A 56,832-nucleotide genomic window follows, 5' to 3' on the forward strand; every position below is an offset into this window, starting at 1 on the left:
GCGCGACGTGTCGCTCGAAGAGGTCGTCCCGGTCGCGGTCGAGCCGCACGGCGCGCGCGTCGCGCTCGACGTGCCCGAGGACCTCCCGCTCGTACGCACCGACCCCGGCCTGCTGGAGCGCGTCGTCGCGAACGTCGTCGCCAACGCGGTGCGGTTCGCGCCGCCCGGGGACCCCGTCACGGTCCGGGCGTCCGCGTCGGGCGGCATCGTCGAGGTGCGGGTCGTGGACCGCGGACCCGGCGTGCCCGACACGGCCAAGGAGCGCATGTTCGAGTCGTTCCAGCGGCTCGGCGACGCGGGCGGGCACGGCGTCGGGCTCGGGCTCGCCGTCGCCCGGGGCTTCGCCCGCGCCGTCGGGGCGACCCTCGTCCCCGAGGACACCCCGGGCGGAGGGCTCACCATGGTCCTGACAGTCCCCGTCGCGCCGCCGCGCGACCCGGCACGCACCGAGCGGGAGGAGCACGCGTGAGCGAGGACCCGGCGACCCACCACGTGCTCGTCGTCGACGACGACCCCGGCCTCCTGCGCGCGATCGCGATCACGCTGCGCACCCACGGCTGGAAGGTCAGCACCGCCACGTCGGGCGAGGCGGGTATCGATGTCGTCGCGACGGGCGCACCCGACGTCGTGCTGCTCGACCTCGGCCTGCCCGACCTCAGCGGGTTCGACGTCATCCGTGCCGTCCGGGCCTGGAGCGCGGTGCCGATCGTCGTGCTCTCGGCCCGCCACCTCGGCGACGACAAGGTCGACGCGCTCGACGCCGGGGCCGACGACTACGTCACCAAGCCCTTCGCGATGCCCGAGCTCATGGCCCGGCTGCGGGCCGCCGTGCGGAGGTCGGCCGGTGCCGCCCGGGACGGGACCGCCGTCGTCGAGGCGGGCGACCTGCACATCGACCTCGCGCGACGCCGCCTCCTGCGGCGCGGGGCCGAGGTGCGGCTCAGCCCCACCGAGTGGGCGCTCCTCGAGATCCTCGTCGCGCAGCGGGGCCGCGTCGTCGAGCGCGAGCACCTGCTGCGCGAGGTGTGGGGCCCGACCGCCACCCGGGACACCCACTACCTGCGGGTCTACCTCGCGCAGCTGCGCCGCAAGCTCGAGGACGACCCCGCCGCGCCCCGGCACCTCATCACGAGCCCCGGGATCGGCTACCGGTTCGAGGAGTGACCCGCCGCGTCGTCGACCAGGCGCGCGAGCTCGCGCACGACGGCGCCCGGCAGCGCGGGCGGGAACAGCAGCGCGCGCTGGAGCTCGCCCGCGCGCCAGCCGTCGCACGCGAGCGCGGCGAGCACGAGCGACGACGGCGCGCCCTCGTCACGCCACGCGCGCAGCACGAGCGCGTGCACCGCGTGCTGCCCCTCCGGGACATCGTCGCGCGCGACCCCGCCCAGCGCGTACAGGCGCAGGAGAGCGGCGGCCTTGCGCGAGTCGTCGAGCGCCGCGACCGACGCCCCGACCGCCGCGCGCGACGGGTCGAGACGTAGCGGCGAGAGGTCGTCGAACCCGGACTGCAGGACCTCGAGCGCGACGTCGTCGACGAGCGTCTCCGCGTCGCCGAACATCGAGCGCAGCGTCGACTCGCTGCGCTCGCAGCGGCGGGCGACCGCGGCGAGCGTGACGTTCTCGACCCCCTCCTCGAGCGCGACCCGCAGGACGGCGTCCACGAGCGGGCGCTCGTCGTCGCGGAACGGGTCCTCGTCGAGGTCCACGTCGCGGAAGACGACGGCGCTCGCCGGCGGGCGCACGTCCGCGTACCGGGAGAGGTCGCCGAGCAGACCCTCCCACTCGCCCTCGGTGAGGGCGTACGCGTCCTGGTAGAGGCCCAGCCACGTCCCTTCGAGCGCGAGCGCCGCGACCCACGTGCGGGGGTCGAGCCCCGCCGCGTCGCCGGGCGCCCGGGCGCCGTCCGGGGTCGGGATCGCGGCGACCCACTCGTGCAGAGCGGCCCTGGCCGAGCGCGTCGCGTCGCTCCGGTCGGGCGTGGACATGACCGTCACCTCCGTGGTCGGGAAAGGTGGGGTCGAGCCTAGCCGCCGGCCCCCACGGACTCCCGTCAGGGCCGGGGGACGTCGCGGCGCCGGAAGCCCACGAGACCCAGCGCGACGAGCCCGACGGCGAGGAGCGTGAGCCAGACGAACGGCCACGGCTCGACGTCGGCCCCGGGGAGCTGCGGGACGTGCCAGTACGGCGAGACGCCGCTCGCCCACGACGGCAGGTCGAGCAGGGCGCCGAACATCGTCACGACGAACGAGAAGGCGAGGAGCGCCCACGCGAGCGCCGCGAGCCCGGGCCGCGAGCCGAAGGCCGCGACGGCGACCCCGGTGACGACCGCGACCGCCGGGAGGTAGGCGAAGGACGCGCCGAGGTAGGCGCCGAACCCGAAGGCGTCCTCGCCGACGCTCAGCGCGCCGAGCCACAGCCCGACCGCGCTCACGGCGAGCAGCACCGACGTCCCGAGCAGCGTCACGACGAGCTGGGCACCCAGCCACCGCACGCGCCCGACCCCGGTCGCGAGGACGGGCTCGAGCCGTCCCGCCGTCTCCTCGCCGCGGGCCCGCTGGGCGGACGCGACCGCGAACCCGCCCGCGCCGAGCCCGAGGAACAGCGCCATGATCGCGACGAACCCGGCAACGAGGTCGGTCGGGTCGCCGAGCATGGCGGCGATGTCGGGGTTGTCGGCGACCATGTCACCCACCGAGTCGACGAACGTCCCGCACGCGAGCGCGGTGACACCCACCCCGACGCCCCAGGCCAGCACCGACGCGCGCTGCTGGCGCCACGCGAGGGCGAACGGGCTCGCGAGCCACGCGGCGGCGTCGGGCCTCCCGGCGCGCGGCGGGACGAGGCCGGCGCCGAGGTCGCGCCGGGCCGCGAGCGCCGCGCCGAGGGCGAGGAGCAGCACGACGAGAGCGACGGAGAGGCCGAGCGGCCACCAGCGCAGGTCGACGAACGCGCGGATCTGCTGCGCCCACCCGATGGGGGAGAGCCACGAGACCCAGCTCCCGTGCTCCTCCTGGACGTCGCCGACCGCGCGCAGCAGGAACGCGATGCCGAGCACCGCGAGCGCGAGGCCGCTCGCGGCGCGCGCGTGCTCGGTGACCTGGCTCGTCACGATCGCGACGGCGGCGAACACGAGCCCGGTCACGCCCACGGCGGCGCCGAGCGCGAACGAGTCGACGACCTCGAGACCGGCGGCTGCGAGGACGGCCCCCGTCGCGAGCGCGACGGCCGCGTTCGCGACGAGCGCCGCGAGGAACGCCGCCGTGGCGGGGGCGTGGCGCCCGACGACCCCGGCCCGGACGAGCTCGGCGCGGCCGGTCTCCTCCTCGGCGCGGGTGTGCCGCACGACGAGCGAGATGCTCATGATCGCGACGGCGACGATGACGGTGAGAGCCATCTCGTTCGCGATCATCGCGCCGAGCGTGTAGTCCTCGATGCCGTACTGCGGTCCGGACAGCATGATGCCCGCGGGGCTCGAGACGAGCGCCGCGCGCCCCTGCCGGTCGGCCGCGGTGGGGTAGAGGGTGTCGAGCGCGACCGCGGCGTACCCGAACAGCAGCGCGACCGAGGCGGTCCACACGGGGATGCGGACGCGGTCTCGGCGCAGGGCGAAGCGGAGGAGCGTGGCCCAGCCGGTGGCCGCTCGCCCGCGCCGGTGCGGCTCGGGGGTGACGACGGCGGTGCGCCGTCCGCGCTGTGGCGCCGCCGTGCGGGCGGTCCCGGGGGCGCTCACAGCGCGCCCGCCCCGTCGAGCACGGCGAGCTCGTCGCCGTAGTGGCGCAGGAACAGCTCCTCGAGCGAGGGCGGGTTGACCGCGACGGAGCGCAGCCCGAGGTCGGTGAGCGCGCGCAGGACGACCTCGACGTGGTCGTTGTCGACGTCGAACCGCGCCCGTGCCCCGTCCGCCCCGGGCTCGACGACGAGGTCGTGCACGCCGTCGAGCGTGCCGAGCGCGGACGGGTCGCGCTCGGTCACGGCGGTGACCGACGAGCGCGTGAGGTGCCGCAGCTCGGCGAGCGTCCCGGACTGCACCGTGCGGCCCGCGCGGATGATCGTCACGGTGTCGCACAGCTTCTCGACCTCGGCCAGGATGTGGCTCGAGAGCAGGACGGACCGACCCTCCGCGGTGACCTCGCGCACGCACTGCGTGAACACCGACTCCATGAGGGGGTCGAGGCCGGACGTCGGCTCGTCGAGGACGAGCAGCTCGACGTCGGACGCGAACGCCGCGACGAGCGCGACCTTCTGCCGGTTCCCCTTGGAGTAGGTGCGCGCCTTCTTGGACGGGTCGAGCTCGAACCGGTCGAGCAGCAGCTTCTTGCGCTGCGGGTCGACGCTCCCGCGCAGGCGGGTGAGCAGGTCGATCGCCTCGCCCCCGGTGAGGTTGGGCCAGAGGTTCACGTCGCCCGGCACGTAGGCGAGGCGTCGGTGGAGGTCGACGGCGTCGCGCCAGGGGTCGCCGCCGAGCAGCCGGGCGCTCCCCGAGTCGGGCCGCAGCAGCCCGAGCAGCACGCGGATGGTGGTCGACTTGCCCGCGCCGTTCGGCCCGAGGAACCCGGCGACCTCGCCCGCGCGGACGGTGAGGTCGAGGCCGTCGAGCGCCTGCACGTGGCCGAACGCCTTGCGCAGGTCGTGGATCTCGACGGCGGGGGTGCCGGCGGGGGTCGTGCTGGTCGTGGTGGTCGTCGTGGTCACGTCTGCTCCTCGGTCGGGGGCTGCTCGTCTCGTGGTGCGGCGTCGTCCGCGTGAGCGGGTGCCGCAGGACCGCGCGGCGGGTCGCCGACGTAGAGGAGGTACTCGTCGAGCATGCGTCGGTCGGTGAGGAACCCCTCGGTGAACAGCTCGAGCGCGGGCAGCGCGATGTCGTCGAGGTAGTTCCGGGTCGAGGTGCTGAGGTCGCCCGGCTCCTCCGGGGAGTCGAGGGTGAGCCAGAGCAGGAGGGTCCCCATCGAGCTGAGCACGAGGTAGCGGGCGCGGGCCTCCTCGTCGCGGCTCGGGCGCGCCGTGCCGAGCGCGACCGACTCCCGGATGTACTCGGCGGTGTCGGCCGTCAGGTGGTCGACGAACGCGCGCGCGAGCTCGCCCCCGGCCTGGAGGCTGCGCAAGGCGTAGCCGATGGTGGGCGCGTAGTCGTCCACCCGGGCGAACCACGCGGACATCGGGGTGGCCCCGGCGACGTCCGTCATGACCTCCCGCTTCGACGTGCGGACGATCTCCAGCACGTGCTCGTCGCACGCGGCCCGCAGCCCGTCCTTCGAGCCGAAGTGGTGCACGACGAGCGCGGCGCTCACGCCCGCGTCGGCCGCGATGGTGCGCAGGGGCGCGCCGAACCCGTCGCGTGCGAAGCGCGAGATGGCGGCGTCGCGGATGCGGGCGCGGGCCGTGAGGTCGTCGGCAGCCGACGGCGCGGGGCGGCCGCGCCCGGTCGGCGAGGGCTGGTCTGAACGCACGTTCAACACACTAAACGCTTGTTCAGCGCGCGTCCACCCACGAGGACCGCCCTGTCGGTCGCCCTCGGCACGTGCGCGGTGTGAGCCGTCTCGCGGAGATCGCGGCCACCGAGGGCGTCAGACCCCTGCCGTTCCGGGCCTGACACCCGTAGGCTGGGGGGTAGCCGTCGGCGGCACCGCCGGCGCCACGTCCCGGCGCGTCGGACCGTCGGGACGTCGAGAGGCCCGTCGCACTCGTGCGACGGGCCTTTTCGGTCCCGGCGGCCGTGCCGAGGACTGGCTCGGGGCGGGTGGGTTCGACGTGCCGGACGGCTGCGGAGGCGCGGGGACGACGAAGGGCCCGCCGCGAGTGCGGCGGGCCCTTCGGTCTGCGGAGGATGGGGGATTCGAACCCCCGAGGGCTGTTAACCCAACACGCTTTCCAAGCGTGCGCCATAGGCCACTAGGCGAATCCTCCTGGTGCGACGCCGACCACGCTCGGGGCGCGTCGGCGGCAGCGCAACGAGGATACCGGACCGCGGCCCCCGGGCCGAATCGCCTCCGGTGGAGGCGGGTTTCAGGTGGGGCGCCGACCTGGGCTAGGGTGGGCGCAGACCCCTCGTGCGGCATCATCTCGCCGAACTCCCCCAGGGCCGGAAGGCAGCAAGGGTAGGTGAGCTCTGGTGGGTGTGCGGGGGGTCCTTCGCGTCTCCGGGAGCCGAGCGCCCCGACGGGTCGAGGTGCAGCGCCGGTCCGGGCGTGGTTCTCTGCCCGTGTGACCGGGGAGGAACAGCGCCCGCTGTCGACGATGCACCTGGTGCGCCTGGTCGTCCCGGCGCTCCTGGTCGGCGTGCTGTGCGCCCTGACCCTGGTCGCCCTCTCCGCGCTCGCGACCTGGATCCAGGACCTCGTGTGGGACCGCCTGCCGGCAGCGTGGGGCGTGGCGACGACGGAGACCTGGTGGACGGTCCTCGTGCTCACGGTCACGGGTCTGCTGGTCGGCGCGACGATCCGCTGGGCGCCGGGGCACGCGGGAGTGGACCCCGCCACGACGGACCTCGTCGTCGCCCCGCTCCCGTTGCGCGCGCTGCCGGGGCTCGCGGTCGCGCTCGTCCTCGGCCTCGCGGGCGGCGTCAGCCTCGGGCCGGAGAACCCGATCATCGCGATCAACGTCGCCCTCACGGCCTGGATCCTGTGCCGTCCGCGCCTGGGCGTCCCGGTGCAGGGTGCCGTCGGGCTGGCCATGTCCGCCACGATCGGGGCGATGTTCGCGACCCCGCTCGCAGCGGCGCTCGTCCTCACCGAGACGTTCGCCGAGGGTGGCGACCGCACCGGCCCGCTGTTCGACCGGCTCTTCGGGCCCCTGGTCGCGGCGGGTGCGGGGGCCGTGACGATGGTCGCCCTCGAGGCGCCGACCTTCGCCATCGACCTGCCCGCGTACCCGGGCGTCCACGTCGGAGACGTGCTGAGCGCCGCGGTCGTGGCGGTCGTCGCGGCTCTGCTCACGCTGCTCGCCGTCCTTGCGTTCCCGGTCGTCCACCGGGTCTTCCACGGGCTGCGGCACCCGGTGCTCGCGCTCGGCCTGGGCGGGCTCGTCCTCGGGCTGCTGGGCGTGCTCGGCGGTCCGCTCACGCTCTTCAAGGGCCTGGACGAGATGAAGGAGCTCTCCGGCGAGGCGGGCGACATGACCTGGACGGCGATCCTCGTCCTGGCCGTGGTGAAGCTCGCGGCGCTCGTCGTGGCGGCGGGTGCGGGGTTCCGGGGCGGGCGCATCTTCCCGACGGTGTTCGTCGGCGTCGCGGTCGGGTTCGCGGCGTCGTCGCTCGTGCCGAGCGTCCCCGCCGCGGTCGCCGTGTCGGCGGCGGTCCTCGGGGCGGTGGTCGTCGTGAGCCGCAGCGGGTGGCTCGCGCTGTTCGTGGCGGCCGTGGTGGTCGACGACGCACGGCTGATCCCCGCGCTGTGCATCGCGATCGTGCCCCTCTGGCTGGTCGTGCGGAACATGCCGCCGATGCGGGTCGAGCCGCCCGCCGACGGTGCGTCGGAGTTCGTCGCGACGGCCCGCGCGTGAGCACGGGATGTGGCGCAGATCTCTCCCGCCGGCCGCCCGACGGCGCGCGAGGGCGACTCTCGATGCCCGCTCTGTCCCGATTCCAGGAGCCGGATTCCCGGCATGCGGTCATTTCTTCGTCCGCATCGTGGACGATTGGGCCCGGTGATTGGCGTGCGGGGTGCCGCCGTGCCCATGATGTCGGCATGGCCCGGAACCACGTCGTCACCACGGCACCGCGCGCAGCGTCCTGCGCCGGCACGTCGTGCTGTCGTGGCGTGCGCACCGGGCGAATGTGCGGCTGCTGACGCCGTCGTGACCCGCAGGGAGACCTGCGCCGCACCCGCCGCGTCGTCCTGACGACGCCGCCCCCGCTCGCCGCGTGGCTGATGGCCCGCCGGAAGCACCCCGAACCCCACCGCCTCGCAGGGCCGTCCCTGCACCCCGGCCGCGCCGGTCGCCACCCGCGACCGTCGCCGCCGCCACCGGAAGGAACCCCCATGTCGTTCTCGACCACCCGCAAGCGTCTGACCTGGACCGCGATCGCCGCGACGGCCGCCCTCACCCTCACGGCCTGCGGCGGCGGTGACGACACGTCGGGCGGCGCCGCGAGCGGCGACGCCGCCGACCCGATCCGCGTCGGCGTCGTCGGCGCCTCCGACGACAAGTGGGCCGTGTTCCAGGAGCAGGCCGAGGCCGAGGGCATCGAGATCGAGCTCGTCGACCTCCAGGACTACACGCAGGCGAACCCGGCGCTGTCCCAGGGCGAGCTCGACGTGAACCAGTTCCAGCACCTGCAGTTCCTCGCGGGCTACAACGTCGACGCGGGCGACGACCTCCAGCCCATCGGCGCGACCGCCGTCTACCCGCTCGGCCTGTACTCGTCGAAGCACACGTCGCTCGAGGAGATCCCCGACGGCGGCCAGGTCGCCGTCCCGAACGACCCGACCAACCTCGCCCGCGCGCTCCTCGTGCTCCAGGAGGCCGGCCTGGTCGAGCTCGAGGGCGGCGGGAGCTCCATCTCCACCGAGGCCGACGTGCTGCCCAGCTCCAAGGTGACGGTCACGCCCGTCGACGCCGCGCAGACGCCGATCCAGCTCCAGTCCGTGGACGCGTCGATCATCAACAACGACTTCGTCGAGGACGCGGGTCTCAAGCCCGAGGACGCGCTCTTCCAGGACGACCCCGACTCCGACGCCGCGAAGCCCTACATCAACGTGTGGGTCGCGCGGGCCGAGGACAAGGACGACGAGACGCTGCTCAAGCTCGCCGAGCTCTCCCACTCGCCGGAGGTCGTCGAGGCCGAGAAGAAGGCGTCGGGCGGCACCGCCGTCATCAAGGAGAACACGCCGGCCGAGCTCCAGGAGATCCTCGCCGGCATCGAGGACGACATCCGCAGCTCCTGACCCGCACGCGCGGGGGCGGGCGCGCACGCCGCGTCCGCCCTCGCGCGCCGTCGTGCCCGGGGGAGGACGATGGCAGGCGAGCGGAACAGCCCGACAGGCAGCACCGACCAGGCGCTCGGCGACCCCAGCGCGCCAGGTCGCCCCAGCCCGGAGGCCCCGCCTCCGACGAGAGGAACCCGACGTGACCGACGTCCCCCACGACGAGGGCGGTGACGAGCAGCCCGCGATCGAGCTGCGCCACGTGAGCAAGACGTTCGGCGAGGGCGAGGCCGCCGTGCACGCCGTCGACGACGTCTCGCTGAGCATCCGCCGCGGCGAGATCTTCGGCGTCATCGGCTACTCGGGCGCCGGAAAGTCGACACTCGTGCGGCTCGTCAACGCGCTCGAGACCGTGACGAGCGGCGAGGTCGTCGTCGACGGCCAGGTGATCACCGGGCTGCCCGAGCGCCGCGTGCGCGAGGTGCGCTCGCGCATCGGCATGGTCTTCCAGCAGTTCAACCTGCTGTCGTCGCGCACGGTCGCGGGGAACGTCGCGTACCCGCTCAAGGTGGCGGGCTGGCCGCGCGAGAAGCGCGCCGCGCGCGTCGCGGAGCTCCTCGCGTTCGTCGGCCTCGCGGACAAGGCGAAGGCGTACCCGCGCCAGCTCTCGGGCGGGCAGAAGCAGCGCGTCGGCATCGCCCGTGCGCTCGCCGCGCAGCCGACGATCCTCCTCGCCGACGAGGCGACGTCCGCGCTCGACCCCGAGACGACGCGCGAGGTCCTCGCGCTCCTGCGGCGCGTCAACGCCGAGCTCGGCATCACGATCGTCGTCATCACGCACGAGATGGAGGTCGTGCGCTCGACGTGCCACCGCGTCGCGGTGATGGAGCACGGCAAGGTCGTCGAGACCGGCGACGTGTACGACGTCTTCTCCGCGCCGAGCGCCGACGCCGCCCAGCGGTTCGTCGGGACGGCGCTGCACGACCGCCCGTCGCGCGAGACGCTGGCCCGCCTGCGCGAGCGTCACCCCGGTCGCCTCGTGACGGTCGGCGTGCGCGAGGGCGCGAGCACCGGGACGGACCTGTTCCGCCTGCTGCGCGAGCACGACGTCGACGGGTCCGTCGTCTACGGCGGCATCTCCGAGGTCGGGGAGCGCCCGTTCGGGTCGCTCACCGTCGAGCTCGACTCTCCGGAGGACCGCATCGCGCCGTTCCTCGTCGCGCTCGCCGAGCGCGCCGACGTCGTGGACCTGGGGACGGCGGCCCAGCCGCTCGACGACCCGCGCGTCGCGCGCCTCGACGCCGACCCGGGCGGCGGGGACGCGCCTGACGCCGCCGCCGACGACCCGGGCGACCCGTACGGCCCGGCCCGAGAAACCCTCTTCCGCCACGGCAACCTCGGAGGCCAGTGATGAACAGCGACTGGTCGCGGCTGTGGCCGATCCTCGTCGAGTCCTTCGGCCAGACCCTCCAGATGGTGTCGGTCGCGCTGCTCACGGGCGGGCTGGCGGGCCTCGCGCTCGGCATCGCGCTCTACGTGACGCGGCGCGGCAACCTGCTCGACAACCGCTGGGTGTTCGGCGTGCTCAACGTGCTCGTCAACATCGTCCGGCCCATCCCGTTCATCATCTTCGTCACGCTGCTGGGGCCGGTGACGCTCCAGGTGGTCGGGACGACGCTCGGCACCGAGGCGTTCATCTTCCCGCTGTCGGTGATGACGGCGTTCGGCACGAGCCGCATCGTCGAGCAGAACCTCGTGGGCATCGACCCGGGCGTCATCGAGGCGGCGCGCGCGATGGGCGCGTCGTCGTGGCGCATCATCACGACGGTGCTCGTCCCCGAGGCGCTCGCGCCGCTCATCCTCGGGTACACGTTCCTCTTCATCGCCGTGCTGGACATGTCGGCGATCGCCGGGATCATCGGCGGCGGCGGGCTCGGAAACTTCGCGATCGTCTACGGCTACCAGCGCTACAACTGGGGCGTCGTGGTCGTGACGGTCCTCGTCATCATCGGGATCGTGCAGGTCGCGCAGCTCCTCGGCAACTGGCTCGCGCGCAAGGCGCTGCACCGCTGAGGACCGACCTCGTGCGTGTGGGTCCCGGCGTCTAGAGTGACGGGGGTGAGCACCGCCCTGTACCGCCGCTACCGGCCCGAGACCTTCGCCGAGGTGATCGGTCAGGACCACGTGACCGCGCCGCTCATGCAGGCGCTGCGCAGCGGTCGGGTGAATCACGCCTACCTCTTCTCCGGGCCGCGCGGGTGCGGCAAGACGACGAGCGCGCGCATCCTCGCGCGCACGCTCAACTGCGAGCGCAACACCCCGGAGAACCCGCTCGACACCCCGTGCGGCGTCTGCCCGTCGTGCGTCGAGCTCGCGCGTGGGGGCCCGGGCAGCCTCGACGTCGTGGAGATCGACGCGGCGTCGCACAACGGTGTCGACGACGCGCGCGAGCTGCGCGAGCGCGCCGCGTTCGCCCCGGCGCGCGACCGGTACAAGATCTTCATCCTCGACGAGGCGCACATGGTGACGCCGCAGGGCTTCAACGCGCTGCTCAAGCTCGTCGAGGAGCCGCCCGAGCACGTGAAGTTCGTGTTCGCGACGACGGAGCCCGACAAGGTCATCGGCACCATCCGGTCCCGCACGCACCACTACCCGTTCCGCCTCGTCCCGCCGGACGTGCTCGGCCCGTACCTCGAGGAGCTGTGCGCCGCGGAGGGCGTGACGATCGGCGGCGGCGTCGTGCCGCTCGTCACGCGCGCCGGGGGCGGCTCGGTCCGCGACTCGCTGTCGGTCATGGACCAGCTCATCGCGGGTGCGGAGCAGGGCGCCGTGGAGTACGAGCGCGCCGTCGCGCTGCTCGGCTTCACGCACGCGACGCTGCTCGACGACGTCGTGGACGCCCTCGCCGCGCGCGACGGCGCGAGCATCTTCCGGGTCGTGGACCACGTCATCGCGACCGGGCACGAGCCGCGGCGGTTCGTCGAGGACGTGCTCGAGCGTCTGCGCGACCTCATCGTCATCGCGGTCTCCGGCGACGAGGCGCAGGCCGTGCTGCGCGACCAGCCCGCCGACCAGCTCGCCCGCATGCGTGCCCAGGCGCAGAACCTCGGCGTCGCCGAGCTGTCGCGCGCGGCCGACCTCGTCAACGCGGCACTCACCGAGATGACGGGCGCCACCTCGCCGCGACTCCACCTGGAGCTCCTCATGGCGAGGCTGCTCCTTCCCGGGGCCGACGACGGTGCGGCCGGCTTCGCGGCGCGCCTCGACCGCCTCGAGCGCGGGGGCCTCGGCACGGTCGCCCTCGCACCGGCCGCCGCCCCGTCGGGGGCGGGGACACCGCCCGTCGCGGGGATGCCCGACGGCGCCGTGCAGGCCCCTGCCGCAGCGTCGCCGTCGTCCGGGCTCACCGGTGCTGCCGCCGTGCGCGCCGCGCTGCGGCCCACCCGCCCCGCTCCGCCCGCGCCCGCGGCGCAGCCGTCGGTCGCCGACGTGCCCGCGCACGGGGAGCCCGCTGCGCCCACCGTGCCCACTCCGGCCACGGAGCCCACGGCTGAGCAGACCGAGCCCGCCGCGCCCGCCGAGCAGACGGTGCCCGCAGCACCGGTCGAGCGGACCGAGCAGGCCGCGTGGGTCGAGCGGACCGAGCACGTGGCGCAGTCCGAGCGGACCGAGTCCGCCGAGCCGGTCGAGCGGACCGAGTCCGCCGCGCCGGTCGAGCCCGCCGAGCAGTCCGGTCCGGCCGAGCAGACCGGTCCGGCCGAGTCGGCCGGACCTGCCGTCGCCCACGCAGGCCCGGTCCCGGCGGACGACGCTGCGCCCTCGACGCGCGACGAGGCGGCGCACCCGGCGGGTGCCGAGATGCCCCGAGCGACCGTCCCGACGCAGGCTGCGGCGGGCAGCCCGTCCGGGGGTGCGAGCCCGGGGCTCACGACCGAGGAGCTGCGGCGCCGCTGGCCCGAGGTTCTCGAGAACCTGCGGGCGAACCCCGTGACGTGGTCCCTCGTCAGCGCGAACGCACAGGTGGCAGAGCTCGGCCCCGACGTGCTCTACCTCGCGTTCCCGTCGCCGGGCCTCGCGCGGACCTTCTCGTCCTCGCGGCACACGAGCGCGGTCCAGGAGGTCGTCTACCAGACGCTCGGGCTCCAGGTGCGGGTCGAGCCGCGCCTCGACGAGGGCGGTGCGGGCGGTGGTGGTCAGACGCCCCAGGGCCCCGCCACCCCGGCTCCGGGGTCCTCCGCCCCGGCCCCTGCGGCACCGGGCCACGGCGGGTCTCGTCCCGAGCCGGGCCCGGGGGGTGGCGCGCGCGTTCCGCTCGCGTCGGTCAGCGTGTCGAGCGGGGCCGTGGCGTCGGGCGTGTCCTCGTCGCCGACCGCGCACACCACCGGTGCGGCAGCGCCGCGCGGCGCCGTCGCGCTGCAGGAGCGACCCGTCGCGGCCGAGGCCTCCGCCGGTGACGACGCCTCCGGACCGGTCGTCGACGCCGCGGACGAGGCATGGCTCGCCGGAGCAGCGGCGCCTGCGCGTGCGCCCCGCCTCGATGCTGCGGACGAGGCGTGGCTCGCGGGCGCCCCCGCCGAGCCCCCGGCCGACCTCGACGACGGCCCCGAGCCGGAGCCCGTCCTCGAGCGCGCCCCGGAAGTGCACGGGACGCCCGCCGCGCCAGGAACGGGCACGCAGGCCCCGGCCCCGCCCGCGAGCCCTGCCCCGGTCACGCCCGCGACACCGCCGCGACAGGAGCCGCCTGCTCGTACGGCGTCCGCCGCGGCCCCCACGGACGCGTCGGGGGCGCCTCTGCGTGGGGTCTCTGCCGCGCGCGCGGCGATCGCTGCAGCCACGACGGCCCGCGTCTCTCGGCCTGCCGAGCAACCTGCCCGGCGGGACGCGCCGTCCACCGTCGACCCGATGGACGACCTCCCGTCCGCGGACGACCCCGACATCGTCTCGACGGGGCTCGTCGGGACGGCGCTGGTCGTGAGCCTGCTCGACGGCAAGATCATCGAGGAGATCCAGGACCAGGGCTGATCGTCGCGGGTCGCGCGTGGCCGCGCGCGCCCCGGTCGTGAACGGCGGCGGGCCGGGCCTGGCATGTGGGCCGCGCCCCGTAGGCTGGGGGCGTGTACGAAGGCGCTGTCCAGGACCTGATCGACGAGCTCGGCCGACTCCCCGGCGTCGGGCCCAAGAGCGCGCAGCGCATCGCGTTCCACCTGCTCGCCGCCGATGCGGCGGACGTGCGCCGGCTGGCCGACGCGCTCACCGAGGTGAAGGCGCGCGTGCGCTTCTGCGAGACGTGCGGCAACGTCGCGGAGTCCGAGCAGTGCCGCATCTGCGCGGACCCGCGCCGGTCGCCCGAGGTGATCTGCGTCGTCGAGGAGCCCAAGGACGTGGTGGCGATCGAGCGCACGCGCGAGTTCCGTGGGCGCTACCACGTGCTCGGCGGCGCCATCAACCCGATCGAGAACGTCGGCCCGGGGGACCTGCGGATCGCCGAGCTCATGACGCGACTCGCCGACGGCCAGGTGACCGAGGTGATCCTCGCGACCGACCCGAACGTCGAGGGCGAGGCCACGGCCACCTACCTCGCGCGCATGCTCGGCCCGATGGGCCTGCGCGTGACCCGCCTCGCGTCCGGGCTGCCGGTCGGGGGAGACTTGGAGTACGCGGACGAGGTGACGCTCGGCCGGGCGTTCGAGGGCCGACGCCTCGTCGGCGGCTGACGAGAGGGTGACCAGCATGGGGGAGATCGAGAACGACCCCGACCTGCGGGAGATCGCCGAGGGCATGGCCGCGCAGGCGCGCGCGTTCCTCACGACGGCGACGCAGGTCGCGTCCGGGGCCGCACCCGGGGCCGTGCTGCCCCTGCTGCTGCTCGCCCTGTCCGACGCGCTCGCCGCGGGCGCGCGTCTCGGCGCGATGGGCGACGTCGTCCCGGTCGAGCGCTTCGAGCCCGACGCCGGCCGCGACACGGACGTCGACCCGCTGCGGACCGCGCTCTCCCAGCTCTTCGACGGGTTCGACGACTACGCCGAGATCACGGACCCGCTCGTGGGTGCCGAGGTCGGCGCCGCGTCCCTCTCGGGCGACCTCGCGTGCGTCGCCGAGTGCCTCGCGAAGGGGCTCCAGCACTACGACGGCGGCAGTGAGCTCGAGGGTCTGTGGTGGTGGCAGTTCTCGTACGTCTCGCTGTGGGGGGAGCGCGCCGCGAGCGCGCTGCGCGTGCTGCAGCTCGCGCTCGCGCACCTGCGCCTCGATGTCGAGGACGACGTCGCGGCCGAGGCGGAGTACGACGCGCTCCAGTCGTGAGTCAGCCGGTCCCGCCCGCGTCCCCGTAGTGCGCGGCGAGCACCGGGTAGTACTCCTCCCACACGACCTCGGACACGTCGTGGCCCGACCGGGCGGCCACGAGCCGGTCGAGGTAGTACTCCCACCCCGGTCCGATGTTCGCGGGGTCGTCGTCGGGGCCCAGCGTCTGACGGAAGACGAGCGTGCTGCCCTCGGCCTCGTCGACGATCTCGAGGTCGAGGTGCCAGACGGACTCGCCGGTGACGGCGTCGACCGTGAGCCGGTGCGGAGGGTCGCAGCGCAGGATGCGGCACTCCTCGCCCTCGGTGGCGCCCTCGGCGGTCATGGTGAACAGGACGGATCCTGACGCCGGGTCGCCGTCCCACGTCCCGATCCAGGGGCCGAGCCCCGCGGGCTCGCTGATGCTCGTCCAGAGGTCGGCCGCCGTGGCCCGGAACGACCGTCGCAGGACGACGTCCGTCTGCCCGGCGGTGCGCTCGACCGTGCCGGTCGGGGTGCGGGGTCGCCGCGGGTCCGCGGTCATGCCGGCTCCTTCGCTCGGGAGGCGCGGCCCGCGTCCGGATCGCGCCGCACGCCTCGTGCCCATGATGCGCGCTGGTCCCGGTGCGCGCACGGCGCGCTAACGCAGGCGCGGGCCGAGCGCCCTGGCTGTCGCTCCCGGGCGCTCGCGCCCCGCGTGCGGGAACGCCCGCTGCGGGGTGCCGCGCCGTCGTGGTACCACTAGGTGGTGCTGCCCGCCTTCTCCCTCCCGGTCTCCGGCGGGCTCGAGATCGACGGCCTGACCGTCCTCCTGCTCGTCCTCGCCGCTCTCACGGCGGGCTGGATCGACGCCGTCGTCGGCGGGGGCGGCCTCGTCCAGCTCCCGGCACTGCTCCTCGTGCCCGGCATCAGCCCGGTCCAGGCGCTCGCGACGAACAAGCTCGCGAGCATCATGGGCACCTCGGTGAGCGCCGCGACCTACTACCGGAGGGTGGGCCCCGACCTGCGGACGGCGGGGCCGATGGCGCTCGCCGCACTGGTCGGCGCGATCGGCGGCGCCGCCCTCGCGTCGCGCATCCCGGCCGAGCTGTTCAAGCCGATCATCCTCGTGGTGCTCGTCGCGGTCGCCGCGTACACGATCGCGAAGCCGACGCTCGGGCACACGACGAACCTGCGCTGGGAGGGCAACGGGCACCGCTGGGCGGCAGCAGGGATCGGTCTCGTCATCGGCACCTACGACGGTCTGCTCGGTCCCGGCACGGGGACGTTCTTCGTGATCGCGCTCGTGAGCATCCTCGGGTACGCGTTCCTGCCAGCGTCGGCGCTCGCGAAGATCGCGAACTTCGCGACGAACGCCGGCGCGCTGATCTTCTTCGTCCCCTACGGCGCGGTGCTGTGGGGTCTCGGCCTGCTCATGGGCGCGGCGAACCTGCTCGGCGCGTACGTCGGGGCGCGCATGGCGGTGGCCAAGGGGAGCGCGTTCGTCCGGGTCGTGTTCGTCGTCGTGGTCGGGGCGCTCATCCTCAAGCTCGGGTACGACGTCGTCGCCGACCTGACGGCCTGACCGCACCTCCCGAGGCCGACGTCCACGGCCTGGTGTCAGGTGGTGTCAACAATGTTGTCGCCAGGGGTTGCCGTGACACCACGAGTGGTGCCATGATGGCGTCATGGACCTCACCCCGTACGTCGACGATCTCCAGAACCGCCTCGCCGTCGCCGCGGACGCCGCGGGGGACGACGGTCGTCGGCTCGCCGAACGACTGACCGCGCCTCTCGACGCCGCCGTGCGGCTCGTCCTGCTCGACGCGCTCTCGGCCGCGGCCGGGGAGATCTCCGCGGACCTCGCCCCGGGGTCGGTCGACGTGCGGCTGCGGGGCGGTGCCCCGGAGTTCGTGGTCGCGGCAGCGGCCACCGTGGCCCCGCCCGCGGCCGCAGCCGAGCCGGTGTACGGCACGCCCGCGGCACCCGCCGCACCGGCTGCCGCGGCGGTGGCAGACGTCGAGTCGGGCGCCACGACCCGCACGACCCTGCGCCTGCCGGACCACCTCAAGACGCAGGTCGAGACCGCCGCCGCCCGCGACGGCGTCTCCGTCAACACCTGGCTCGTGCGCGCGGTCGCCGCGGCGCTCGAGCAGTCCACGGGGCGACCGGCCGCACAGGCCCGCCCGCAGCCGCGCGGCTCCGCCCGCGTCACCGGCTGGGTGCGCTGACCCCTCAAGTCCGCTCGCCCGCCCTCTCCCGCCACCAGCTGACACCACACCGACACCACCGTTGGAGCTCCGTCATGCCCACTTTCCCCGCCCCGCAGCCCGTCCCGGTCGTCGTGGACGTGCCCTTCGCCAACCTGCACGTCGTCGCCGGCGACCGTGACGACGTCGTCGTCACGGTCCTGCCGACGGACCCCTCGAAGTCCGGCAGCGTCCGCGCGGCCCAGGACGTCCGGGTCGACCGCGACGGCGACGCGATCACGATCCTGTACCCCGGGTCGTGGAAGCAGTTCGTCCTGCCGTTCGCGGCCGGGACCGCCGACGTCACCGTCGAGCTCCCTGCCGGCTCCGACCTGCGCGGCAAGGCGGGCACCCTCTACACCGAGGGTTCGCTCGGATCGGTCGACATGACGCTCTCCGTCGCCGACGTCCGGCTCGAGGACGTCGAGCGGCTCGCCCTCAAGGCCTCGGCCGGGTCGGTCGTCGTCGGCCGCGTGGCGGGCACCGCGGACGTCAAGGTCAGCGCCGGCTCGGTGCGTATCAGCGAGATCGCCGGCGACGGGACCATCAAGGCCAGCACCGGCACGACGACGGTCGGCGCCGTGACGGGCACGCTCGCCGTGCAGGGCGCGCACGGCGACATCGCCGTGACCCGGGTGCTCGGCACGCTCACCGCGAAGTCCGCCCACGGCGGCATCCGGGTCGACCGCCTGGAGTCCGGCAGCGTCACCCTCAGCACGTCGTTCGGCTCGATCGAGGTGGGTGTGCCGGAGGGCACGGCCGCGTTCCTCGACGCGAGCTCCGAGCACGGCAGCGTCCGCAACCACCTGACCCCGACCGAGGGGCCCGTCGAGGACGAGGCCACCGCGGAGATCCACGCCAGCACCGGGTTCGGCGACGTCGTCGTCCGCCGTCCCTGAACCACACCACCCGAGAAGCGCCCAGGAATCGGAGAGTCTCACATGTCTGTCGACCAGTCCCTCGAGCCCGCGGTGCGGGTACGAGGCATCGAGAAGTCGTTCGGCGACCTGCGCGTGCTGCGCGGGGTCGACCTGGACGTCACGCCCGGGAGCATCTTCGCGCTGCTGGGGTCCAACGGGGCGGGCAAGACGACGCTCGTGCGGATCCTGTCGACGCTGCTCAAGCCCGACGCAGGGACCGCGACCGTCCACGGGCACGACGTCCGCGAGGAGCCCGGGCAGGTGCGGGAGTCGATCTCCCTCACCGGGCAGTTCGCCGCCGTCGACGAGGTCCTCACGGGCCGCGAGAACCTCGTGCTCGTCGCCCGCCTGCGCCACCTGAAGAACGCGGACCAGGTCGCGGACGACCTGCTCGCCCGGTTCTCCCTGACCGACGCCGGATCGCGCCGGGCGGGGACGTACTCGGGCGGCATGCGCCGCCGTCTGGACATCGCGATGAGCCTGATCGGCGACCCGCCGATCATCTTCCTCGACGAGCCCACGACCGGCCTGGACCCCCAGGCCCGCATCGAGGTCTGGGCCACGGTGCGCCAGCTCGCGCAGGGCGGCACGACCGTCCTGCTCACCACCCAGTACCTCGACGAGGCCGAGCAGCTCGCCGACCGGATCGCGATCCTGCACCGCGGCACCATCATCCAGAACGGCACCCTGGCCGAGCTCAAGGCGCTCCTGCCGCCCGCGCAGGTCGAGTACGTCGAGAAGCAGCCGTCCCTGGAGGACGTGTTCCTCACCCTCGTCGGCGAGACCGGCGAGGACCCCACGACCCCGACGACCGCCGAGGGCACCCAGCCCGCCGGAGAGGAGCTCCGATGACCACGCACGTCCTGGCCGACACCCGTGTCCTGACCGGCCGCTCGCTGCGCCACATCCTGCGCAGCCCGGACACGATCATCACGACCGCAGTCACGCCGATCGCGCTCATGCTGCTGTTCGTCTACGTGCTCGGCGGCGCGATCGACACCGGTTCCACCGGGTCGTACATCGACTACATGCTGCCCGGCATCCTGCTCATCACCGTCGCGTCCGGCGTCGCCTACACGGCCTACCGGCTGTTCCTCGACCTGCAGGGCGGCATCTTCGAACGCTTCCAGTCGATGCCCGTCGCACGGTCGAGCGTCCTGTGGGCGCACGTGCTCACGTCGCTCGTCGCGAACCTCGTCTCGGTGACGATCGTCGTCGGTGTCGCGCTCCTCATGGGGTTCCGCACGGGGGCGTCGGTGGGCGCCTGGCTGGCGGTGCTGGGCATCCTCGTCCTGTTCACCCTGGCCCTGACGTGGCTAGCGGTGGTCGCCGGACTCTCGGCGAAGACGGTCGACGGCGCCTCGGCGTTCAGCTACCCGCTGATCTTCCTGCCGTTCATCAGCTCCGCGTTCGTCCCCACGGACACCATGCCGGGCCCGGTCGCCTGGTTCGCGGAGAACCAGCCCGTGACCGCGATCGTGAACACGCTGCGTGCGCTGTTCGGCGGCCAGCCCGTCGGCTCCGACATCTGGGTGGCGCTCGCGTGGCTCGTCGGGATCCTGGCCGTCGCCTATGCCTGGGCCGTCGCGATCTACCGGCGCCGGATGAGCTGATCCACGGACGCGAACGGTCCCGGCACGGGGTGGAGGCGTGCCGTCCGAGCCAGGGGCGTGGCGCGGACGGCGTCCCGTGCCGGGACCGTCTGCCGGTGAGGGGCCGCGGTGCGGCCCCTCACCCGTCTGCGCGGAGACCGCTACGCGGAGCGCTCCGGTCGCCCGACCGGGATCACGTCCGGGCCGCCGGTCGCCTGGTCGGCCTCCGCCACCGCGCCGATGTCGTCCCCGTGCACCGGTGCGCCCGGTACGTCGACGTGCGGGGAGTCGGGCGGGGGCGGGGTGACGCTCCCCTCCAGCAGGTCGGGGCGGTCGGCGACGGTCGTGATCCCGCTCGACACCTTGTAGCCCTTCTTCCGCATGGCGCGCGCCCGCTCGCCGGCCGACCGCAGCCGCGGGTTCACGTACTCGTCGATGCCGAAGTTGATGAGCGACAGGGCCATGCCGAGCAGCGCGATGCACAGTCCGGCGGGGACGTACCACCACCAGTAGTCCGGGAACGCGCCGTTCTGCTGGGCCCAGAAGAGGATCGTGCCCCAGTTGAGGTTCGTGATGGGGATGACCCCGATGAAGGCGAGCGTCGTCAGGCCGAGGACCGCGGCGGTCACGGTGCCGACGAAGCTCGACGCGATGATCGCGGTGAGGTTCGGCAGCATCTCGACAGCGATGATGCGGTGGATCGGCTCGCCGTTCGCCCGTGCTGCCTGGATGAAGTCCCGGTTCCGCAGCGACAGGGTCTGCGCCCGCAGGACGCGCGCACCCCAGGCCCAGCCCGTGATCGCGAGGACCGTGGAGACGAGCAGGAGGCTCGGGTTCTCCTGCTGGGAGGCCACGATGATCATGAGCGGCAGGCCCGGGAGCACGAGGAACACGTTCGTGACCGCCGAGAGCGACTCGCTGCGCCAGCCCGCGATGTACCCGGCGGTCACCCCGACGACCACCGCGACGAGCGTCGCGATGATGCCGGAGACGAAGCCGACGACCAGCACGCCCCGCGTGCCGTAGATGATCTGGCTGAGGACGTCCTCGCCCATGTGCGTCGTGCCGAGCAGGTGCTGCGCGGACGGCGGCTGCTTGAGCGCGGTGAAGTCCTTCTCGAGCGGGCCGTAGGGCGCGAGGAGGTCGCCGAAGATCGCGACGAGCGTGAACACGCCCAGGATGATCAGGCCGGTGAGCGACTTGCCGTTGCGGAACATCGCGAACGACGCCCCGGCGCGGCGCGCGAGGCCGCGCCCGGAGGAGCCGCCCGGGGCGGCCGGCGGGGTCGCGGGCGCGGTGGCCTCGCTCGTCGCGGTCGTGGTGGTGGACGTCATGGCTCAGGCCTCCGTCTGACGCGTGCGCGGGTCGAGGGCGGCGTAGGCGACGTCCGCCAGGATGTTCGCGACGAGGACCGAGAGCGTGATGACGAGGAAGAGTCCCTGCATCAGCGGGTAGTCCTTCGCGTTGGTGGCGTCGAGCAGGAGCTTGCCCACCCCGGGGTAGGAGAAGACGAGCTCCATGACGAGCGTGCCGCCGACGATGAAGCCGAGGGACAGGGCGAAGCTCGACAGCTGCGGCAGCACCGCGTTGCGCGACGCGTAGCGCGAGAGCACCTTGCGCGGGGGGAGCCCCTTGGCCTGCGCGACCGTCACGTAGTCCTCGTCGAGGACCGTGATCATCATGTTGCGCATCCCGAGGATCCAGCCGCCGAGCGAGGCCACGACGATCGTCAGCGCGGGCAGCGTGCCGTGCTGGATCACGTCCCACGCGAACTCCCACGACCACTCGGGTGTCGCGCCCTTGCTGTACGCGTGGGACGCCGGGAACCAGCCGAGCGTGCTGGAGAAGACCGCGATGGCGATGAGGCCCATCCAGAAGTACGGGACGGTCGAGAAGAACGTCGAGATGGGCACGATCGCGTCGGCCTTGCTCCCCCGGCGCCAGCCGATGATCGCGCCGAGGCCGCTGCCGAGGAAGAAGCTGAGGATCGTCGCGATGCCGACGAGCCCGAGCGTCCACGGCAGGGCGGCGGCGATCACGTCGCCCACGGGGGCGAGCCCCTTGGAGAACGAGCGACCGAGGTCGCCGCTGAGCATGAGGCCCCAGTAGTCGACGTACTGCTGGAAGAGCGACCGGCCGTCGTCGAGCCCGAAGAGGGTGCGCAGCGACTCGGCGGCCTCGGGGCTGATCTTCCCCTGGTTCTTCGCGAGGTACGCGGAGACCGGGTCGCCCTTCATCATGCGGGGCAGGAAGAAGTTGATCGTGATCGCCGCCCAGGCGGTGAACAGGTAGAAGGCGGTGCGGCGGGCGAAGAATCGCAACGGGATCAGCTCCTCGACGATGCGGGGCCGGTGCCGGAGAAGTGGACCTCCGGGTTGGGCGAGGCATCGCGTAGCGCGCGGGTGTAGGGGTGCTGGGGGTCGAGGATCACGTCGTCGGCCGGGCCGTGCTCCACCACGACGCCGTGGTGCAGGACCATGATCTCGTCGCTGAAGTGGCGCGCGGTCGCCAGGTCGTGCGTGATGTAGAGGACCCCGAGGTTCGCCTCGCGCTGGAGCTCGGCGAGGAGGTTGAGGACACCGAGGCGGATCGAGACGTCGAGCATCGAGACCGGCTCGTCCGCGATGAGCAGCGACGGGCGCGACGCGAGGGCGCGCGCGATCGCGACGCGCTGACGCTGGCCGCCGGACAGCTCGTGCGGTCGGCGCTCCACGACCCCGCCGTCCAGGTGGACGCGGTCGAGGAGGCGGTGGACCTCGGCGTCGACCTCGTCCTTCGGGACCACGTGGTCGAGGCGCAGCGGGCGCTCGAGGTGGTGGCGGATCGTGTGGTACGGGTTGAGCGACGCGAACGGGTCCTGGAAGACCATGCGGATCTGCTGCCGGTAGCGGCGCAGCGCCCGTCCCCGCCGGGGGATGGGGGCGCCGTCGAGCAGGATCTCGCCGGACGTGGCGCGCTCGAGCTGCGTGAGGATCTTCGCGATCGTCGACTTGCCGCTGCCGCTCTGGCCGACGAGCGCGATGGTGCGCCCGGAGGTGAGGGTGAAGCTGACGTCGTCGAGCGCGAGCAGGTCTCCGGACCCGCGGACCTTGTACTTCTTGCTGACGTGCGAGAACTCGAGGGTGGTCATCAGGCCTGGCCTCCTGCGCTGGTCGTGGCGGTGCTCACGGCCGTGGCCGCGGGCTCCGACCGGCCGCGCACGAACCCGCCCCGCTCCCCGGTGAGGCTCGGGAACGAGCCGAGGAGCGTGCGCGTGTACTCGTGCCGGGCGTGGTGGTAGATGTTCGACGCGGTGTCGAGCTCGACGATCCGGCCCTGGCGCATGACCGCGATCCGGTCGGAGATCTCGAGGAGCAGCGGGAGGTCGTGCGTGATGAAGATGACCGAGAAGCCGAACTGCTTCCGCAGGTCCGAGATCTGCTGGAGGATCTCGCGCTGCACGAGGACGTCGAGCGCCGTCGTCGGTTCGTCCATGATCATGAGCTGGGGCTTGAGCGCCAGGGCCATGGCGATCATGACGCGCTGGCGCATGCCGCCGGAGAGCTCGTGGGGGTAGGAGCGCAGCCGGTCGCGTCCGACGCCGACGAGGTCGAGGAGCTGGGCGCTCTCCTCGGTCCGCTCGGCCTTGCTCATGCGGGGGCGGTGCGTCTCGAACACGTCCCCGAGCTGCTTGCCGACGGTGGCGACCGGGTTGAGAGCGTTCATCGCCCCCTGGAACACCATCGACGCCTTGTCCCACCGGAACCGGCGCATCGCGGCGTCGTCGAGCGCGTTGAGGTCGACGTTCTCGCCCGACTCGTCGTGGAAGATCGCCGAGCCCGAGGGGATGACGGCCGGAGGCTTGAGCAGCCGCTGGATGCCGTACGCGAGCGAGGTCTTGCCGCAGCCGGACTCGCCGGCGAGGCCGAGGATCTCCCCGCGGTGCAGCGTGAGGGAGACGTCGCTGACGGCCTCGACGGGCGGGTCGACGTCGTAGACCACGCTGAAGTTCGACACGGTCAGCAGAGGTTCGGTGTTCACTCGTCCTACCTGTTTCTGTGCTGGGGGCCGGGCCGAGGCTCGCGCGGCGGGCGCCGCGCGAGCCTCGGGGACTCACTCGGCCGGCTTGAGCTGGGTGAGGATGAGCACCGCGGTCGGCTGCGTCGGGTCCGCGTTGATGTACGGGTCCTCGTCGCTGGGCCAGCCGACGTAGTTGCGCGTGTTGAACTCCGTGATGAACGGGCGCGTGCCGATCGGCATGACCGGGACCTGGTCCACGAAGATCTTCTGCGCGTCGGCGATGGCCGTCGCGCGGTCCTCGTCCGTCGTCGCCGCGAGGTACGCGTCGAGGGCGGCCGTGGCCTCCGGGCTGTCGAAGCGACCGAAGTTGTAGTCCGCGGCCTCACCGACCGGCTTGAGCCAACGGGCGTCCATCGTGTCGCTGTAGATGTCGTACGGCGTCGCGCCGGTCTCGGTCCAGTGCAGGATCGCGTCGAAGTCGCCCGTGCCCTTGGCGGCCCACCACGAGTCCGAGTCGGGCGTGTCGACCGTGGCCTCGACGCCGATCGCCTTGACCGACTCCGCGATGAGGCTGATGCCGGTGACGTAGTCGTTCCAGCCCTGCGGGACGCTGAGCTGGAAGGTGACCGGCTCGCCGTCGGGGTCGACCAGGGCGTCGCCCTGGAACGTGTACCCGGCGTCGGTGAGGACCTTCTTGGCGCCGTCGACGTCGACCGCGTACTCCTCGCCCGCGAACTCGTCCGAGATGAACGGGTCGCCGGCCGGGGTCGGCAGACCCGTGACGGACGTGAGCAGCGGGACGCCGCTCTCGCGGGCGATCTGCTGGTGCTGCTCGCGGTCGATCACCATGTTGACGGCCTGGCGGAACGCGACGTCGTCGAACGGCTTCTTGGTCGTGTTGACGAACATCGCGTCGATGCCGAGACCGGCGGGGGCCCAGTACACGTTGTGCTCCGGGTCCTTGTCGACGAACGCCGACTGCACGTTCGGCAGGAACGCCTGCGCCCAGTCCGCGTCGCCGTTGGCGAGCGCGGTCGTCAGGGCGCTGTTGTCGTTGTACGACACGTAGTACAGCGTCGGGACCGCGAGCTCGCCGCCCCAGTAGTCGTCGCGCGCGTCGAGCTGGACGCTCTCCGTGCTGAAGCTCGTCAGCGTGTACGGGCCGGTGCCGACCGGCTCGGGGTTGGTCTCCGTCGTCGGGTCGGCGACGCCCTCCCACACGTGCTTCGGGACGACGAACCGGTGCAGCACCTTGTCCTGCTTGGCGAACATCGGCGTGCCGAACGTGACGGTGACCGTGTCGCCGTCCACCGCGACGTCCTGGATGTCGAGCGCCGCGGTGTTGAGCTCGGGCGTGTCGACGAGGATCTGGTACGAGTACGCGATGTCGTCGGCCGTGAGGTCCGTGCCGTCGCTCCACTTCACGCCCTCGCGGGTCGTGAGCGTGACCGACGTGTAGTCCTCGGACCACGTGATCTCGGACGCCAGCCACGGACGGACCTCGTCCGACGGGTTGACGACGTTGACGATGCCGACGGGCTCGTAGATCGCGTTGACGTAGCCGAGCTTGAGCGCGGACGAGTCGCCGATCCAGGGGTTGTTCGACTCGGTCGCGATCGCGCCGTCCGGCTTCGCGATGGTGAGGGCAGCGCCCTCGCCGGAGCCGGTCGACTCGTCGTCGCTGTTGCCGCCCGACGACGAGCAGCCGGTCAGCACGAGTGCTGTCGCGATGCCGAGGGCGATCGCGGAGGCCTTCAACCTCATGAATCTCTCTCCTTCGAGGGAACTTCGTCCCCGGCGCGGTGCCGGGGCGGTGGAGCATGACGCGGGTACAGCGTGAGTACTGCGTGAGCACTGCGTGGGGCGCTGGGTCGCCCCGGGTGGACCGCGGTCCGGGCTACTCCTGTTCGGTGGTGCTGCCCTGCACCCGGACCGCGGTGTCCAGGCGGAGGTCGTGGACGGAACGCCCCACCTGGAGCCGGTAGGTCCCGGCCGGGAGGTGCCAGCGTCCGCTGTCGGTGTCCCACACCTCGAGCTGACGGCGGGGGACGGTCACGGTGACGTCGGCGGAGCCCCCCGCGGCGACGTCGACGACGGCGAACCCGCCGAGCCAGCGGACCGGTCGGTCGCGCTCGGCGACCGGGGCCGACGCGGGCGCGACCGGGGGCTCGACGTAGACCTGGACGACCTCGCGGCCGTCGCGGGACCCGGTGTTGGTGACGCGGACCGTGAGGGTCACGTCGCCGTCGGGCGTCCGGGCGGGCAGGTGCTCGGGCTCGTCGGACGCGTCGTACGACCACGTCGTCCAGCCCAGCCCGTGCCCGAAGGGTGCGGCGGGGACGGCGCCCGAGCGCTCCCACGCGCGGTAGCCGACGTGGACGCCGTCGGCGTACTCGACGACGCCCTGGTCGGGGACCGCGTGCGGGACGGGGACGTCGGCCTCGGCGGCCGGGAGGGTCCAGGGGAGGCGGCCGGCCGCCTCGACGTCGCCCGCGAGCACGTCCGCGATCGAGTGCCCGGCCTCCTGGCCGGGGAACCAGACCCACAGCACCGTGCGCGCGCGGTCGAGCCAGGGGAGCAGCACGGGGGCGCCCGCGTTCACGACGACGACCGCGTCCGGGTCGACGTCGAGGACGCGCTCGACGAGCTCGTCCTGACGGCCGGGCAGCGCGAGCGACGTGCGGTCCCAGCCCTCGGACTCGACCTCCTCGTTCGTCCCGACCACGACGACGGTCAGGTCGGCGGCGCGGGCGGCCTCGACCGCCTCGGCGATCTCCTGCTCGGCGCTCGGCGCGGGGACGCGGTGGCGCAGCTCCGCGCGGACGAGGTTGCCGTAGCCCTGGGCGCGCGTGACGAGGAGCGAGGCACTGACCCGCACGCGTCGCGGCGCGTCGACGTGCACGGTCGCGGGGACGCCCGCCGGGTTGTTGATCGACGAGTCGAGGATGACCTCGACGCCGGAGCGGCGGTCGTCCTGCGCGACGACGACGCCGTCGATCTCGATCGTGTGGCCCGGGACCGTGCCCACCTCGAGCACGTGGTCGCCGGGCTCGTCGAGGAGGACGTCGACGTCGAGCACGACGGTGTCGACCTCGGCGGGCAGGTCGCGCAGGAACCCGTCCCAGCGGGGCAGGACGGACTTGCGGAGCGTCGCGCCCTCGGCATCGAGCCACGTCACCGCGACGGCGGCGCCGTCGGCGCTGCGTCCCTCCACGTCGAGGCGGGGGGCGAACCGGCGCGCGTCACCGCCGCGGGCCACCGTGAGCGTGGCGTCGGGCCAGCGCGCGGCCAGGCCCTCGGCGGGGGTGACGACGTGCGCGGGGTTGACGGTCGAGCTGCCGCCGCCGAGCACGTGCGGGCGCACGGCGTTGGGGCCGACGAGCGCGATCGTCCGCGGCGCGGGCCGGTCCCAGACCGGGTTCTCGGCGTCGGAGCGGAGGACGACGGTGCCCGCGGCGGCGGTGCGGCGCACCAGGGCGCGCAGGTCGTCGTCGTGCGTGACCGGGCGGGCGGGCTCGTCGAGCGCGCCGACGCGACGCGCGAGCAGGAGGATGCGCGCGACCTTGTCGTCGATCTCGCGCTCGGGGACGCGGCCGTCCTCGACCGCGCGGACGAGGGCGTCCTCCCACGGGCCGCCCGGGCCGGGCATGACGACGTCGAGCCCGCCGTTCGCGGAGAGCTCGGTCGTGTGCGTCGCGACCCAGTCCGAGACCACGGCGCCGTCGAACCCGAGCTCGTCCTTGAGGACGTCGGTGAGCAGGTGCCGGTGCCCGGTCATGGGGCCGGACTCCACGCCGTCGTCCACCTGGTTGTAGGCCGCCATGACGGACCACGCGCCCGCCGCGACCGCGTCCTCGAAGGGGGCGAGGTAGACCTCGCGCAGCACGCGGGGGTCGACGTGCGACACGTACGACGTGCGCTGGGTCTCGGAGTCGTTGGCGACGTAGTGCTTGACGCACGCGGCGACGCCCTGGTCCTGGAGGCCGCGCACGACGGCGGTGCCGATCTGCGCGGTGAGGTACGGGTCCTCGGAGTAGCACTCGAAGTGCCGGCCCCCGACGGGCGTGCGCTGGATGTTGACCTGGGGGGCGAGGACGACGTCGACGCCGTGCGTGCGCGCCTCGCGGGCGAACGCCTGCCCGGTCTCGTGCGCGGCGGCCCGGTCCCACGTCGCGCCGATCGCGCTGGGCGAGGGGAAGAGGATCGAGGTCTCGCCCTCGACCTCGCTCGTGCCGCGGACCCCGACGGGCCCGTCCGACATGACGACGGAGCGCAGCCCGAGCTCGTCCAGGCCGTGCAGGCGCCACATGGACTGCCCGGTGAGGAGGCGGACCTTCTCGCGGAGGGGCAGCGCCTGTGCGCGCGTGCGCAGGGTGGCGAGCTCCGCGGGGTCGCGCTCTCCCGCGAGGGACTGCGATGTCACGTACGTGCTCCTCGTCGTCGAGTCGTCTGTCGAGCGGAGAACTTACCGTGCAGTCAGTAAGTTCGCAAGAATCTGCGTTTACGCAGGTCAGATCGATATCTGACCGTGATCTTCGAGGGGAGGGTGGCTCGAACGCCACTCCGCGTGCGTAGGATCACCCCCGGACGACGGGGGACCGAGGACGTGCTCGGTGCCCGAGAGCCGACGTCGGCGCCGACGGTGGCGCACCGGGCACCACGACGAGGAAGTGACGAGGCGATGACCACGAGCAGGCGGCGCCCCCGCGTGCGGGAGGAGACCCTCCGGCGCCGCGAGGAGATCCTCAAGGCCGCCATGGCGACCTTCGGGAGCAGGGGCTACCACAACGGTCCGCTCGCGGAGATCGCGGAGCAGGTCGACATGACCCACGCCGGGATCCTGCACCACTTCGGGTCCAAGGACCACCTCCTCCTCGAGGTGCTGCGCTACCGCGACGAGAGCGACGTCGCCGGCCTCGACGGGCAGCACATCCCGGGCGGCATCGACATGTTCCGCCACCTGGTGCGCACGGCGTTCCTCAACGCGCAGCGCGCCGGGATCGTGCAGACGTACGCCGTGCTGTCCGCGGAGTCCGTGACCGACGACCACCCCGCGCGCGCCTTCTTCGAGGGCCGCTACCGGACGCTGCGCAGCGAGGCGGTCGAGGCGTTCGAGGCGCTCTGCGCGGAGCGGGGGGTCGCGGTCCCCCCGAACGTCCGGCACGCGTCGGCGTCGATCCTCGCCGTCATGGACGGGCTCCAGGTCCAGTGGCTCCTCGACCCCACCCAGGTCGACCTCGGCGAGGCGAGCGAGTTCGCGATCGAGGCGATCGTCGCCGCGGTGCTCGACCCTCGCCCGTCCCCGCTCGGGGCGCTGCCGGTGGCCTCCGAGGAGGGCAGCGGCACGGGCTCGGTCGACGCCGACGCCGACGCCGACGCCGACGCCGACGCCGACGCCAGGGCCGCGGACGCACGGCCCGTGGAGGCGGCGACCGCCTGACGGCCGGGCCTCGGCGCTCCCTCGCGGCCGGGTCCTGTCGCCTCGGTCCTTCGGTCCCGGCGGGTTGCGACCACGGGCCCTGGCCCCACGTCCCGGGCAGCGGCGAGGATCGAGGTCGTGCAGACCCTCGCCCAGGCGTTGACCACCCAGTCGGAGGCGGCCCGGAAGAAGGTCGGCTCGGCGAGACGCCCGGCGCGCTACCTCGTCGCCGCGATGCTCGCCGGCGCGTACATCGGCGTCGGCGTCGTGCTCATGGTCGCGACGGCCGGGCCCTTCCTCGCGGCCGGGGCGCCGGGCGAGCGGCTCGTCGCGGGCGGCGTGTTCGCCGCGGCGCTGACCCTCGTCGTGTTCGCCGGTGCCGAGCTCGCGACGTCCGCCATGATGATCCTCGCCCAGGGCGTCGCGACGCGTGCCGTCCGGGTGCGCGACGCCGTCCTCACCCTCGGCCTGTGCCTCGTCGGCAACCTCGCCGGCTCGATGCTCTTCGCGTTCGCGGTCACGAAGGCCGGCGTGCTGCACTCCAACGCGGCCGCGGGGGAGATGGTCGCGTCCATGCTGCGCGCGAAGGCCCACGAGACCGGCGGCGAGCTCTTCTTCCGCGGCGTCCTGTGCAACCTCCTCGTGTGCGCCGCGATCTGGGCCTGCGGTCGTCTGCGCTCCGAGGCCGGCAAGGCGATCGTCCTGTTCTGGGCGATCCTCGCGTTCATCGCCTCCGGCTTCGAGCACGTCGTCGCCAACATGACGACCTTCTCCCTCGGCCTCCTCGGCGACCTGGGCCCGACGACGTGGGCCGACTTCGCCCGCAACCTCACCTGGGTCGGCCTCGGCAACCTCGTCGGCGGAGCCCTCGTCGTCGGCCTCGCCTACGTCGTCGTCGCCGGCCCCGGCGTGACGCGGCCCGCTGGTCCCGAGACGCCCACGGGGTCAGCGGTCGCGGCCACCGCGCGCGACGCGTCGGCCCGCCCCGCGACCTCGGACCCGGTCGCCGTCCCGATGCCGACCTACCGGACGAAGGACCGGGTGACGGGACGGGCGACGGACCGGGTGACGGGACGGACGAGGGCGGTGGCGCAGGTCGAGGGGCGCGGCTCGTGGCGGGCCTGGCGGGAGCCCGCGAGGAACGAGCGGGCGGATGGTAGAGCCGCGCCCCTCGACCGGAGCCACCGCCCGGGCTGACACCGCGCGTCCAGCCCGACACAGCGCTGAGCGCGCGACGACCCGACGTCAGCGAACGGCCCGCATGGCGGGACGAGCTTGGCCGGACCGCGGGACGCGTGCGTATCATCGATCGACCCACAAGCACCCGGCGGGCCGTTGAGAGAGACGGAGGCCGGCGACAGATGGAGCAGCACGTGGCACTTGTCGTGCAGAAGTACGGCGGTTCGTCGGTATCCGACGCCGAGAGCATCAAGCGCGTGGCCAAGCGCATCGCGCAGACCAAGCGGGCCGGGAACGACGTCGTCGTCGTGGTCTCGGCGATGGGCGACACGACGGACGAGCTCATCGACCTCGCGCAGCAGGTCACCCCCCTCCCGCCGCAGCGCGAGATGGACATCCTCCTCACCGCGGGCGAGCGCATCTCGATGTCGCTGCTCGCGATGGCGATCAACAGCCTGGGCGTCAAGGCGAAGTCGTTCACGGGCCAGCAGGCCGGCGTCATCACGGACGCCGTGCACGGCAAGGCGCGCATCGTCGACGTCGTCCCGCACCGCATCCGCGAGACGATCGAGCGCGGCCAGGTCGCGATCGTCGCCGGGTTCCAGGGCGTCACGCAGTCGACGAACGACGTGACGACGCTCGGTCGTGGCGGGTCGGACACGACCGCCGTCGCGCTCGCCGCGGGCCTCGACGCCGACGTGTGCGAGATCTACACCGACGTGGACGGCATCTTCACGGCCGACCCGCGCATCGTCCCGAGCGCGCGCAAGATCGACCGCATCACGTACGAGGAGATGCTCGAGATGGCGGCGAGCGGGGCGAAGGTCCTCGCGCTGCGCTGCGTCGAGTACGGCCGCCGGTACGGCGTGCCGATCCACGTCCGCTCGTCGTTCTCCGGCAAGGAGGGCACGTTCGTCAGCGCGGACGCGTACACCGCTCCCCGCCCCGGCGCCCCCGCCGCCCCCAGCTCTGCAGACCTTCCCGAGGAGACCGTCATGGAAGACCCGATCATCTCCGGCGTCGCGCACGACCGCAGCGAGGCCAAGATCACCGTCGTCGGGGTGCCCGACGTCCCTGGGACCGCTGCGCGCATCTTCGAGGTCGTCGCGGGCTCGGGCGTGAACATCGACATGATCGTGCAGAACGTCTCGGCCGCCCGGACGGGGCTCACGGACATCTCGTTCTCGCTGCCCGAGGGCGACGGCCCGGCCGCGATGTCGGCGCTGTCCGCGCTGCAGGGCGAGATCGGGTTCGACTCGCTGCAGTTCGACGACCAGATCGGCAAGCTCTCGCTCGTCGGCGCGGGCATGAAGTCGCACCCGGGCGTCTCCGCCAAGCTCTTCGGTGCCCTGCGCGACGCGGGCATCAACATCGAGATGATCTCCACCTCGGAGATCCGCATCTCCGTCGTGACCCGCGAGGACTCGCTCGACGACGCGGTGCGCGCCGTGCACACCGCGTTCGAGCTCGACGCCGCCGACGGCGAGGCCGTCGTGTACGCCGGCACCGGCCGCTGAGAGACGAGGAACCATGAGCACCGAGAACCGTCAGGGCCTGCACGTCGCCGTCGTCGGCGCGACCGGCCAGGTGGGCGCCGTCATGCGCCGCCTCCTCGACGAGCGCGACCTCCCCGTCGCGAGCATCCGCTACTTCGCGTCGGCGCGCTCCGCCGGGTCGACGCTCCCGTGGCGCGGGACCGACGTCGTCGTGGAGGACGTCGCCGCGACCTCGACCGACGACCTGCGGGGGATCGACGTCGCCCTGTTCTCGGCGGGCGGCGCGACCTCGAAGGCGCAGGCCGAGCGCTTCGCCGAGGCCGGCGCCGTCGTCATCGACAACTCGTCCGCGTGGCGCATGGACCCCGACGTCCCGCTCGTCGTCTCCGAGGTGAACCCCGCCGCGCTGCGCGAGGCGCGCAAGGGCATCATCGCCAACCCGAACTGCACGACCATGGCCGCGATGCCGGTCCTCAAGCCGCTCGCGGACGAGGCCGGGCTGGAGCGCCTGATCGTCGCGACCTACCAGGCCGTGTCCGGCGCCGGGCTCGCCGGCGCGGAGGAGCTGCGCGCCCAGGCGGTCGCGGGCGCGGCGGCCGACGCCGCGGCGGCTGCGGGCGAGGGTGCCGGGCTGGTCGGGCTCGTGCACGACGGCGGCGCGGTCGACTTCCCCGAGCCCGTCGCCTTCCCGCGCAACGTCGCGTTCAACGTCGTCCCGCTCGCCGGGTCGATCGTCGACGACGGGCAGGAGGAGACGGACGAGGAGAAGAAGCTCCGCAACGAGTCGCGCAAGATCCTCGACCTGCCGTCGCTCGCCGTCGCGGGCACGTGCGTGCGCGTCCCGGTGTTCACCGGCCACTCGCTCGCGATCCACGCGGAGTTCGGCGCCGCGATCACCCCGGACCGGGCGCGAGAGATCCTCGCCGCCGCGCCGGGCGTAGCACTCGCGGACGTCCCGAACCCGCTCGAGGCGGCCGGCCAGGACCCCTCGTTCGTCGGCCGGATCCGCACCGACCAGTCCGTCCCCGGTGGCCGCGGTCTCGTCCTGTTCGTCTCGAACGACAACCTCCGCAAGGGCGCCGCGCTCAATGCGGTGCAGCTCGCCGAGCTCGTCGCCCAGGACCTCGACGCTGTCCGCGCGGCATTCATCCCCGCCCTCGCGAAGTAGAACCCCGGTACCGCGAGAGTGAACCCTGGTCCCACGAAGTAGAACCCAGGCACGGCGGTGTAGAGCCCTGGTCGTCGACCAGGGCTCTACCTCCTGCTCGGAGGTCCTGCCTGACGGCGGAGCGCCCTCCGGTGGGCCGGGCGGCGGTCCGCGCTCGACGGGTAAAGCTCGTTGACGTGTCGTTCAGACAGGTAAAAATCCAGCGCTGATCTTTACCTGTCCGCTAGTGTCGCTTCATGACGTGGAGTCCCGACACACCGTACGACGGTCTTCCGCTCCTCCCACCGCGTGGGGAGCTCGAGTCCCGCCGCGTGCTCAAGGCGACCATCGAGGCGCGGGACGCGCTCGCCAGGTTTGACGCCCGCGCCCGTGCGCTCCCGAACCCGACGGTCCTCATCAACGCGATCCCTTTGCTCGAGGCGCAGGCGAGCTCCGAGATCGAGAACATCGTGACGACGACCGACGAGCTCTTCTCCGCCGCGGTGGCCGACGTGTCGGCCACGCCTGCGGCGCGTGAAGCGCTTCGCTACCGGTCGGCGCTCCGCTGCGGGTACGAGCAGGTCGGTCGGCGACCGCTGACGGCGAGTACCGCCGCCGAGATCTGTGCGGTGATTCGCGGCCATGACGAAGGCTTCCGTCGGGGGGAGGTCTTCATCGGTGACCCGGCCACGCGCCGTCGGGTCTACACGCCACCCGCTGGTCGCGAGACGCTCGAGCGGCTGCTCGACAACTGGTCGGCGTTCCTCAACGAGCCGATCGACCTGGACCCGCTCGTGCGCATGGCTGTCGCGCACTACCAGTTCGAGGCGATCCACCCGTTCACCGACGGGAACGGTCGCACGGGCCGGATCATGAACGTCCTCATGCTGTGCGACGCGGGCCTGCTGCACCTTCCCCTGCTCTACCTGTCGCGCTACATCATCGAGTCGAAGGACGAGTACTACCGCCTGCTCCGCCTCGTGACCTCCGAGGGCGCGTGGGAGGACTGGGTGCTCTATGTCGTCGAGGGCGTGCGCGCGACGTCCCTGCGCACGTGCGAGCTCGTCGACAAGATCGAGGACGTGCAGGACTCGGTCCTCGACGCCGTCCGGAGCGTCGTCGGCTCGGCGAACCATGATCTCGTCGCCCTGCTCATGGAACAGCCCTACGCCCGATCTCTCGACGTGATGGGGCGCTGTGGTGTGTCGCGCCCCACCGCGGCAAAGTGGCTGCGCGGCCTCGTGGCCGAGGGCACGCTGCACGAGCTCAGGGTCGGCCGACAGGTCCTGTTCATCAACCAGTCGATGATGAGTGTGCTGACGGCCTGAGCGATCGCGGTCTCGCGCCGTCTGCTCGGCGTCGGCACGCCACTCCACGATGACATGCAGACGCCGCCGCGGCCCTCCCGCGGCGGCGTCGATCGGCCGAGGTCAGCCCTCGACCATGCGCGCCATGTTCTCGCCGTCGGCGAGGCCGACGACGTTGCCGGCCGGGTCGGTGAACCAGGCGCCGTCGCCGCCCTCCATGAAGCCGCGCACGATGCCCTTGTCGTCCTGGTCGAAGCCCTCGTAGCGCTCGAACGTCACGCCCTTCGCGGTGAGCTCGTCGACGACCTCGTCCACGTCGTCGACGGTGAGGTGCATGACCGTGAAGGCGGCCGGCCGGTGGTCCTCCTTCGGGTACACGAAGACGTCCGAGCCGCCGCCGAGGTGCAGCACCAGGCCGCCCCCGTCGTCGAGTGCCGTGACGGAGAGCCCGAGGGTCCCTCCGTAGAAGTCGCGCGCCGCGTCGATGTCGTCCGCCGAGAAGCTGGAGAACCCGCGCCGAATGGTGACCATCGTTGCCTCACTCCTTCGTGACCGCCGGCGGCCGGAGGGCGCGACCCGCCGCGGACGCCGGATCCTTCCAGGGTCCCACCGACGGACCCGGGTGGGAACCGCCCGGAGCGGGTGATCGTCTCGGGGTCAGGTCGCGGCGCGTGTCCCGAGCGTCGGGGCGAGCACCCACAGCGCGACCGCGGCGAGGACGTGCCAGACCGCATGGCCCTGGAGCGTGACCCCGAGCGGGCCGTCGGCGTCGCACAGCGGCCAGCCCGCGCGCGTGAGCGTCCCGATGCCGCCGCCCACGGCGAGCAGGACGAGCGCGGTGACCGTGCGCCGTCGGACCGCCGGACGGCTCCGTGCGCGCAGGGTGCTCGCCGCGACCGCGACGACGGCCGCGACCACCTGCGCGGCGGTCGAGGCCGCGACCGACGTGGCGGCGAGCACCACGCTCAGCAGGGTCGGGGCGAGCCACCACCAGGTGCGCAGCCGGCGGCCGGTGAGGTCCGCGACGGCGTCTGCGGCGACGAGCGCGAGCGCCCCGAGCAGGGGCGGGTCGTGCACGACCGGGTTCCACGCCGGCGACGGTCCGTGCTGGACCACCGAGCCCACGCCGACCAGGGCGACCAGGACCCCGAAGGCGACGCGCAGGCGCGCGGTGGCCGCGCCGTCGGGCGGGGGAGCGGACGACGGCGTCCCCCGGCGGGCGCGCAGCGCCGCCACCACGATCGCCGCGCCCGCGACGACGAACGCGAGGCCCGTCCACGTGCTCAGCGGCTCGCCCCAGGGCGTCCCGCCCGCGAGCTCGCATGCTGCGTCCACACCGCCTCCGTCGATCGGCACCGTCGTCGCCTACCAGAGTCCTACCTCGCGCGACCGGGCTTCTACTCGCGCGACCAGAGTTCTCCCTCGGCCGACCAGGTTTCTACCTCGCGCGACCGCGGTTCTCCCTGGGTGAACCAGAGTTCTCTCTCGCGGGAAAGGGGTTGCGGGATCGTCAGGACCTGTGGTTCATTAGTGGAGTAATGAACCACAGAACGCGCGAGGCGGGAGAGGATGGGGCCCATGTTCGACGGACCGGAGCCCATCTACCTCCAGATCGCGCAGATGATCCGGGCGCAGGTGCTCGCGGGGGAGCTCGCCGAGGAGGAGCAGGTCATGTCGACGACGCAGTTCGCGACGACGTTCCGCATCAACCCGGCGACGGCCGCCAAGGCGTTCGCCGGTCTCGTCGACGAGGGCGTGCTCTACAAGCGCCGCGGCCTCGGCATGTTCGTCGCCCCGGGGGCGCGCGAGAAGCTCCTCGCGGAGCACCGCGACTCGTTCTTCGACGAGGTCCTCGCTCCCGCGCTCGCGCAGGCGGACCTCCTCGACATCCCGACGGCAGAGATCGTGGACTACGTCCTCGGTCGTCCCCGCCCTGCCGGCCCGCAGGCCGGCGGCGGCACCAGCACCGGCCCGACCACCGACCCCACCCCGAGGTGAGACCCGTGACCGCCCGGCCCGCCAGCCACCCCGCCGACCAGAACCCGGCCGCGATACCCCCGGAGCCCTTCGCCGCCGAGGTGCGCGACGTCGTCGTGCGCTACTCCCGCAAGGACGAGACCCCCGCGCTCGACGGCGCGACGCTCACGGTCCGTCCCGGCGTCATCACCGGCCTGCTCGGCCGCAACGGCGCGGGCAAGACGACGCTCGCCGCCCTGCTCGCGGCCTTCCGCCGGCCCACGGCCGGGACGGTGCGCGTCGGCCCGGAGGGCGCGCTCGAGGACCCGTTCGAGAACGTGTGGGCGACCATGCACACGCAGCTCGTCCGCGAGAGCGGCGACGTGTGGGAGACCGACAAGGCCCGGGACACGCTCGAGTACTACGCGGACCTGCGCCCGCACTGGGACGCCGACCTCGCCGCCCGCCTGCTCGACGAGCTCGAGGTGGACGTCCGCAAGAAGCCGGCCGAGATGTCGCGCGGGAAGCGCTCCGCGCTCGGCGCGGTGATCGGCCTGGCGTCGCGCGCGCCGCTGACGATCTTCGACGAGGTGTACCTCGGCATGGACGCCCCGAGCCGCTACGCGTTCTACGACGCGCTCGTCGCCGACTACGCCGAGCACCCGCGCACGGTCCTGCTGTCGAGCCACCTCATCACCGAGGTGGAGCGCGTCTTCGAGGACGTCGTGATCATCGACCGCGGTCGCGTCCTGCTCGCCGAGAACGCCGACGACGTGCGGGCCCGTGGCGTGAGCCTCACCGGCCCGGCCGAGGTGGTCGAGCGGCACGCCGCGGGGCGCGAGGTGCTCGCGCGGCAACGACTCGGGGGCACGGCCCAGGTCACGCTGTTCGGCACGTTCGCCGACGACGAGCGGGCCGCCGCCACGGAGGCAGGGCTCGACGTCGGCGCCGTCCCTGTGCAGGACCTGTTCGTCCACCTCACGCGCAACGGACGCCCCGGGACGGAGGACGCACGATGACCGCCACGACCCACCGCTCCGCGGAGCGCCGCGCGATCGAGGCCGCGGCGCACCGGCGCGGCGTCCGCGCCGTCGCCCGGTACTACGCGGTCGGCACCTGGTACGTCGGCCTGTGGTTCTGGGCCATCGCCCTCGCCGTCGGGGCGCTCATCCTCTGGATCATGGAGCGCAACGACGACGTGAGCATCGAGGCCGTGGGCGGTGTCGCGGGCTCGGCGAAATTCTTCCTCTTCGTGATGGGCATCATCCTGCCGCTCATGACGATCGCCGTGCACGTCGCGTCCGGCGGCACCCGCCGGTCGTACACGCACGGTCTGTGGATCGGCGCCACCGTGTCGGGCCTCTCGTTCGGGCTCGCGAGCGCGCTCGTGAAGTGGGGGGAGTGGACGCTGTTCCGGCGCGCCGGGTGGTCCACCGCCCCGGAGCTCGGGCAGCTCTACGGCGACGGCTCGCAGGTAGGGCTGGTCCTCCTCGTCGAGGGGACCTTCTGCACCGTGTACTACCTGGCCGGGATGGTCATCGCGGCCGGCTTCTACGGCTTCGGGTTCCTCCGCGGCGTCGGGCTCGTCCTCGTGTCCCTCCTCCCCGTGGTGGTCACCGAGGTCTTCCTCCGGTCCGGCTTCTTCGGCCACGCGCTCGCGCGCGTCGTCGGTCTCGACGGCACCCCCGTCTGGCTCGCCGTCCTCGGCGGCCTGCTCGGGCCCGTGCTCGCCGCACTGCTCCTGCGCGGCGTCCTGCGGGGCGTCGCGATCAGGCCGGTCGAGTTCGCGGCGAGCGCCAGCGGCTGACCGGACCCTCCCTGAGATTCCCACCCTCCGGGCGGCGCACCGCGCCGTCCGTGGGTGCCGCACACCCTGAAGGAGACCACCATGAGTACCGCACCACCCCCCGCGGGAGGCGCGACGGTCGCCGCGCCCGCCACCTCCGGTCCCGTGCCCGATGGCGCGGCGCCCGTCGTCGAGGTCCGGAACCTGCGCAAGACCTACCCGGGGCCGAAGGGCTCGCCCGAGCGGAAGGTCGCCGTCGAGGACGTCAGCTTCTCGGTCGAGCGGGGCGAGATCTTCGGGATCCTCGGCCCGAACGGCGCGGGCAAGACGACGACGGTCGAGTGCCTCGCCGGGCTGCGCGAGGCCGACGGCGGCACGGTCCGCCTGCTCGGCGTCGACCCGCAGGCGGACCCGGCTGCGGTGCGCGACACCGTCGGCGTCCAGCTCCAGGAGGCCGCCCTCCACGAGAAGATCACCGTCGAGGAGGCGCTGCGCCTCTTCGCCTCGTTCTACGCGGCGCCGTCGGACGTGGAGGAGCTGCTCGACCTGCTCGACCTCGCCGACCACCGACGCGTGGCGTTCGGCAAGCTCTCGGGCGGGCAGAAGCAGCGGCTGTCGATCGCGCTCGCTCTCGTGGGCGACCCGCGCGTCGCGATCCTCGACGAGCTGACGACGGGACTCGACCCCGCCGCCCGCCGCGCGACGTGGGAGCTCGTCGAGCGCGTGCGCGACCGGGGCGTGACGATCCTGCTCGTCACGCACTTCATGGAGGAGGCGGAGCGCCTGTGCGACCGGCTCGTCGTCATCGACGGCGGCCGCGTGGTCGCGCAGGGCACGCCCGCCGAGCTCATCGACTCCGTCGACACGTCGCGCACGGTGCGGCTGCGGGTCCCCCCGGCCGACCACGACCTCGCTCTCCACACGCTCGCCGGCCTCGCCGACGTCGAGCGCGTGCAGGTCGACGCCCGCGAGATCGAGGTGACCGGGACGCGCCGGGTGCTGCTCGCCGTCGTGCTCGCGCTCGCCGAGCAGGAGATCGTGCCCGACGACGTCCGGACCGTCACGCGGACTCTGGAGGACGTGTTCGTCGCCGTGACCGGCCGGACGTACGACCACGCCGCGGACGCCGCGGCCGCACCCGAGGGAGCCTCGCGATGACCGCCGTGACCACGACCCCGACCCGCGTCCCCACCACCCGCTCGGGATGGCGGGGGTTCGGGACGCTGCTGCGGACCGAGACCCGCCTGTTCCTGCGTGACGGCACGGCCGTCTTCTTCGCGCTCGTGTTCCCGACGGTCCTGCTCGTCGGCGTCGGGTTCGCGATCCCGGGCATGCGGGAGCCGATCTCGGGGATGGGCGCGCCCTGGGACGGCCTGACCGCGATCGCGACCTACCTGCCGGTCGTCCTCGCTGCCGCGGTCGCGACGCCCGCACTGACGACGATGCCGGTGACCTTCGCCACCGCTCGCGAGAAGGGGCTGCTCCGCCGGCTCTCGACGACCCCGATGCGCCCGCAGGGCGTCGTCGTCGCCCACCTGATCGTCAACCTCGGCGCGATCGCCGTGTCGTCCGCGCTCGCGCTCGTCGTGGGCCAGGTCGTGTTCGGCCTCGCCGCGCCGGTCAGCCCGCTGACGGTCGTGCTGGCCTTCGTGCTCACGGTCCTGTCCATGCTCTCGCTCGGCATGGTCGTCGCGGCGGTCGCCGCCAAGGGGAGCACCGCGTCGGCGATCGGGAACCTCGTGTACTTCCCGATGCTCTTCCTCTCGGGCATGTGGACGCCGGGGCCGATCATGCCCGACGTCGTGCGGGACATCGGGCAGTTCTCCCCGCTCGGTGCAGCCGCCCAGGCGATGTCCGCGGGCTGGTTCGAGACGGAGCTCCCCACGCTCCAGCTCGTCGTGATGGCCGCGTGGACCGCCGTGCTCCTCCCGCTCGCGGTGAAGCTCTTCCGCTGGAGCTGAGCCTCAGATCGCCCGCGAGCCCAGCTCGCGGGCGATCTCGGCGAAGGCGCGGACCTCGGCGGTCTCCCGGTCGCGCGACCAGACGAGCACCCACTCGGTGTCAGGGACGTCGACGATCGGCACGTACACGACGCCGGGGTGCGTGTAGTACCGCCGGACGTGCCCGTTGAGCGGCGTGACCGCCTCGCCCGAGGCGACCACGGTCAGCACCTCGTGGAACGTCCGCGCGACCGGCCCGCGCAGCACGGGTCGCCCGGCAGGCGTGCGGCGGGGCACCATCGCCTCCTCCCAGTACGAGGGGACGCCGGTGCCGAGGTCGAGCACGGTGTGGTCCCCGAGGACCTCGACCGAGACACCGTCCTCGCCCGCGAGCGGGTGGCCCGCCGCGACCGCGAGGACACGGCCCTCCGTGAGCACGCGCGGCCCCACGACGACGTCGGGCTCGCGGACGGGTGACCAGGTCACCTGCAGGTCGGTCTCGCCCTCCCGCAGTGCCCCGAACGGGTCCGAGAAGTGGAACTCACGACGCTCGACCGAGCACCCGGGGTGTCGAGCGGCGAACTCGTCGACCACGGGCTGGAGCTCGTGGCCGACGATGCCCATCGCGGCGACGCGCAGGACCCCGGCAGGGCGCGCGCCGGTGCGGCTGGCCGCGGCGATGCCGGACTGGATGAGCTCGTACCCCTGCCGCAGGTCGTCGCGCAGGCGGGCGCCCACCGGCGTGAGCTCGACGCGACGGCTCGTGCGCTCGAACAGGGTCGTCCCCATGCGGCGCTCCTGCCGGCTGATCGCCTGGCTGACGCGGGCGGGGGAGACGTGGAGCCGTTCCGCGGTCCGGCCGAAGTGCAGCTCGTCGGCGAGCGTCAGGAAGATCTCGATGTCCTTCAGGTCCACGCCGTCACCCCTCGTGCCGTCCTCATCGTTCACGCGCGACGAACGATCGCCCCAGCATGCGTCATTGATCCCGGATCGGCGGAATCCGAGGCTGGAGCCATGAGACGACTCACCTACTTCGTGGCCCTGTCCATCGACGGCTTCCTCTCCGGTCCGGACGACGAGGTCGACTTCTACCCGTCCTCCGACGCCTACAGCGCGCGCATGATCGACACGTTCCCGGACGTCCTGCCCACGCACGGGCGCCGCCAGCTCGGCGTCGACGACCACCCCAACCGGACGTTCGACACCGTCGTCATGGGTCGGCGCACCTACGAGCCGGCTCTCGCCCTGGGCATCACGAGCCCGTACGCGCACCTGCGGCAGTACGTCGTCTCGACGTCGCAGCCCGAGCTCGACCCGGCCGTGACGATCGTGCGGGACGACCCGGTCGCGCTCGTGCGCGTGCTCAAGGCGGAGGACTCCTCGCTCGACATCTACCTCGCGGGCGGCGGCGTCCTCGCGGGTGCGCTGCGCGACGAGATCGACCGGCTCGTCGTGAAGCTCTACCCGGTCGTGGCGGGCGCGGGGCGGAGCGCGTTCGGCGCGGCCGCGTTCCGGCCCACGACCTACGACCTCACCGACGTCGCCACGTTCGACGGCGGCAACGCCGTCCTCACGTACGACCGTGCCTGAGCGCGTCCCGACGCGCGTGCTCCGGCGCGGCGCCTCCGAGCTCACCGCCCGTGCGGTCGTGACGATCCGGCTCCTGCGGCCGCACTGCCGCCGTCGTGCGCGTCGTCGTCGTGCCGGTGCCGGGGCGGTCGCCGTCGGCGGCATCCTCGGCGGTATGCCGGACGAGCCGGAGCCGCCTCCCGGCGCCCACCACGGGGCGTGGCCGCGCGGTCGCGCCTAGCCTGACCGGCATGAGGCCGTTCTTGCTGCTCGCGTCGCGCGCGGAGGACGCGGCGGCAGACGGCGAGCACGCCGCCGTGCTCCGGTACTCCGGGCTGGGTCCGGAGGCGCTGCACCGGGTGCGCATGGAGAGCGGGCCGCTGCCGGCGATCGACCTCGACGCGTACTCGGGGGTGATCGTCGGGGGCAGCCCGTTCGACTCGTCCCTGCCCGAGGCGGACAAGTCCCCGGTGCAGCGCCGCGTCGAACGTGAGCTCGCGCCGCTCCTCGACGAGATCGTCGAGCGCGACGTCCCGTTCCTCGGGGCGTGCTACGGCGTCGGGACCCTCGGTCTCCACGAGGGCGCCGTCCTCGACGACACCTACGCGGAGCCCATCTCGCCCGTGACGATCCGGCTCACGCCCGAGGGCCGAGCGGACCCGCTCCTCGCCGACCTGCCCGACGCGTTCGAGGCGTACGTCGGGCACAAGGAGGCCGTGCGAGAGCTGCCGGCGCACGCGGTCCTGCTCGCGACGTCGGACGCCTGCCCGGTGCAGATGTTCCGCGTCAAGGAGAACCTCTACGCCACGCAGTTCCACCCCGAGCTGGACCTGGACGGGATCCTCACGCGCATCGGCGTGTACCGGGACTACGGGTACTTCGCGCCCGAGACGGCGGGCGAGGTAGAGGCGACCGTCCGCCGCGGCGACGTCCGGGCACCGCACCACATCCTCGCGGCGTTCGTCCGCCGGTACGCGCGCGACTGACGACCAGGCGATCGTCGTAGGTCGACCAGGCGGTCGCCGTCCGTCCTGCCGCGAGGACGGACCGCATCCGCCTGTTCGGCGCGGGTCGGGTCAGCGGGCCGGGGTCAGCGGGTGGGGGTGGGGGTGGGCGGCGCCGGCAGGGCCTCTGCGGTGGCCGGCGCGTTCTCTGCAGCGTCGAGCGCGACGGTGCGGCGGTGGGCGCGGACCGACCAGGCGACGGCCGCGGCCCACACGACGGCGACGAGCCCGAGCACGACGCCCTGGACCGCGCCGTTCGCGTCGACCCAGTCGGAGCGCAGCAGCGTGCGGACGTTGGTGAGGACGATGACGCCGCCGACGGCCGAGCCGAGGATGCGGGGCGGCAAGAGCCGCACGAGCCAGGCCGCGATGGGCGCCGCGACCAGGCCGCCGAGCAGCAGCGCGCCCACCCACAGCAGGTCGATCCCCTGCGAGCCGAGAGCGAACAGGAAGCCGAGCGACGCGGCGATCGCCACGAGGAACTCGCTCGTGTCGATCGAGCCGATGACCTTGCGCGGCTCGATGCGCCCCGACGCGAGCAGCGCCGGCGTCCCGACCGGCCCCCAGCCTCCGCCGCCCGTCGCGTCGACGAAGCCCGCGACCAGACCGAGCGGGGCGAGGAACCGCTTGCGCAGCGGCAGGCCCTGGCGCCCCTTCGGCAGCCCGACGAACGTGAACCGCGACAGCACGTACACGCCGAGCCCGAGGAGCAGCAGCGACATCACCGGCGCGGCGAGCTCCGTCGACAGGTTCGACAGGAACGTCGCCCCCGCGAACGCCCCGATCGCACCCGGGACCCCGATGCGCACGACGACCTTCCAGTCCACGTTCCCGAACCGCCAGTGCGCCGCACCGGACGCGAGGGTCGTCCCGATCTCCGCGAGGTGGATCGTCGCCGACGCCGCCGCGGGGTTCGTCCCGATCGCGAGCAGGAGCGTCGTCGACGTCACCCCGTACGCCATGCCGAGGCTGCCGTCGACGAGCTGCGCGCCGAGGCCCACGAGGGCCAGCAGGATGAGGGTGGGCACCGCGTCTCCTTGCTCGGATGGCCGGGGCGGCCCCGACGTGTCCTGACAAGGTTGACCGAACGAGTCCAGTATGTGAAGCGCCGACCACATCGTGGGCCACTGTTAACGGACCCGTGCCGGGTCGCTCGCTCCAACACCCCGTGGTGGGAGTGCGCTCGGTGCCCGCGTGGAGGTCGGATGGCCAGGTTCGGTGGCGCGCGGCGAAAGGTGAGAAGTGGCCCTCGCCGCCAGGGCCGAAGGGGCCACATCTCCCCTCTCGCGCCCCGACGGCGTCGTCCCCGACGCCGCGGGCGCCGAAAGGCCTGCGGCCGGTGAGTGCGTGAAATCACTCACGCACGGTCCGACCCCACCGCGGACCCGCCCACGCGGGCCGTAGCCCCGACCCCGACCGCGGACCGACCCCGACCGCGGACCCGACCACGACCACGACCGCAGGAGCGACGCGGTCAGCGGGTCAGGGGTTCTCCCAGGCGTCGGCGCGGGCGGCGAGGGCGTGGACGTCGTCGGGGAGGTCGCGGCGCACGACGTCGTCGATCGTCACGCGGTCGAGCACGTCGCGGACGCTCGCGCGCAGGGCGACCCAGACCTCGAGGAGCGCGGAGGCGGAGCCCTCGTACTCGAGGCTCGGGGGGCGTTCGTCGCGCACGGTGACGAGCGGTCCGTCGACGGCGCGGAAGACGTCGGCCAGGGTCACCTCGGTCGCGGGACGGGCGAGCCGGTGACCGCCGGAGCGGCCGCGGACGCTCGCGACGATGCCGGCCCGACGCAGGTCGCCCAGGATCCGCTCGAGGAAGCTCACGGGCAGGCCCTGCCCTGCCGCGAGGTCCTCGGCCCGCACCGGGTCGCCGTGGGGGGACGCCGCGAGCTCGGCGCACGCCCGCACGGCATAGTCGGCCTTCGCGGAGACACGCATGAGGACATTGTGCCGTGCGCCGTCGCCCGCCCGGGCCGACGACGGGAGCGATCTCACCCGCGCGCTCCCTGCTCATGGCGACGCGATCCCCCCTACGCTGTCACCCGTGGACGTGCGTGAACGCAACAACGTGCGGGTCCTGGGGGTGCCCGACGGCCCGACCATGGTCTTCGCGCACGGCTTCGGCTGCGACCAGTCGATGTGGCGCTTCGTCGCGCCGGTGTTCGCGACGGACCACCGGGTCGTGCTCTTCGACCACTCGGGGTGCGGTGGGTCCCACCCGTCGTCGTACGACCTCGTGCGGCACGCCGAGATGGGCGGCTACGTCGCCGACGTGGTCGAGGTCCTGGAGGACGTGGCGCGGGGCCCCGTGATCCTCGTCGGACACTCGGTGAGCGCCGTGATCGCCCTCCTCGTGGCGGCGGAACGTCCGGATCTCGTCGACCGCCTGGTGCTCGTGTGCCCGAGCCCCCGGTACGTCGACGACGTCGGGTACCGCGGCGGGTTCACGGCGGAGGAGATCGACGAGCTCCTGGAGACGATGGACGCGAACTACCTCGACTGGACCCGGGCGATGGCGCCGGTCATCGCGGGCAACCCCGACCGGCCGTTCCTGGGTGACGAGCTCGCGGCGGTGTTCCGCCGCAACGACCCGGCGGTCGCGCGTCGGTTCGCGCGTGTCACGTTCCTGGGTGACAACCGGGCGGACCTCGCGCGGGTGCGCACGCCGAGCCTCGTCGTGCAGAGCAGGGAGGACGTGATCGCGCCGCCCGAGGTGGGGCGGTACGTGCACGAGCACCTCCCGGGCAGCGAGCTCACCGTCATCGACTCCGTCGGGCACTGCCCGAACCTGTCCCACCCGACGCTCGTGGTGCGGGCGATGCGTGACTGGCTCCGGTGCCCCTGATGGCGACGTCGCGGGGCGAACGCTGGGTGCTCGCACCTGTCGCGCTCCTGCTCCTCGACGAGGAGGCGCGCCTGCTCGACGCGAACGACGAGTTCCTCCGTCTGCTCGACGTGCCGGACGTCGAGGCGGTCGCCGGGCGTCGGCTCGCCGACCTGCTCACGGTGGGGGGCCGGATCTACTGGGAGACCCACGTGGGTCCCCGCCTGCACGTCGAGGGCCGTGTCGACGAGGTCGCGGTCGAGCTGCGGACGCCGGGTGGCCGCGAGCCGGTGCTGCTCACGGCGATCGAGCGCGAGGTCCGGGGTGAGCGGGTCGTGGAGGTCGCGCTGTTCGGTGCGCGCGAGCGGTCCCGCTTCGAGCACGAGCTGGTGGGGGCGCGGCGCGCGGCGGAGGAGGCGGAACGGCGGGTGCGCCTGCTCCACGGGGTCGCCGCGGACCTGGCGAGCGTCGCCGGTCTCGACGGCGTCGCGTGGGTCCTGCTGCGTGCCGCGGTGACGATGCTCGGTGCGGGCGACGCCGCCCTGTGGACGGCGCAGGAGGGCGGGCCGCTCCGGCGGTGGGGCGCGGCCGCGTCGGTCGCCGCCCCGACGGTCGACGAGCTCGCGGAGGCGGGGGTGCGTGACGACGGGACGGTCGTCGTGCCGCTGCGGACGGCGGGCGCGCTCCTCGGCGTCCTCGCCCTGGTCCCGCGCCGGGCGGCCGGGTCGGACCCGGTCGACCTCGGCACGGCCGCTGCGGCGGGGCAGCTCGCCGCGCTCGCGCTGGCGCGGGCGACGACGCACGAGCAGAGCGTGTCGGTCGCGACCGAGCTGCAGGGGGCGATGCTGTCCGACGGGATCGTCGCCGACCCCCAGGTGGAGATCGCCGCCTGCTACCGCCCGGGTGTCCACGACCTGCAGGTCGGCGGCGACTGGTACGACACGTTCCGCGTCGCCCCGGACGTCGTCGCGCTCTCGGTCGGCGACGTCGTGGGCCGCGGGCTGAAGGCCGCGACGTCGATGGGGCAGCTCCGGACGGCCGTGCGCGCGGCGTCGGACACGGGGCTGCCGCCCGAGGAGGTGGTCTCGAGGCTCGACCGGTTCGTCGACCGGACCGGGACGGGGTTCATGGCGAGCCTCGTGTACGGGGAGCTGGACCTGCGCGACGGCGTCCTGCGCTACACGTGCGCGGGCCACCTCCCGCCGCTGCTCGTGCGTGCCGACGGGTCGGCGGCCTACCTGTGGGAGGCGCGGTCGACCCCGCTCGGGGTCCGGGGCGCGTCGTCGCGCGTCGCCGAGGCCGTGGCACTCGACCCGGGCGACCTGCTGCTCCTGTTCACCGACGGTGTCGTCGAGCGTCGGGACCGCCCGCTCGCGCTCGCGCTCGACGAGCTCGCGGAGCTGGTCACGAACGCGATCGAGGCGGGGATGGCGGGCGAGGACCTGCTCGAAGCGGTCGTGTCCCGGGCCCCGGACGACGACGACGCGTGCCTGCTCGCGGTGCGCTGGCTCGGCGCGGGGCCTGCCGCGACGACGCGGGACGGGTCGGCGGACGTCCGGTCAGCGGACGAAGAAGGGTCCCGCTGAGGGGTCGGCGAGCCGGCCGAGAGCGTGGCCGAGACGCTCGACGGTGGACCGCGCGAGGTCGTCCGGGAGGTCGTCCGGGGCGAACCAGGCGACGGCGAGCGACTCGTCGTCCGCGACGTGCGCGGCCGCGGCCGCCTCGGGTGACACGGGGCGGCACAGGAACGCGAGGTCGAGGTACTGCGAGCGGTCTCCGTTCGGGTACTCCACGGGTTCCGTGACCGTGACGGCGACGAGCGTGTCGACGACGACCTCCACCCCCGTCTCCTCGAGCACCTCCCGTGCGAGCCCGACCGCCGGGTCCTCGCCGGGCTCGAGGATCCCGCTGATCACGGCCCACTGCCCGGTGTCCGCGCGCTGCCCGAGCAGGAGCCGGCCGTCGTCGTCGACCACGACGCCGGAGACGCCCGGCATCCACAGGAGGTCGGTCCCGACACGGGAGCGGAGGGCGGCGACGAACGCGGGGATCGGCATACCCCGAGCGTAGGTGCCGGACGACGTCGCACCCCGACGGCCGGCCCGTCGCCCGGGTGGGTCCGCCCACGCCCTGAGACGCCCGGTCCGCCCCTCGGAGCCCCTGTGCTACGGTCGCGTCGTGACTTCTCAGTGGTATTGGCGCTTTACGCAGGCTCCCGGTGGGGCCGTGCGGGCGTTCGCCTGACCACAGATCACCACCCGGAGCCAGCACAGGGCCTTGGACGCGGACCGCGTCCGGGCCCTTCGTCGTGAGACGGGCCGCTCCGGGACCACGGGCGGCAGCAGGCCGGTGGAGCGCCGCTGGGCATCCCGACTCACGGCGGTCCCAGACCCCCGCCGCACAGACCAGGAGCCTCCCGTGACCAGCACGACCACCCAGCCCGAGACGAGTACCGTCGACCCAATGGACAGCCCCGAGCTCCAGGCGCGCACGAGCGACCTGCGGGTCCGCGCGCTCGACGCCCTCCCCGCCCCGCGCGCGATGCTCGCCGACCTGCCGCTCGGCGCGACCCGCAGCGACCTCGTGACGACCTCGCGACGCGAGGTCCGCGACGTCCTCACGGGCGACGACGACCGCCTCCTCGTGATCGTCGGCCCGTGCTCGGTGCACGACCCGGAGGCCGCGCTCGAGTACGCGGGCCGCCTGGCCGCCGTCGCGCACGAGCTCGCCGACGACCTGCTGGTCGTCATGCGCGTCTACTTCGAGAAGCCGCGCACCACGGTCGGGTGGAAGGGCCTCATCAACGACCCGCACCTCGACGGGTCGCACGACGTCCACCACGGTCTGCGCCTCGCGCGCGAGGTGCTGCTCGGCGTGCTCGACGCGGGCGTCCCGGCCGCGTGCGAGTTCCTCGAGCCGACGAGCCCGCAGTACATCGCCGACGCCGTCTCGTGGGGCGCGATCGGCGCGCGCAACGCCGAGTCGCAGGTGCACCGCCAGCTCGCGTCGGGCCTGTCGATGCCGATCGGGTTCAAGAACGCGACGGACGGCGACGTGCAGATCGCGGTCGACGGCTGCGTCACCGCGGCGAGCGAGCACACCTTCTTCGGCATGGACTCGCTCGGCCGCGCCGCCGCCGTCGAGACCGCGGGCAACCCGGACTGCCACGTCATCCTGCGCGGCGGTCGCTCCGGCCCCAACTACGGGGCCGACGACGTCGCGGCGGCGCTCGCGGTGGCTCGTACCTCGGGCCTGGGCGGGGTCACGGAGCACGGCCTCGTCGTCGACGCGTCGCACGGGAACTCGGGCAAGAGCCACGTGCGCCAGGCCGAGGTCGTGCGTGAGCTGTCGGCGCGGCTCGCCGAGGGCGAGCAGGGGATCACCGGGCTCATGATGGAGAGCTTCCTCGTGGCCGGCGCGCAGAAGCCCGCGCCGAGCGGCCTCGTGTACGGCCAGTCGGTCACCGACGCGTGCATCGACTGGGACACGACGGCCGACCTCCTGCGCGAGCTCGCCGCCGCGGTCCGCACCCGTCGCGCGCTCTGACCGGTACCGGCGGGACGGTGACCCATCCGTCCGCGCGTCGGCGCCGAACCCAGGGTGTCCCGGACGGACCGGGACGGCGCCGGCGACGGGAGCTCAGGTGCCGAGAGTCGTGGTCGACGCGCCGCAGCGCGTGCGGGAGGCGCCGGTGCTGCACACTGACCGGGTGCCACCTCCAGTGACGACGAACCCGGCGGTCGACGCCGCCCTCACGGCGTGCGCCGACGGTGACCCGGCCACGTTCGCACCCGTCTACGACGCGCTCGCGCCGGTCGCGTACGGCACGTGCCTGGGTGTCCTCCGGGATCCGGACCACGCGGCGGAGGTCGTGCAGGAGGTGATGGTCGAGGTGTGGCAGACGGCGGGGCGCTACGACGCGACGCGCGGTTCGGCGCGCACGTGGGTCGCCACGCTCGCGCGGCGGCGCGCGGTGGACCGCGTGCGGGCGGAGCAGGCGCGCCGCGACCGCGACCAGCGCGACGTGGACGCCTCGACGGCCGCGGCACCGCGGGACGTGGTGGTGGAGGACGTCGAGCGACGTCTCGAGGGCGCGGCCGTCCGGCGCTGCCTGGACTCGCTCACGGCGACGCAGCGGGAGGCGGTCGTGCAGGCGTACTACGGCGGGCTCACCTACCGGGAGGTCGCGGAGCGGCTCGACGCGGCCCTGCCGACCGTGAAGTCCCGCATCCGGGACGGGCTCCTGCGGCTCCGCGACTGCCTGGGGGTGCGTCATGGCTGACCCGACCACGCCCCGCGGCGACGGCGCGGACGACCGACCGGACGTCCGCGACCTGCTGCCCGCCTACGCGCTCGACGCGGTGGACGACGGCGAGCGGCACGCCGTCGAGCGCCTGCTCGCGACCGACCCCGACGCACGTCGCGAGCTCGACGAGTACCGCGACGTCGTGGCGGCGTTCGCGGTCGAGAGCGCCCCGCCGCCCGCGCTGCGCGACGCCGTGCTGGCCCGGGTGGCCGCGTCCGCCGGTGCGGGTGGCGCTCCGGGCGCGGTGACGGGCGAGCGGTCGGACGCCGGGTCGGACGCGGAGCCCGGGACCGGGGCGGAGACGTCCGCCGGGGAGAGCACGGGGGGCGGCGTCGTCGTCGACCTCGCGGCCGCGCGCCGCACACGCCGACGGCGCTGGACGGGGCTCGCGGCGGCGGTGGCCGCGGCGGTGGCGGTGGCCGTCCCGACGACGGTGGCGGTCCGCGCGACGCAGGAGCAGTCGCGCTTGCAGGAGCAGGCCGACGCGATCGCGCAGATGCTCGCCGACCCCGACGCGACGATCCTGCACGGCGAGGTCGCTGGTGGTGGGCAGGCGTCCGTGCTCGCCGCGGGCGACGACATGTACTTCCGTGCGTCCGACCTCCCGGACGCTGGGACCGACCACGACTACCAGCTCTGGGTGGTCGAGGCCGACGGCGCCGTCGTCTCGGCGGGCGTCCTCGACGTCCGGGACGGCAGGACGTCGCGGCTCGTCCAGGACGAGCCGGGCGTCGGCATGGCCGTGACGGTCGAGCCGGCGGGTGGCTCGGAGCAGCCCACGGCGGACCCGGTGGTCGCGCTCGTCGGCTGAGCGTCCGGGCCCCGGAGGGGACGGGACGCGCGCGAGAAGCTCGTGCGGATCCCGACCCATCCACCCGGGGCGGCGCTCCGAACCCTCGGTATGACGCCCCGCACCGGCGGGGCGACGACCCGAGGAGAGACCGATGAACGTTCGCACCCGTACGTCGTACGCCGTCGCCGGCATCGCCACGCTCGCCGTGCTCGGCCTGTCCGCGTGCAGCTCCGACACGGAGACGGGGGCCGACTCGACGACGGTCGACCCGCAGACCGAGGACACCATGTCCGACGACTCGACGACCGACGACATGGCCGACGACTCGGCCGAGGGCTCCGACGACATGGCGGACCCCGCAGCGAACCTCGTGGGCCCGGGCTGCGCGGCCTACGCGGAGCAGGTCCCCGACGGCGCCGGCTCGATCACGGGCATGTCGACCGATCCCGTCGCCGTCGCGGCCTCCAACAACCCGATGCTGACGACCCTCACCGCGGCCGTGTCGGGCGAGCTGAACCCCGACGTGAACCTCGTCGACACGCTCAACGGCGACGAGTTCACCGTGTTCGCGCCGGTGGACGACGCGTTCGCGAAGATCGACGCCGCGACGCTCGAGTCGCTCAAGACGGACTCCGACACGCTGACGAAGATCCTCACGTACCACGTGGTGCCCGGCCAGCTCACGCCCGACCAGGTCGTCGGCGAGCAGACCACCGTCGAGGGCGGCACGGTCGAGGTCACCGGCTCGGGCGACGAGCTCATGGTGAACGACGCGGCCGTCGTCTGCGGTGGCGTGATGACGCAGAACGCGACCGTGTACCTCGTCGACTCGGTGCTCATGCCGACCATGTGACCCCCCGGCGCGTCCAGGAGCGGGCGCGCGGTGGACTCGCGAGAGCGCGTCCTGACGGCCCCGACCGGACGGTCGGGGCCGTCGTCGTGCGCCCGGGACCCATCCGGGACGGCTGCCGGTCCGAACCCCGGGCATGGAGACGCTCATCGTCATCGGCCTGCTCGGGGGACTCATCACGGGGATCTCGCCGTGCATCCTGCCGATGCTGCCCGTCATCTTCTTCGCGGGCGGCGTGCAGGGTGCGCGCACGGGAGACACGCCGTCGGCCGCCGCGGAGCCCGGGGCGGGCGGCGTCTCGCCGTCCCTGTTCGCGGGCGTCCCGGACGCGGTCCGCGTCGGCGGTCGCCCCGCCCTGGGACTGCGGGGCCGGGGTGGCCCGGGCGGCGCCCAGGAGGCCGCCGGGGCGCGGGAGGTCACGGCGCGGCCGACGCGCGGCGGGGCCCTCGCGCTCGACCTGTCGACGCAGGACGAGCCACAGGCCGCCGCCCCGGCCGACGGGGGGACCGGGCGCCGCGCGTCCCGGCGCGCCGCGCACCCGGCGGGTCGCTCGTGGCGCCCCTACCTCGTCATCGCGGGCCTGGTCCTCAGCTTCAGCGTCTTCACGCTGCTCGGCTCGCTCGTGCTCACCGCGCTCGGGCTGCCGCAGGACCTGCTGCGCTGGGCGGGGATCGTGCTGCTCGTCGTGATCGGCGTGGGGATGATCGTGCCGCGCGTCGAGGAGGTCCTGGAACGACCCTTCCGGCGGATCGCGGCGCTCGGGGCGCGACGCGGCGCCGCCCGCCAGGACCGCGGGGCGTTCGTGCTCGGCCTCGGCCTCGGCGTGCTGTACGTGCCGTGCGCCGGGCCCGTCCTCGCGGCGATCACCGTGGCGGGGGCGACGGGGAACATCGGACCGGGGACCGTCGCGCTCACGGTGTCGTTCGCGGTCGGGGCGGCGATCCCGCTGCTGGTCTTCGCGCTCGCGGGGCGGCGCGTCGCGGAGCGGGTGCGCGGCTTCCAGCGGCACACGCGCGGCATCCGCGTGACGGGCGGCGTCGTGATGATCGCGCTCGCGGGCGCGCTCGCGCTCAACCTCCCGGCTGCGCTGCAGCGGGCCCTGCCCGACTACACGGGCGCGCTCCAGCAGCGGGTCGACGAGAACGAGTCCGTGCGCGAGGCGCTCGACCTCGGCGGTCTCGTCACCGACGAGAACCGCGAGCTGTCGAACTGCTCGAACGGCGCGCCCGTGCTGGAGGACTGCGGCACCGCCCCGGAGCTGCGCGGCATCGACACGTGGCTCAACACTCCCGGCGGCGAGGCGCTGACGCTCGAGGGTCTGCGCGGGAAGGTCGTGCTCGTCGACTTCTGGACCTACTCGTGCATCAACTGCCAGCGGGCGATCCCGCACGTCGACGCCTGGTACGACCGGTACCGCGACGTCGGCGACGGCTTCGAGGTGATCGGGGTCCACACGCCCGAGTTCGCGTTCGAGAGGGAGACGCGCAACGTCGTCGCGGGCGCGCGGGACCTCGGCGTCACCTACCCCGTCGCCCAGGACAACTCCTACGCGACGTGGACCGCCTACCGGAACCGCTACTGGCCCGCGCAGTACCTCGTCGACGCCGACGGGACCGTGCGCCACATCCGGTTCGGCGAGGGCGGGTACGAGGACACCGAGCGCCTCGTCCGCGAGCTCCTGGAAGACGCGAACCCCGGCGTCGAGCTGCCCGAACCCACGACGGTCGGCGACACGACGCCGCAGGACGAGACGACGCCGGAGACCTACTTCTCCATCAAGCGCGTCGTCAACTACGCCGGCGAGCCGCGCTACACCGCGGGGCAGCAGGACTTCACGCTCGCCGTCGAGCAGCGGCAGGACACGTTCTCGCTCGGTGGCGTGTGGGACGTCGACTTCCAGGGCGCGACCGCCGTGTCCGACGACGCGCGCGTGCGCCTCGCGTACCGCTCGACCGACGTCTTCGCGGTGCTCGGCGGCGAGGGCACCGTCACGGCCCGCGTCACGACGGACGGGCGGACCACGACCCGCGAGATCGACGTGTCCGGGAGCCCGACGCTCTACCCCGTGCTGGAGGGTGATCGCGCGACCGAGGGCCTCGTCGAGCTCGACGTCCCGCCCGGCGTCCAGGTGTTCACCGCGACGTTCGGCTGACGCGGGTCAGCTCGCGAGCTCCCGCGAGGGTGCCCACGACCCGATCGTCGCGGTCCCGCCGCCGAGCAGGTCGAGCCCGTCCCCGACGCCGGGGATCCCGGCGAGCCCGACCACGGACTCGAGATCGCCCGGGTGCGGGGCCACGAGCAGCGTCGTGACGAGCGGCGGGTCGTCGGCCGTCGACCCGCCGCGCCACGAGAGCGCGGCCCAGGCGGTGGCGCCCGGTGCGAGCGTGAGCGGGGCGAGGCCGTCGTCGTCGGGCTCGAGGAGCACGTCCGTCTCCGCGCCGTCGTCGGCGACGAAGCGGACCGCGGGGGCGCCCGCGAGGACGCACTCCGCGGTGCCGTCGTTGCGGGCCGTGACGGTGAGGAACCGTCGACCTGCCGCGGCGTCGAAGCCCGCGGCCCCGAGCGCGAGGTCGCCGGGCGCGCACGCGCCCGCGGGGCGAGCCCCGGCCGTCGGCGCGACCCCCGCGACGAACCCGGAGCGCGTCGCGGACGCGCCGCCGTCCGTCGAGCCGTGGACCTGGTACGCGAGCACCGGGCCCGGGTAGGTCGCAGCGTCGAGGACGCGCGCGACCACGGCCGCTTCGCCCGAGGTGACCACCGTGAGCAGAGGGTCCTGCGGGAACGTGTCGCGGACGGCGTCGTGCACGACCTGCGTCACGCCCGGCTCCGCCGCGACGTCGGCCAGGAGCGTGAGCAGGGCGTCGTCCGGGACGGTCAGCCCGTCGCCGTCGTAGGTGCCGACGCCGGATCCGTCGACCCCGAGGCTCGTCAGCCCGCGGCCCTCGGCGCGCACGAGCGCGGCGACCTCGACGAGGTCGCCGGCGGAGCGGACGTCGACCGAGGCAGACCCCGGGGACAGGAACACGCGTCGCACGGGGTCGTGGGCGACGAGGCGCACCGCGTCGGCGACGGCGTCGGCCCCGAGGAGGTCCGGACGCGGCTCCCCGGTGACCGGGTCGACGCCGCGGGCGGCGGCCGCTCCTGGACCGTGCTCGACGGCGAGCGTCCCGCCGCCGACGCCCGTGCCCTCGACCCGGAGCGACCACGCGCCACCGCCGGGCACGGCCGCGAGGATCGCGCTCGCGTCCGTGGCAGTGTGCTGCGCGACCTCGGGGGACGGGAGCGGGGTGACGAGCGTGATCTCGGCGGACGTGCCTACCCGACCGTTCGTCTGCACGTCCTCGACGCCAGGCAGGGCGAGCAGGAGCGCGACCATGTCCTCCGTCCCGTGCTCAGGGTCGCCGGGCTCGGGCGGCGTCGCCGTCGAACGGTCCGGCGGCGACGACCGGATCCCGGACGGGTCCGCGACGGCGGAGTCGAGGATCGTCGGCGCGAGAAGTGCGGCGACGACGGCGAGGCCCACGCCGGCGACCGACGCGACGACGGCGACCGTGCTCCGCGGGACCCTGCGCGCGCTCGCGGGTCGAGGCCCGTCGGTGCCGTCCGCCGTCGGTACGGTTCGCTCGTCGTCCACGGCCGAGACGCTACCCACGCGGATGCCACGGGGTGACCGCGCCGACGTGGTCTGCGCGGGCTCGCCGCCGAGTCTTCACACCCGTCCCGGTGGCGACCGGGACGACCGGTGGGCGGTCGTGCGCAGGAGCCCTTCCGAATCGGTCTTTCGGCCCATCGGGGGACCTGCCGGGCGCCGCCGTATAGCAGGACTCCTGGATACCGGCAACATCTGGCATGATCCGGCCATGACAGTGAGGACGGCAGCGGAGCTGGCGGCGGTCGACGACCCCGCCTGGCCGACGCTCTCCCGCATGCTCGGGCGCGGTGGCGTGGAGGTCGTGCCGCCCCCTGCGTGGTCGCTCGAAGTCCTGTTTCGGCTCCAGGTCACCGTCCGCTCCACGCTCGGTGCGCTCGCGCTCCACACGGGTGGGGTCGTCGTCGACGGCGGGTGGTTGCGGATCATCGGCGGGGGCGGCGCCGGGCTGCCCGACCTCGCGACCGTCAACGGCCTCGGCGAGCCGGGGGACGACAGCGTCGCGCCGTCGGTCCTGGTCGTCGCGTACGACGTGCTCGGCGGCACGTTCGCGATCAACGGCGGCGGCCTCCCGGGCCAGCTCGGCAACGTCAACTACTTCGCGCCCGACGCGCTCACGTGGGTCGACCTCGGGTTCGGCCAGGCCGCGTTCCTCGAGTGGGCGGTGAGCGGCGGGACGACGGAGTTCTACGCCTCCGTCCGGTGGCCCGGCTGGTACGACGAGGTCGGGACCGTCCGGCTCGACGAGGGCCTGAGCCTCTACCCACCGCTGTGGTCGGAGGAGGGGCGCGACGTCGCGCGGTCGTCGCGCACGCCCGTCCCGCTCGGCGAGCTCGTGGACTGGCACTTCGAGATGGCCGAGCGCATGACGCCGGTCGACGACTACGTGCGCGACACCGACGAGCACCTCGACGGCTACGGCGCATGGCCCGCCGAGGACTACCGGCCGTAGCCCGTCAGGGCCACCACGGGCCGGGATCGTCGAGCAGCCCCGGCGGCACGGTGGTGAGCTTGTCGGGGTTCCGCACGATGTCGAGCGCCACGACGCGGCCGTCGGCGAGCGTGAACGCCAGGACCGTGAGCACCCCCGAGCCGTCCACGAGCGCGAGCCCGGGACTGCCGTTGACGTCGACCGCCCCCGCGCCGCGCGGCCGGTTGCGGAGGTAGGAGAGCAGGACCTCCCCGACGCTCTGCGCCCCCTGGACCGGGTGCCGCAGCGCGCGGACCTTGCCGCCGCCGTCGCCCCGGAGCGTCACGTCGGGGTCGAGCAGGCCGAGCAGCGTCGGCAGGTCGTCGCCCGCGCACGCCGCGACGAACGCCTCGACGACGCGCTCCTGCTCGGCGCGCGACGTCCGACCGCGCGGGCGTCCCGCCTCGACGTCCTGACGGGCGCGCGACGCGAGCTGGCGCACCGCCGCGGGGGAGCGCCCGACGACGTCGCCCACCTCCTCGAACGGCAGCCCGAAGACGTCGTGCAGGACGAACGCGACACGCTGCGCGGGGGAGAGCCGCTCGAGCACGAGGAGCAGCGCCATGCTCACCTCCTCGTCGAGCGTGGCGCGGTCGGCGGGGTCGGCGGCGTCCCGCGCGGTCGCGGCGGACGACGCGACCGGTGACCGCGCGCCGGGTGCCGTGACGACGGGCTCGGGCAGCCACGTCCCGACGTAGCGCTCGCGCCGCACGCGCGCGCTGCCGAGCACGTCGAGCGCGAGGCGCCCGACCGTCGTC

Annotated in this window: 53 protein-coding genes, 1 tRNA gene, 1 other RNA gene and 1 pseudogene (2 of these 56 cut by a window edge); 36 read left to right on the forward strand and 20 right to left on the reverse strand. The window is 73.8% G+C overall.

The features are described 5' to 3' along the window. Both FIC82_RS05165 and FIC82_RS05170 read left to right on the forward strand, forming a co-directional pair. Positions 1-469, forward strand: partial view of a DUF4118 domain-containing protein gene (locus FIC82_RS05165; protein ID WP_154797821.1) — the 3' end only. 2,132 nt of this gene lie to the left of the window's left edge; only the last 469 of its 2,601 coding nucleotides appear in the window; its start codon lies off the left edge, out of view; its stop codon occupies positions 467-469. Beyond that, positions 466-1,164: a response regulator gene (locus FIC82_RS05170; RefSeq protein ID WP_253691473.1), complete on the forward strand. Its 699-nt coding sequence runs from the start codon at positions 466-468 to the stop codon at positions 1,162-1,164. The genes FIC82_RS05165 and FIC82_RS05170 overlap by 4 nt, the downstream gene beginning before the upstream one ends. On the opposite strand, the gene FIC82_RS05175 is transcribed toward FIC82_RS05170, so the two are convergent. From FIC82_RS05175 to FIC82_RS05195, 5 genes are all read right to left on the reverse strand, one after another. After that, positions 1,146-1,985 (reverse strand): hypothetical protein, encoded by an 840-nt coding sequence (locus tag FIC82_RS05175; RefSeq protein ID WP_154797822.1) that lies wholly within the window; start codon positions 1,983-1,985, stop codon positions 1,146-1,148. The two genes, FIC82_RS05170 and FIC82_RS05175, sit on opposite strands and share 19 nt — an antisense overlap. A 65-nt stretch (positions 1,986-2,050) precedes the next feature. Next, a complete protein-coding gene (locus FIC82_RS05180; RefSeq protein WP_154797823.1) occupies positions 2,051-3,730 on the reverse strand; it encodes an ABC transporter permease in 1,680 nt (559 codons plus the stop codon). Beyond that, positions 3,727-4,692 carry an ABC transporter ATP-binding protein gene (locus FIC82_RS05185; protein WP_168731505.1) on the reverse strand — a complete coding sequence of 322 codons (966 nt, stop codon included), beginning with the start codon at positions 4,690-4,692 and terminating at the stop codon, positions 3,727-3,729. The genes FIC82_RS05180 and FIC82_RS05185 overlap by 4 nt, the downstream gene beginning before the upstream one ends. Continuing rightward, positions 4,689-5,447: a TetR/AcrR family transcriptional regulator gene (locus FIC82_RS05190; protein WP_168731506.1), complete on the reverse strand. Its 759-nt coding sequence runs from the start codon at positions 5,445-5,447 to the stop codon at positions 4,689-4,691. Before FIC82_RS05190 ends, FIC82_RS05185 begins: the two co-directional genes overlap by 4 nt. 371 nt (positions 5,448-5,818) lie before the next feature. After that, a tRNA-Ser gene (locus FIC82_RS05195) sits at positions 5,819-5,904 on the reverse strand. Positions 5,905-6,036: 132 nt separating this feature from the next. Here FIC82_RS05195 and ffs point away from each other — a divergent pair. The 8 genes from ffs (at position 6,037) to FIC82_RS05235 (ending at position 15,158) form a co-directional block, all read left to right on the forward strand. Beyond that, positions 6,037-6,133: signal recognition particle sRNA small type (ffs, locus tag FIC82_RS05200), an RNA gene on the forward strand. Between the two features lie 68 nt (positions 6,134-6,201). Then, positions 6,202-7,494, forward strand: coding sequence for an ion channel protein (locus FIC82_RS05205; protein ID WP_253691476.1), 1,293 nt, complete (start codon positions 6,202-6,204; stop codon positions 7,492-7,494). Between the two features lie 479 nt (positions 7,495-7,973). Continuing rightward, positions 7,974-8,879 (forward strand): MetQ/NlpA family ABC transporter substrate-binding protein, encoded by a 906-nt coding sequence (locus FIC82_RS05210; protein ID WP_154797825.1) that lies wholly within the window; start codon positions 7,974-7,976, stop codon positions 8,877-8,879. 181 nt (positions 8,880-9,060) lie between these two features. Then, on the forward strand, positions 9,061-10,269 hold the full coding sequence (locus FIC82_RS05215; protein ID WP_168731507.1) for a methionine ABC transporter ATP-binding protein: 1,209 nt from the start codon (positions 9,061-9,063) through the stop codon (positions 10,267-10,269). Continuing rightward, the gene (locus FIC82_RS05220) at positions 10,269-10,931 is read left to right on the forward strand and encodes a methionine ABC transporter permease (RefSeq protein WP_154797826.1); all 663 of its coding nucleotides are present in this window, start codon (positions 10,269-10,271) and stop codon (positions 10,929-10,931) included. Before FIC82_RS05215 ends, FIC82_RS05220 begins: the two co-directional genes overlap by 1 nt. Before the next feature lie 45 nt (positions 10,932-10,976). Beyond that, positions 10,977-13,880 (forward strand): DNA polymerase III subunit gamma and tau, encoded by a 2,904-nt coding sequence (locus FIC82_RS05225; protein WP_168731508.1) that lies wholly within the window; start codon positions 10,977-10,979, stop codon positions 13,878-13,880. A gap of 92 nt (positions 13,881-13,972) precedes the next feature. Further along, positions 13,973-14,572: a recombination mediator RecR gene (gene recR, locus FIC82_RS05230; protein ID WP_168731509.1), complete on the forward strand. Its 600-nt coding sequence runs from the start codon at positions 13,973-13,975 to the stop codon at positions 14,570-14,572. A 16-nt stretch (positions 14,573-14,588) separates the two neighbouring features. Then, positions 14,589-15,158 (forward strand): DUF5063 domain-containing protein, encoded by a 570-nt coding sequence (locus FIC82_RS05235; RefSeq protein WP_154797827.1) that lies wholly within the window; start codon positions 14,589-14,591, stop codon positions 15,156-15,158. 1 nt (position 15,159) lies between these two features. On the opposite strand, the gene FIC82_RS05240 is transcribed toward FIC82_RS05235, so the two are convergent. Then, positions 15,160-15,681 (reverse strand): SRPBCC domain-containing protein, encoded by a 522-nt coding sequence (locus FIC82_RS05240; protein ID WP_154797828.1) that lies wholly within the window; start codon positions 15,679-15,681, stop codon positions 15,160-15,162. 204 nt (positions 15,682-15,885) lie between these two features. Between FIC82_RS05240 and FIC82_RS05245 the strand changes: the two genes are divergently transcribed. From FIC82_RS05245 to FIC82_RS05265, 5 genes are all read left to right on the forward strand, one after another. Then, positions 15,886-16,701, forward strand: coding sequence for a TSUP family transporter (locus FIC82_RS05245; protein ID WP_253691486.1), 816 nt, complete (start codon positions 15,886-15,888; stop codon positions 16,699-16,701). Positions 16,702-16,804: 103 nt separating this feature from the next. Beyond that, positions 16,805-17,347, forward strand: coding sequence for a histidine kinase (locus FIC82_RS05250; protein ID WP_154797829.1), 543 nt, complete (start codon positions 16,805-16,807; stop codon positions 17,345-17,347). Positions 17,348-17,421: 74 nt separating this feature from the next. Then, the gene (locus FIC82_RS05255; RefSeq protein WP_154797830.1) at positions 17,422-18,264 is read left to right on the forward strand and encodes a DUF4097 family beta strand repeat-containing protein; all 843 of its coding nucleotides are present in this window, start codon (positions 17,422-17,424) and stop codon (positions 18,262-18,264) included. 42 nt (positions 18,265-18,306) lie between these two features. Continuing rightward, positions 18,307-19,137, forward strand: a complete 831-nt coding sequence (locus tag FIC82_RS05260) for an ABC transporter ATP-binding protein (RefSeq protein ID WP_154797831.1) — start codon at positions 18,307-18,309, stop codon at positions 19,135-19,137. Continuing rightward, entirely contained in the window at positions 19,134-19,898 is a 765-nt protein-coding gene (locus FIC82_RS05265) for an ABC transporter permease (protein WP_154797832.1), read from the forward strand. Before FIC82_RS05260 ends, FIC82_RS05265 begins: the two co-directional genes overlap by 4 nt. 140 nt (positions 19,899-20,038) lie before the next feature. Here FIC82_RS05265 and FIC82_RS05270 read toward each other — a convergent pair whose 3' ends face one another. From FIC82_RS05270 to FIC82_RS05295, 6 genes are all read right to left on the reverse strand, one after another. Beyond that, positions 20,039-21,211: an ABC transporter permease gene (locus FIC82_RS05270; protein ID WP_253691488.1), complete on the reverse strand. Its 1,173-nt coding sequence runs from the start codon at positions 21,209-21,211 to the stop codon at positions 20,039-20,041. Between the two features lie 3 nt (positions 21,212-21,214). Next, complete coding sequence (locus FIC82_RS05275) at positions 21,215-22,198, reverse strand: ABC transporter permease (RefSeq protein ID WP_154797833.1); 984 nt, start codon at positions 22,196-22,198, stop codon at positions 21,215-21,217. Positions 22,199-22,203: 5 nt separating this feature from the next. Continuing rightward, positions 22,204-23,007 (reverse strand): ABC transporter ATP-binding protein, encoded by an 804-nt coding sequence (locus FIC82_RS05280; protein WP_154797834.1) that lies wholly within the window; start codon positions 23,005-23,007, stop codon positions 22,204-22,206. Beyond that, positions 23,007-23,897: an ABC transporter ATP-binding protein gene (locus FIC82_RS05285; RefSeq protein ID WP_168731510.1), complete on the reverse strand. Its 891-nt coding sequence runs from the start codon at positions 23,895-23,897 to the stop codon at positions 23,007-23,009. The genes FIC82_RS05280 and FIC82_RS05285 overlap by 1 nt, the downstream gene beginning before the upstream one ends. Positions 23,898-23,969: 72 nt before the next feature. Continuing rightward, positions 23,970-25,640: an ABC transporter substrate-binding protein gene (locus FIC82_RS05290; protein ID WP_154797835.1), complete on the reverse strand. Its 1,671-nt coding sequence runs from the start codon at positions 25,638-25,640 to the stop codon at positions 23,970-23,972. Positions 25,641-25,773: 133 nt separating this feature from the next. Next, the gene (locus tag FIC82_RS05295; RefSeq protein ID WP_253691490.1) at positions 25,774-28,299 is read right to left on the reverse strand and encodes a beta-glucosidase family protein; all 2,526 of its coding nucleotides are present in this window, start codon (positions 28,297-28,299) and stop codon (positions 25,774-25,776) included. A 258-nt stretch (positions 28,300-28,557) separates the two neighbouring features. On the opposite strand from FIC82_RS05295, the pseudogene FIC82_RS05300 reads away from it, so the two are divergent. The 5 genes and pseudogenes from FIC82_RS05300 to FIC82_RS05320 all read left to right on the forward strand — a co-directional run. Then, positions 28,558-29,184, forward strand: a pseudogene (locus tag FIC82_RS05300) (TetR/AcrR family transcriptional regulator); the annotation flags it as partial. Positions 29,185-29,433: 249 nt separating this feature from the next. Then, positions 29,434-30,492: a formate/nitrite transporter family protein gene (locus FIC82_RS05305; protein ID WP_216609990.1), complete on the forward strand. Its 1,059-nt coding sequence runs from the start codon at positions 29,434-29,436 to the stop codon at positions 30,490-30,492. A 176-nt stretch (positions 30,493-30,668) separates the two neighbouring features. After that, positions 30,669-31,991: an aspartate kinase gene (locus FIC82_RS05310; RefSeq protein ID WP_168732204.1), complete on the forward strand. Its 1,323-nt coding sequence runs from the start codon at positions 30,669-30,671 to the stop codon at positions 31,989-31,991. Positions 31,992-32,004: 13 nt separating this feature from the next. Beyond that, entirely contained in the window at positions 32,005-33,138 is a 1,134-nt protein-coding gene (locus FIC82_RS05315; protein WP_154797838.1) for an aspartate-semialdehyde dehydrogenase, read from the forward strand. Positions 33,139-33,374: 236 nt separating this feature from the next. Then, positions 33,375-34,445 carry a Fic family protein gene (locus FIC82_RS05320; protein ID WP_154797839.1) on the forward strand — a complete coding sequence of 357 codons (1,071 nt, stop codon included), beginning with the start codon at positions 33,375-33,377 and terminating at the stop codon, positions 34,443-34,445. A gap of 102 nt (positions 34,446-34,547) precedes the next feature. On the opposite strand, the gene FIC82_RS05325 is transcribed toward FIC82_RS05320, so the two are convergent. Together FIC82_RS05325 and FIC82_RS05330 are read right to left on the reverse strand one after the other, a co-directional pair. Further along, on the reverse strand, positions 34,548-34,955 hold the full coding sequence (locus FIC82_RS05325; protein ID WP_154797840.1) for a VOC family protein: 408 nt from the start codon (positions 34,953-34,955) through the stop codon (positions 34,548-34,550). A 126-nt stretch (positions 34,956-35,081) separates the two neighbouring features. Further along, a complete protein-coding gene (locus FIC82_RS05330; RefSeq protein WP_253691492.1) occupies positions 35,082-35,780 on the reverse strand; it encodes a hypothetical protein in 699 nt (232 codons plus the stop codon). Positions 35,781-36,002: 222 nt separating this feature from the next. Here FIC82_RS05330 and FIC82_RS05335 point away from each other — a divergent pair, with 222 nt between their 5' ends. The 5 genes from FIC82_RS05335 (at position 36,003) to FIC82_RS05355 (ending at position 40,127) form a co-directional block, all read left to right on the forward strand. Further along, positions 36,003-36,422, forward strand: a complete 420-nt coding sequence (locus FIC82_RS05335; protein ID WP_154797841.1) for a GntR family transcriptional regulator — start codon at positions 36,003-36,005, stop codon at positions 36,420-36,422. A gap of 5 nt (positions 36,423-36,427) precedes the next feature. Continuing rightward, positions 36,428-37,399: an ATP-binding cassette domain-containing protein gene (locus FIC82_RS05340; RefSeq protein WP_253691494.1), complete on the forward strand. Its 972-nt coding sequence runs from the start codon at positions 36,428-36,430 to the stop codon at positions 37,397-37,399. Beyond that, positions 37,396-38,187, forward strand: a complete 792-nt coding sequence (locus FIC82_RS05345) for a hypothetical protein (RefSeq protein ID WP_154797842.1) — start codon at positions 37,396-37,398, stop codon at positions 38,185-38,187. The genes FIC82_RS05340 and FIC82_RS05345 overlap by 4 nt, the downstream gene beginning before the upstream one ends. Before the next feature lie 81 nt (positions 38,188-38,268). Next, positions 38,269-39,324 (forward strand): ABC transporter ATP-binding protein, encoded by a 1,056-nt coding sequence (locus FIC82_RS05350; protein WP_154797843.1) that lies wholly within the window; start codon positions 38,269-38,271, stop codon positions 39,322-39,324. Next, a complete protein-coding gene (locus FIC82_RS05355) occupies positions 39,321-40,127 on the forward strand; it encodes an ABC transporter permease (RefSeq protein WP_154797844.1) in 807 nt (268 codons plus the stop codon). Before FIC82_RS05350 ends, FIC82_RS05355 begins: the two co-directional genes overlap by 4 nt. A gap of 3 nt (positions 40,128-40,130) precedes the next feature. On the opposite strand, the gene FIC82_RS05360 is transcribed toward FIC82_RS05355, so the two are convergent. Next, positions 40,131-41,021 carry a LysR family transcriptional regulator gene (locus tag FIC82_RS05360; protein ID WP_168731511.1) on the reverse strand — a complete coding sequence of 297 codons (891 nt, stop codon included), beginning with the start codon at positions 41,019-41,021 and terminating at the stop codon, positions 40,131-40,133. Positions 41,022-41,120: 99 nt separating this feature from the next. Between FIC82_RS05360 and FIC82_RS05365 the strand changes: the two genes are divergently transcribed. Genes FIC82_RS05365 through FIC82_RS05375 form a run of 3 tightly spaced genes read left to right on the forward strand, consistent with a single transcriptional unit; the run spans position 41,121 to position 42,661 of the window. Further along, a complete protein-coding gene (locus FIC82_RS05365) occupies positions 41,121-41,696 on the forward strand; it encodes a dihydrofolate reductase family protein (RefSeq protein WP_154797845.1) in 576 nt (191 codons plus the stop codon). Then, positions 41,689-41,916, forward strand: a complete 228-nt coding sequence (locus tag FIC82_RS05370; protein ID WP_154797846.1) for a hypothetical protein — start codon at positions 41,689-41,691, stop codon at positions 41,914-41,916. The genes FIC82_RS05365 and FIC82_RS05370 overlap by 8 nt, the downstream gene beginning before the upstream one ends. A 10-nt stretch (positions 41,917-41,926) precedes the next feature. Then, positions 41,927-42,661, forward strand: a complete 735-nt coding sequence (locus FIC82_RS05375) for a glutamine amidotransferase (RefSeq protein WP_154797847.1) — start codon at positions 41,927-41,929, stop codon at positions 42,659-42,661. A gap of 104 nt (positions 42,662-42,765) precedes the next feature. Here the strand turns inward: FIC82_RS05375 and FIC82_RS05380 are convergent, their stop codons facing one another. Then, on the reverse strand, positions 42,766-43,707 hold the full coding sequence (locus tag FIC82_RS05380) for a sulfite exporter TauE/SafE family protein (protein WP_168731512.1): 942 nt from the start codon (positions 43,705-43,707) through the stop codon (positions 42,766-42,768). Positions 43,708-44,161: 454 nt separating this feature from the next. After that, complete coding sequence (locus FIC82_RS05385) at positions 44,162-44,620, reverse strand: RrF2 family transcriptional regulator (RefSeq protein ID WP_154797849.1); 459 nt, start codon at positions 44,618-44,620, stop codon at positions 44,162-44,164. 106 nt (positions 44,621-44,726) lie between these two features. Here FIC82_RS05385 and FIC82_RS05390 point away from each other — a divergent pair, with 106 nt between their 5' ends. After that, complete coding sequence (locus FIC82_RS05390; protein WP_168731513.1) at positions 44,727-45,527, forward strand: alpha/beta fold hydrolase; 801 nt, start codon at positions 44,727-44,729, stop codon at positions 45,525-45,527. Continuing rightward, entirely contained in the window at positions 45,527-47,092 is a 1,566-nt protein-coding gene (locus FIC82_RS05395; RefSeq protein WP_154797850.1) for a PP2C family protein-serine/threonine phosphatase, read from the forward strand. The genes FIC82_RS05390 and FIC82_RS05395 overlap by 1 nt, the downstream gene beginning before the upstream one ends. Here FIC82_RS05395 and FIC82_RS05400 read toward each other — a convergent pair. Continuing rightward, positions 47,066-47,563: an NUDIX hydrolase gene (locus tag FIC82_RS05400; RefSeq protein ID WP_154797851.1), complete on the reverse strand. Its 498-nt coding sequence runs from the start codon at positions 47,561-47,563 to the stop codon at positions 47,066-47,068. The two genes, FIC82_RS05395 and FIC82_RS05400, sit on opposite strands and share 27 nt — an antisense overlap. Before the next feature lie 406 nt (positions 47,564-47,969). On the opposite strand from FIC82_RS05400, the gene FIC82_RS05405 reads away from it, so the two are divergent. The 5 genes from FIC82_RS05405 to FIC82_RS05425 all read left to right on the forward strand — a co-directional run bounded on the left by FIC82_RS05405 (position 47,970) and on the right by FIC82_RS05425 (position 53,607). Beyond that, entirely contained in the window at positions 47,970-49,052 is a 1,083-nt protein-coding gene (locus FIC82_RS05405; protein ID WP_154799863.1) for a 3-deoxy-7-phosphoheptulonate synthase, read from the forward strand. Positions 49,053-49,215: 163 nt separating this feature from the next. After that, entirely contained in the window at positions 49,216-49,788 is a 573-nt protein-coding gene (sigK, locus tag FIC82_RS05410; RefSeq protein ID WP_168731514.1) for an ECF RNA polymerase sigma factor SigK, read from the forward strand. Next, positions 49,781-50,623: an anti-sigma factor gene (locus FIC82_RS05415; protein WP_154797852.1), complete on the forward strand. Its 843-nt coding sequence runs from the start codon at positions 49,781-49,783 to the stop codon at positions 50,621-50,623. The genes sigK and FIC82_RS05415 overlap by 8 nt, the downstream gene beginning before the upstream one ends. Before the next feature lie 133 nt (positions 50,624-50,756). After that, positions 50,757-51,458, forward strand: a complete 702-nt coding sequence (locus FIC82_RS05420) for a fasciclin domain-containing protein (protein ID WP_154797853.1) — start codon at positions 50,757-50,759, stop codon at positions 51,456-51,458. A 133-nt stretch (positions 51,459-51,591) separates the two neighbouring features. Then, complete coding sequence (locus FIC82_RS05425; RefSeq protein WP_154797854.1) at positions 51,592-53,607, forward strand: cytochrome c biogenesis protein DipZ; 2,016 nt, start codon at positions 51,592-51,594, stop codon at positions 53,605-53,607. 6 nt (positions 53,608-53,613) lie between these two features. On the opposite strand, the gene FIC82_RS05430 is transcribed toward FIC82_RS05425, so the two are convergent. Continuing rightward, the gene (locus tag FIC82_RS05430) at positions 53,614-55,089 is read right to left on the reverse strand and encodes a DUF4232 domain-containing protein (RefSeq protein ID WP_154797855.1); all 1,476 of its coding nucleotides are present in this window, start codon (positions 55,087-55,089) and stop codon (positions 53,614-53,616) included. 226 nt (positions 55,090-55,315) lie between these two features. Here FIC82_RS05430 and FIC82_RS05435 point away from each other — a divergent pair, with 226 nt between their 5' ends. Next, on the forward strand, positions 55,316-56,056 hold the full coding sequence (locus FIC82_RS05435; RefSeq protein WP_154797856.1) for a DUF2625 family protein: 741 nt from the start codon (positions 55,316-55,318) through the stop codon (positions 56,054-56,056). A gap of 4 nt (positions 56,057-56,060) precedes the next feature. On the opposite strand, the gene sigJ is transcribed toward FIC82_RS05435, so the two are convergent. Further along, positions 56,061-56,832, reverse strand: partial view of an RNA polymerase sigma factor SigJ gene (sigJ, locus tag FIC82_RS05440; protein WP_168731515.1) — the 3' portion only. 173 nt of this gene lie beyond the right edge of the window; 772 of the gene's 945 nt are visible here — the last part of the coding sequence; the start codon falls outside the window, past its right edge; it ends in the stop codon at positions 56,061-56,063.

It is taken from the genome of Cellulosimicrobium protaetiae (assembly GCF_009708005.2).
Taxonomy (GTDB): Bacteria; Actinomycetota; Actinomycetes; order Actinomycetales; family Cellulomonadaceae; genus Cellulosimicrobium; species Cellulosimicrobium protaetiae.

Coding starts and splice junctions, on each gene's coding strand:
- FIC82_RS05175 (WP_154797822.1), bottom strand. CDS start 1,985: ATGTCCACGCCCGACCGGAGCGACGCGACGCGCTCGGCCAGGGCCGCT.
- FIC82_RS05210 (WP_154797825.1), top strand. CDS start 7,974: ATGTCGTTCTCGACCACCCGCAAGCGTCTGACCTGGACCGCGATCGCC.
- FIC82_RS05220 (WP_154797826.1), top strand. CDS start 10,269: ATGAACAGCGACTGGTCGCGGCTGTGGCCGATCCTCGTCGAGTCCTTC.
- FIC82_RS05235 (WP_154797827.1), top strand. CDS start 14,589: ATGGGGGAGATCGAGAACGACCCCGACCTGCGGGAGATCGCCGAGGGC.
- FIC82_RS05240 (WP_154797828.1), bottom strand. CDS start 15,681: ATGACCGCGGACCCGCGGCGACCCCGCACCCCGACCGGCACGGTCGAG.
- FIC82_RS05250 (WP_154797829.1), top strand. CDS start 16,805: ATGGACCTCACCCCGTACGTCGACGATCTCCAGAACCGCCTCGCCGTC.
- FIC82_RS05255 (WP_154797830.1), top strand. CDS start 17,422: ATGCCCACTTTCCCCGCCCCGCAGCCCGTCCCGGTCGTCGTGGACGTG.
- FIC82_RS05260 (WP_154797831.1), top strand. CDS start 18,307: ATGTCTGTCGACCAGTCCCTCGAGCCCGCGGTGCGGGTACGAGGCATC.
- FIC82_RS05265 (WP_154797832.1), top strand. CDS start 19,134: ATGACCACGCACGTCCTGGCCGACACCCGTGTCCTGACCGGCCGCTCG.
- FIC82_RS05270 (WP_253691488.1), bottom strand. CDS start 21,211: ATGACGTCCACCACCACGACCGCGACGAGCGAGGCCACCGCGCCCGCG.
- FIC82_RS05280 (WP_154797834.1), bottom strand. CDS start 23,007: ATGACCACCCTCGAGTTCTCGCACGTCAGCAAGAAGTACAAGGTCCGC.
- FIC82_RS05290 (WP_154797835.1), bottom strand. CDS start 25,640: ATGAGGTTGAAGGCCTCCGCGATCGCCCTCGGCATCGCGACAGCACTC.
- FIC82_RS05315 (WP_154797838.1), top strand. CDS start 32,005: ATGAGCACCGAGAACCGTCAGGGCCTGCACGTCGCCGTCGTCGGCGCG.
- FIC82_RS05320 (WP_154797839.1), top strand. CDS start 33,375: ATGACGTGGAGTCCCGACACACCGTACGACGGTCTTCCGCTCCTCCCA.
- FIC82_RS05325 (WP_154797840.1), bottom strand. CDS start 34,955: ATGGTCACCATTCGGCGCGGGTTCTCCAGCTTCTCGGCGGACGACATC.
- FIC82_RS05335 (WP_154797841.1), top strand. CDS start 36,003: ATGTTCGACGGACCGGAGCCCATCTACCTCCAGATCGCGCAGATGATC.
- FIC82_RS05345 (WP_154797842.1), top strand. CDS start 37,396: ATGACCGCCACGACCCACCGCTCCGCGGAGCGCCGCGCGATCGAGGCC.
- FIC82_RS05350 (WP_154797843.1), top strand. CDS start 38,269: ATGAGTACCGCACCACCCCCCGCGGGAGGCGCGACGGTCGCCGCGCCC.
- FIC82_RS05355 (WP_154797844.1), top strand. CDS start 39,321: ATGACCGCCGTGACCACGACCCCGACCCGCGTCCCCACCACCCGCTCG.
- FIC82_RS05365 (WP_154797845.1), top strand. CDS start 41,121: ATGAGACGACTCACCTACTTCGTGGCCCTGTCCATCGACGGCTTCCTC.
- FIC82_RS05375 (WP_154797847.1), top strand. CDS start 41,927: ATGAGGCCGTTCTTGCTGCTCGCGTCGCGCGCGGAGGACGCGGCGGCA.
- FIC82_RS05385 (WP_154797849.1), bottom strand. CDS start 44,620: ATGCGTGTCTCCGCGAAGGCCGACTATGCCGTGCGGGCGTGCGCCGAG.
- FIC82_RS05395 (WP_154797850.1), top strand. CDS start 45,527: ATGGCGACGTCGCGGGGCGAACGCTGGGTGCTCGCACCTGTCGCGCTC.
- FIC82_RS05400 (WP_154797851.1), bottom strand. CDS start 47,563: ATGCCGATCCCCGCGTTCGTCGCCGCCCTCCGCTCCCGTGTCGGGACC.
- FIC82_RS05405 (WP_154799863.1), top strand. CDS start 47,970: ATGGACAGCCCCGAGCTCCAGGCGCGCACGAGCGACCTGCGGGTCCGC.
- FIC82_RS05415 (WP_154797852.1), top strand. CDS start 49,781: ATGGCTGACCCGACCACGCCCCGCGGCGACGGCGCGGACGACCGACCG.
- FIC82_RS05420 (WP_154797853.1), top strand. CDS start 50,757: ATGAACGTTCGCACCCGTACGTCGTACGCCGTCGCCGGCATCGCCACG.
- FIC82_RS05425 (WP_154797854.1), top strand. CDS start 51,592: ATGGAGACGCTCATCGTCATCGGCCTGCTCGGGGGACTCATCACGGGG.
- FIC82_RS05435 (WP_154797856.1), top strand. CDS start 55,316: ATGACAGTGAGGACGGCAGCGGAGCTGGCGGCGGTCGACGACCCCGCC.